Raw genomic sequence first — 50,660 nt, 5'->3', positions numbered from 1 at the left:
CCTTCGCCACGGATGTTCCTCCCGATCTCTACGCATTTCACTGCTACACCGGGAATTCCACTACCCTCTACCGCACTCTAGCCTGCCAGTATCCAATGCAATTCCCAGGTTGAGCCCAGGGCTTTCACATCAGACTTAACAAACCACCTACGCACGCTTTACGCCCAGTAATTCCGAGTAACGCTTGCACCCTTCGTATTACCGCGGCTGCTGGCACGAAGTTAGCCGGTGCTTATTCTTTGGGTACCGTCAGAACAATCGGGTATTAACCGACTGCTTTTCTTTCCCAACAAAAGGGCTTTACAACCCGAAGGCCTTCTTCACCCACGCGGCATGGCTGGATCAGGCTTGCGCCCATTGTCCAATATTCCCCACTGCTGCCTCCCGTAGGAGTCTGGACCGTGTCTCAGTTCCAGTGTGGCTGATCATCCTCTCAGACCAGCTACGGATCGTCGCCTTGGTGGGCCTTTACCCCGCCAACTAGCTAATCCGACATCGGCTCATCTATCTGCGCGAAGCCCGAAGGTCCTCCGCTTTCACCCGTAGGTCGTATGCGGTATTAGCGTAAGTTTCCCTACGTTATCCCCCACAAATAGGCAGATTCCGATGTATTCCTCACCCGTCCGCCACTCGCCACCCAAGGAGCAAGCTCCTCTGTGCTGCCGTTCGACTTGCATGTGTTAGGCCTGCCGCCAGCGTTCACTCTGAGCCAGGATCAAACTCTTCACTTAAATGTTTCGACATCACCGAAGTGACATCTAATGCTTCGAGTGCAGATGTCTTTTCCAGAACTCGAACTACTCACCAGCATTTGCATGCTTTTGAATCTTTCTTGCTCTTTCTAGAACGTCTGCTAATGGACTCACGCCACCAGCCAGACGTCCGCATAAGTATCCTGCGCACACTGTCAAAGATCTGCGGAAGCGGCCTCAGCGCCTGCTTCCCACTGCTTCGTTGTTTCCTCCGAAGCGAGCCGCCCATGATAGCGCGGTTTTGGCTTTCGTCAACACCTCGGTGAGGGTTGGTTTCCGCCGACTTCTCCGTCCGGCCCGAAGGCGTTTCGTTGAAGCGAGCCGCACATATTACCGCGACTTTCGAGTCTGTCAACACCGCGTGAAGCCGCGTTTTCGTCCTCTTTCCCGCCTGGCTCGCCGCCCCGAAGAGCAGCCCGTCAAGCGGGGGGCGAATTATGCATAGATGAAATCGGTTTGGGAACCCTTCGTACAAGATTTTTTTCTTGACGCTTGCACAGCGCTTGCCGAAGGTGGATGCAGTCCATCCAGCCGGTGCTTCCATGCGCGCTCTCCGTCTTCTTCTGCTCTCTCTGCTTGCCTCCTGTCTGCTGCCTGCCTGTGCGAGTGGTGGTGATTGGGTGGAGCTTGCGGGCAACCGCTACACCGTCGAGATCGCTGCGACGGATGAGGCCCGCGCACGCGGCCTGATGTTCCGCGACACGCTCGAAGAGGGCCACGGCATGCTCTTCATTCATGACAGTGAGGCGCCGCAGGCCTACTGGATGAAGAACACGCGGATCGCGCTCGACATCCTCTACTTCGACGATGCACGCAGGCTGGTGTCGCAGCAGCGCGACGTGCCGCCGTGTTCTGCCGGCAATCGCTGCCCGCCTTATCCGAGCACAGGCCCTGCGCGCTATGTGCTGGAGCTCAATGCAGGTGAAGCGAAGCGCATCGGCCTGAAGGACGGCGAGACGCTGACGCTGTCGCCTTCGATTCCGGCACCCTGAGCCTGCGTCACCGGTACACCGATCGCCATGCAGGCTTCCATGCCATGAGTGATGCAGTGCAACTGCCCGAGTGGGCATCGTTGTCGGGCACCGCGGATGCAGCGATGCCGCTGTTCGCGTGCGCGCTGTTGATCGCACGCGACGAGTACCCCGCGCTCGACGTTGCGCATTGCGATGCGGTGCTGGCGTCGCATGCCCGGCATCTGCGGATCGAAGTCGACACGATCGGGCAGATGCCGCTGAAGATGCAGGCAATCAACCGGCATCTGTTCGAAGAGATCGGCTATGCCGGCAACCACGACACCTATTACGACCCGCGCAACAGCTATCTCAATGCGGTGATCGAACGCCGGCTCGGCAATCCGATCATGCTGGCTGTGGTGCAGATGGAGGTCGCGCGCCGGCTCGGCGTGGCGCTGGACGGCATTTCCTTCCCCGGCCACTTCCTAGTCCGGCTGCCGGTCGGTGACGGCATGCTGGTGATGGATCCGTTCAACGGCGGTCGGCCGCTGGATATCGAAGAACTGCGTTCACGCGCCGCGCCGCACGTCGACGGCGGTCCGCCGGACGACGACACGCTGGCCCGGCTGCTGCGCCCGGCCACACCACGGATGATGCTGATGCGGATGCTGCGCAACCTGCACGGCACCTACGCCGAGGTGGAAGACTGGGTGCGCGCCGTGCGTTGCGCCGATCGGTTGCTGTCGCTGGCGCCCGACGCACCCGATGCCCTGCGCGACCGCGGTCTGGGCTATCTGGCCCTGGGCCATGTCACGGGTGCACGCGAGGATCTGGGGCATTACGTGGTCCGCTACCCGGACGCCGCCGATGTGGATGCGGTGCGCGAGCAGCTGGTCCACATCGGACGCGCGCGCGATCGCGCGCACTAGGCGATGTCATCGGCCCCCGCGCATGCGGCTGGCCCGATGACGCGCCCTGAGGTTCAGCTCAGAGCGTCATCATCTCGAAGTCGTCCTTGGTGACGCCGCAGTCGGGACAGGTCCAGGTATCGGGCACATCCTCCCAGCGCGTGCCCGGGGCGATGCCCTCGTCCGGAATGCCGACGGCTTCGTCGTAGATGAAACCGCAGACCACGCACATCCATGTCTGGTAGGCGCCCTGCGTCGTCGGATCGTTCATCGGATAATGACCACATGCGGCATTGGAAACGGAGCCGCATTGTCCCATCGCGCTCCCCCCACCGGAACCCACGTCGATGAACGCCTCCCCGTCCGCGCCACGCGGCCTGTATCTGCTCACGCCCGATGAGCCCGAGACCGCCCATCTGCTGGCCCAGGTCGCGGCGGTGCTGCCGCACGCCACGTGGCTGCAGTACCGGAACAAGCGCGCCGATGCCGCGTTGCGCCGGGCGCAGGTGCAGGCCCTGCTGCCGCTGTGCCGCGCGACCGGTGTGCCGTTGATCGTCAATGACGACTGGCGGCTCGCTGCGGATCTCGGCGCGGACGGCGCGCACCTGGGTGAGGACGACGGCGCGCTGATCGATGCACGCGCAGCGCTGGGTGCCGACGCGATCCTCGGCGCCTCCTGCTACGACGACATCACCTTGGCGCAGCGCGCGGTCGAGGCCGGCGCCAGCTACGTCGCCTTCGGCGCGTTTTTCCCGTCACCGACCAAGCCCGACGCCCGCGTCGCGCGCAAATCCCTGCTGCGCGATGCGGAGGTGCTCGGCGTGCCGCGGGTGGCGATCGGCGGCATCACGCCGGAGAATGCGCGCCAGCTTGCAGCCGCCGGCGCCGATCTCGTCGCTGTCATCAGCGGCGTCTTCGCCGCTCGCCATCCGGCCGCCGCCGCGCACGCCTACCGCGCCGCATTCGGCCTTTGAACCTTTTTCTTTCTGGAGTCTCCATGGATACGTCCCGCTCGCATGCCCTGTTCGAACGCGCCCGCACCCTGCTTCCGGGCGGCGTCAATTCGCCGGTACGCGCGTTCAAGTCGGTCGGCGGCGAACCCTTCTTCGTGCAGCGCGCGGACGGTCCCTATCTGTTCGACGTCGACGGCAACCGCTACATCGATTACGTGGGCTCGTGGGGGCCGATGATCGTCGGCCACAACCACGCGAGCGTGCGCCAGGCGGTCAAGCGCGCGATCGGTGGCGGCCTGTCGTTCGGCGCGCCGACCGAAGCGGAGATCACGATGGCCGAGCGCTTGACCGCGCTGGTGCCATCGATGGAAATGGTGCGCATGGTGAACTCCGGCACCGAGGCCACGCTGTCGGCGATCCGCCTCGCGCGTGGCGCGACGGACCGCACCTGCATCGTCAAGTTCGAGGGCTGCTACCACGGCCACGGCGACTCGTTCCTGGTCAAGGCCGGCAGCGGCGCGCTCACCCTTGGTGTGCCGACCTCGCCGGGCGTGCCCAAAGCGCTGGCCGATCTGACGCTGACCCTGCCCTACAACGATTTCGACGCGGCGACTGCGCTGTTCGATGAAGTCGGCGCGGACATCGCTGGTCTGATCATCGAACCCGTGGTCGGCAACGCCAACTGCCTGCCGCCGCGTGAAGGCTATCTGCAGCATCTGCGCGAGTTGTGCACGCAGCACGGCGCGCTGCTGATCTTCGACGAGGTGATGACCGGCTTCCGCGTCGCACTCGGCGGCGCGCAGGCGCGTTACGGCGTGACGCCGGATCTCAGCACCTTCGGCAAGATCATCGGCGGCGGTATGCCGGTCGGTGCTTATGGCGGATGCCGCGAACTGATGGAGCAGATCGCGCCGGCCGGGCCGATCTACCAGGCCGGTACGTTAAGCGGCAATCCGGTCGCGATGGCCGCTGGCCTGGCGATGCTGGATCTGGTGTCGGCGCCCGGCTTCCACGATGCGCTCGAAGCCAGTTCGAATCTGCTGTGCGACGGTCTTGAAGCCGCGGCGCGCGATGCGGGTGTGCCCTTCACCACCACGCGCGTCGGCGGCATGTTCGGCCTGTTCTTCACCGATGCGGCCTGCGTCGATACCTACGCACAGGCCATTGCCTGCGATACCGCCGCGTTCAACCGCTTCTTCCACGCGATGCTCGAACGTGGCGTGTTCCTCGCGCCGTCGGCGTTCGAAGCCGGCTTCATGTCGTCGGCGCACGATGCCGCGGTGATCGAGGCGACCATCGCTGCCGCACGCGAGGCGTTCGCCGAACTCGCCGCATGACCCCACCGCCGCTGCGGCTGGTGCTGTTCGACTTCGATGGCGTGCTGGCGCGCTATTCGCACGCCGCGCGCCTCGCGCATCTGGCCCGCGTCGCTGGCTGCACGCCGGCGCGCTTATCGGAGGTGGTGTTCAACTCGGGACTGGAGCGCGCCTACGACAGCGGCGTGCTCGATACGGCGTCTTATCTGCAGCAGCTGGGCGCAGGTCTTGGTTGCACCATCGATGCGGACATCTGGATCGCATCGCGATGCGCGGGCACACAGGCGGATCCGCTCGCACTGGAACTCGTCGCTTCGGTCGCAACCAGGGTGCAGGTCGGCATGCTGACCAACAACGGCGCGCTGATGCTGGATGCGATTCCCCGCATCGTCGCGCCGCTGTTCCCGATGCTCGAAGGCCGCGTGCTGTGCAGCGGCGTCCTAGGCGTGCGCAAACCGGACCGCGCGATCTTCGACCACGCGCTTGCGCAGTTCGACGTGCGCGCGCAGGAGACGCTGTTCGTCGACGACCTGTTCGTCAACGTGCAGGGCGCACGCGCGGCGGGACTGCACGCCGACACGGTGGTCGACGCGCGGTCGATGCGGACGGTGTTGCGGCGTTACGGCGTGCTGCCCACAGGTCTCGGCGCCGCGGTTTGAAATCTGCTTGATCCCGCAGCGGGATGCTGTCTCCGGTCATCCCAATCCGGAGTTCCCATGCGACATCCTTTCGTGTCCTGTGTACTGGTCGCCACGCTGTGCCTCACGCCCGCGCTGTCCAGGGCCGCCGACACCGTCCTGATCGTGCTCAGCGGCGAAGGCCGCGATGCTGGCAAGACCCGTCCCGGCTACGAGTTCGACGAACTGTCCCAGGCCTGGCTGATCTTCAAGGCCAATGGCCTCGCGGTCGAGGTCGCCAGTCCGCAGGGCGGCGCGGTGGAAGCGGATGCCTACAACGCGGAGGAGCCCTTCAATACAGCGCTGCTGGCAGATACAAATGCGATGCGCCAACTGGCCGATACCCGCCGCACCGACGCGCTGGACGCGGGCGACTACGCCGCGGTCTATGTTGTCGGCGGGAAAGGCGCAATGTTCGATCTGCCGCGCGACACCGCCCTGCAACAGCTGATCGCCAATGCCTGGGACAACGGCGCGGTGATCGCCGCGGTCTGCCACGGGCCGGCAGCGCTGGTCGACGTGCGTCTGACCGATGGCGCGCCGTTGCTCGCCGGGCGTCGCATGACCGGCTTCAGCAACGAAGAGGAAGCCGTCTTCGGCAAGAAGTGGGCCGCTGAATTCCCGTGGCAGCTCGAAGATGCGGCGCGGGCGCGTGGTGCGCTCTGGGACGAAGCGCCGCTGATGATGCCGAAGCTCGTCGTCGACGGACGCCTGATCACCGGCCAGAACCCTTACTCGACCACCGCCGTGGCGGAGGCGATTGTGCGCGGTCTGGGACGCACACCGGTGGCCCGCACGCCCTGGCGCGACGAGGCGAGCATGACACTGGTGGAACAGCTACGCGCTGGCGATGTGGCCGGCGCGCGTGCGGCGCTGGCGGCATCGCCCGCGCGCTATCACCCGGAACTGATCGGCATCCTCGGCTACTACCAGGCCCAGGTTGCCGGCGACGATGCAGTGGCGCTGCGCCCCGCGCTCCAGACAATGCAGTTGGCGCTGCCGCACATGGACGAAGCCCGGCTCACGCTGGCCGCCGCCGATGCGCACCTGCGTCTGGGCGAGCGCGCGGAAGCGCGGCGCCTGGTACTCCAGGTACTGGAAGCGGCTCCGGGAATGGAACAGGCTGAGGCACTCCTGCAACGCATCGACGGCTGACGATGGACACGCCCGCCCCACGCATTCTGGTGATCGAGGACAACCCGGTGCTGCGCGCCAATCTCGACGCGATGTTCGTCGAACACGGCATCCACGCTGACTTCGCCGCTGACGGTCTCAGCGGGCTGCAGGCCGCCCTGTCGGAGCCGCCCGATGTGCTGGTGCTGGATCTGGGCCTGCCGGGACTGGACGGCCTGCGTGTGTGCGAACGCCTACGCGCGCAGGCGGATCGCCATGTGCCGGTATTGATGCTGACCGCCCGCGACGCGCTGGACGACAAGCTGCTCGGCTTCCGCAGCGGCGCCGACGACTATCTGGTCAAACCGTTCGCGGCGGCCGAACTGCTGGCGCGGTGTTTGGCACTGTCGCAGCGGCACCGTGCCGGCACGACGCACGTGCTGCGCATCGGCAGTCTCAGCATCGACCGCCGCAGTGGCCTGGCCCAGCGCGCGGGCCGCCCGCTGGATCTGCAGCAGACCGCGCAGCGCCTGCTGCTTGCACTGGCGGAGGCGTGGCCGCGCACCTTGACCCGCAGCGAACTGATCGAGCGCGTCTGGGGCGCGTCACCGCCGGAATCCGGCCCGCTGCGCACGCATCTCTACCTGTTGCGACGTGCGCTGGACGGGCCGGCCGACACGCCGATGCTCAAGACCGTGCACGGCGTCGGCTTCCGACTCGAGGCTGACACATGAGCGCGGCGTCCCGGCGCCATCGTCTGCGCGACCGGTTGATGCTGGCCTTCTCGGGCTTCGCCCTGCTGGTCGCCCTGCTCTACGGGTTCTATGTGGTGCTGTTCGTCTATCTGGTGGAGGACGCGGTCTTTCAGGGCCTGCTCGAAGACGAGGCTGCGGCGCAGCTGGCACACCATGCCGAGACTGGCGCCTGGACGGCGCCGGCGCTGCGGTTTGTGGCCTTGCATGTCGATCCCGCCACATTCCCAGATGCGCTCGGCGCGCGCCTGGCCGAGTCGCCGTGGCGTCGCGAGTTCCCCGGCGAGGCCGGTCGCCACTACCACCTGCAACCGCTGGAGCCGGCGGGCGCCGCAGCGCCGGCGTGGTTGCTGGCGGAAGTCAGCCAGCAACTCGTGGTGCGGCCGATGCGCGGCGGCATCGCGCAGTGGCTGGGCTGGTCGGGACTGGCGGTGACGCTGCTGGCCCTGCTGCTCGGCGCGTGGCTGGCGCGGCGCATGACCGCGCCGCTGTCACGCCTCGCAGCCCTGGTCGACGATGCGACACCCACGCAGCTGCCGGCCGGATTCGCGGATGGGTTTCCGGACAACGAAGTGGGCACGCTCGCGCGCGGACTCGAACGCCTGATCGGGCGCGTCGATGCATTTGTGGTGCGCGAACGCGAGTTCACCCGCGATGCCAGCCACGAACTGCGCACACCGCTGGCGGTGATCCTTAGCGCCTGCGAACGGCTCGGCGCCCGGACCGATCTGGGCCTCGACGCCCAGCGGCAGCTCGAACACGTCCGCCAGTCGGCGCAGCAACTCGAACGCACGGTTGCGGCATTGCTGGCCCTGGCGCGCGAGGACGGCACAGAGACCGCGACCGACATCGCGTTGCTGCCGGTGCTGGAACGCGTGATCGTCGATCAGGCGCCGTTGCTGGACGGGCGCGATGTGTCGATCCGTGTCGACGTGCCGGACGCGACACAGGCCCGGTTGCCGGCGACAGTGCTGCACATCGTGCTCTCGAATCTCGTCGGCAACGCCTTCATCCATGGCGGCGCCGGCGAGGTCGTCATCGATATCGATGCGGGCTGTCTGCGCATCGCCAATGTGGGCGCGTGGCCGGGCGACGCGGCGTTCCAGCCGTTCGTCAAAGGCGAAGCCAGCGCAGGTGTCGGACTGGGCCTCGCGATCGTCCGCCGCCTGTGCGCGCGGCACCGGATCGCGCTGCGTTTCGAGAGCGACGGCATCGCGACCGTGGTCCACCTCGCACTCTCGCCGCCCGACGACGCGGCGCGCTGAGACGGATCAGGTCGACTGCGCGATCAATCGCCGGAACTGCCTCCGGCCCGGGACGCCTGCAATGCATCGCGCAAGCGTCCGGCCCAGGCATCGAGCGTCTCCCGTCCGGTCGGCGCAGGCGGTTGCGGTCCCGGATAGATCCGCAGCGAGCCGTCGCCTGAGATCCGCGGTTGAACGTGCAGATGCACGTGCGGTACTTCCTGCCCGCCGGCCTCGCGGTTCGACTGCCACAGGTTGAGACCGTCGGGTGCAAAGACCGCGTCGGCCGCGCGTGCGATGCGGACCGCGATGCGCATCAGCTGCGCGGCGGTGTCTTCATCCAGGTCGAACAGCGTTTCGACGTGCCGGCGCGGCACCACGAGCACGTGCCCGGGCACCGCCTGGCGCAGGTCCATGAAGGCGATCACCTGATCGTCTTCGTGGACGAGACTCGCGGGCAGTTTGCCCGCGAGGATCGCGCAGAACGCGCAGCTGTCAGCGGTGGTCTCAGCCGGCGTCGACGGCATCGACGATCGCCGCACGCAACCGCGTCAGGCCGTCGGCGATGTCGGCATCGGTGATGTTCAACGCCGGTACGAACCGCAGCACGTCGGGACCGGCCTGCAGCATCAGCAGGCCGTGGCGCGCGGCGTGGTCGAGGATCGTCGCAACCTTGCCGGCATGCTCGGGACGCAGCACGGCGCCGAGCATCAGGCCGCGGCCGCGGACTTCGGAGAACAGGCCGAACTCGGCATCGAGCGCGGCGAGGCCGTCACGCAGCGCGCGTGACTGGCGCATCACGTTGGCAGCGATTTCCGGCGATGCCAGCTTGCGCAGCGCGACGCGCGCGACCGCGGCGGCGAGCGGGTTGCCGCCGAAGGTGGTGCCGTGATCGCCGAACTGCATCGCCTCGGCGACCTTCGGGCCGGCCAGCAACGCACCGATCGGGAAGCCGCCGCCGAGCGCCTTGGCCAGCGTGACGATGTCGGGGACGACGCCGTCCTGGGGATGCGCGAACAGTGTGCCGGTGCGGCCCATGCCGCACTGGATTTCGTCGAGCACCAGCAGCGCATCAAAGCGATCGCACAGCGCGCGCACTGCCGCGAGGTATCCGTCGGCGGCGGGCATGACGCCGCCTTCGCCCTGCACGGGTTCGAGCATCACCGCGGCGACGTCGCCATCGACCATCGCGGCTTCGAGCTGGGCGATGTCGTTGAAATCGACATAGCGAAAGCCACCCGGCAGCGGCTCGTAGCCGGCCTGGTACTTGGGCTGCGCGGTCGCGGTGACCGCGGCCACCGTGCGGCCGTGGAAGCTGCCGCGTGCGGTCACGATGACGCGGCGGTCCGGGCTGCGGCCCTGCGCGGTGGCCCACTTGCGCACGAGCTTGATCGCAGCCTCGTTCGCTTCAGCGCCCGAATTGCACAGGAAGGTGCGCGTGGCGAAGCCGCTGGCGTCGACCAGCTCGGCCGCCAGCCGCAGCGGCGGTTCGCTGTAGAACACGTTGCTGGTGTGCCACAGCTTGCCGGCCTGTTCGACCAGTGCGGCAACGAGATCAGGATCGTTGTGGCCGAGGCCGCAGACGGCGATGCCGGCCGACAGGTCGACGTACTCGCGGCCCTCGCTGTCCCAGACGCGCGCGCCATCGCCGCGCTCGAGCACGAGCTCGCGTGGCCGGTAAACGGGCAGCACGTGGCGCTGGGCGAGGGCGATGAGATCGGCGGCGGAGGACATGGTCGGCGGCTTCGATGGGACGTGGGGCGCCGATTGTAGCGGGGTGGTCTCGTGCGACGCCGAACGATCCGCGGACGACGGCAGAAGATGCCAGGCGGAACAGATGCTGTTCTCTAGACGCTATGTGATGGATCCCCAGCCCTCACCCGACGCGCTTCACGCGTCGACCTCTCCCGAAGGGAGAGGTGCAGCGTTGCTTCTCCGAAAACACCCCGAGCGGCTCAACCGCGCGGTAGCAGGCGTAAGAAAGCAGCGCCACGCTCAGTCGAGAAACAGATCCGGCAACAGCGGCTGCGCGGGATCGATGGCGTAGGCGTCGAGGTCGGTGATGCCGGCTTCGGCGAGGACTTCGTCGTCGATCAGGAAGCGGCCGTGGAAACCGGCGGCGTCGCGGACGAGGACCGCGTGCGCAGCGTCGCCCATGATCGTCGGGTTGCGGCCGTTGCCGCGTTCGACGCCGGGAATCATTTTCAACGCATCGGTGCCGATCAACGTGCGTGGCCACAGTGCATTGACCGCGACGCCCTGCGGCCCGAATTCGGCCGCGAGCCCCAGCGTGACGAAGCTCATGCCCATCTTCGCCAGCGTGTAACCGGTGTGCGGCGCCCACCATTTGGGGTCGAGCGAGGGCGGCGGGCACAGGGTCAGGATGTGCGGGTTCGGCGCCTTCAATAGATGCGGCAGGCAGGCCTGCGCGCACAGGAAACTGCCGCGCGCGTTGACCTCCTGCATCAGGTCGAACCGCTTCATCGGCGTGTCCAGCGTGCCGCGCAACCAGATCGCACTGGCGTTGTTGACGAGGATATCGATGCCGCCGAAGGCGTCGACAGTCGCCGCGACCGCGGCGCGCACCTGGTCTTCTTCGCGAATGTCGCATCGGAGAGCCAGCGCGCGTCCACCGGCGGCCTCGACGCTGCGCGCGGCGCTGTGGATGGTGCCGGGCAGCTTGGGATTGGCGACCTCGGACTTCGCGGCAATCGCGACGTTCGCGCCATCGCGCGCAGCGCGCTCTGCGATCGCCAGGCCGATGCCGCGCGAGGCGCCGGTGATGAAAAGGGTCTTGCCGGCGAGGGTCGACATGCGGCGGGCCTGTCCTGCGATGGAGTCGTCGCCATTATGCGCGCGGGGTCTCCGACACGTTCAGCAAGCGGCGCGATACTGACGCCTTTCCCGCCGCAGGATCCGCCGATGCGCCATGTTGCCGCCCTCGCGTTGTTCGCCCTGACCCTGACCGCGTGCGATGCCGCGCCGCCGGCCACTGCGCCCGCAGCGTTGGCCCCTGCAGCGGAGACGCAGACGCCGGCGCCGACCGAAGCGCCGCCGCAGGCCGCGGCGGCCGACGACCTCGCCGCTGCAGCCGACGGCGATCTCGTCGTCAGCGCGAAATCGGTCTGGCAAGGCGATCTCGCGACCTGTCGCACGGGCACCGCGGCGGTCGATGCGTGCCTGCTGTCGACGATGCGCACCGCAGGCGCGTCTCCTGAAGCACTCGCAGCCAGCACGCGGCTGATCGCACTCGACAATCCGGGCCATGTCAGTGCCTGGCGCGAGGTCGAAGGCGTGGGGCACGCCGAGATCACCTATCCGTTCCGCGCGAACACCAACCTGGGTCTGTGGCTGGTCGATGCGGACGGGCGTTCGGTGGATGTCGACGAGAACGTGCTGCCTGCGGGCGCGGTGCGTCTGCGCGGCGAACTCAAGCCGTTTCTCGATGCGCATCCCGATGCGATGCCGTTCGCGCCGGCGCAGGCAGTCGGCAGCGAAACGCTGCCCGACGGCGGCGTGCGCCTGCGCTTCGATGTGCCGATGCGCACCTGCCACGCCTGCGAAGACGTCGGCACGCTCGAACTGGGCTACGACTTCGACGCCGATCGCCGCTACGAGGGCCGCAGCGTCATCGCCCTGCGCGAGGCCGACTGAGGCGTAGAACCTGTTCAAGGTCCGTCGCGAGCGCCGCCAGATGGCGCGTGGTGGAGCGCAGGAAGCGCAGCGTACGTGTGGTACGTGAGCATTCCGAGCACCGCACGCGCGCCAGCTGACAAGCGCAGCAGGACATTGAACAGGTTCTCAGGGCTTCGGCCCCTGCCCTTCATTGTCTTCCCACTTGAGGATCTTCCGCGTCACCACGCGGTAGACCGGCTTGCCGGTGCGGAACCAGACATCGCGCAGCCATGAGGTGCGCTTGAGCACGCGCTTCTCGACCGGCGTCAGCGACGCGCGGCAATACATGCGCTTGTGCTTGAGCAGATGGCGCAGGTCCTCACGTGCCAGCAGACGCATCCAGCGCGAGCGCGGATCGCCGCGCACCGCCAGCTGGAAATCGATGATCGCCGGGCGTCCGTCGTCGAGCACCAGCCAATTGGCCTCTTTCGCGAGATCGTTGTGGGCGAGGCCGCGGCGATGCAGGCCCTGCAGCAGGCGACGCGCGCGGCGGAAATAGATCAGATCGCCATGCGGCGGGCGCTGGTACATCGCATCGCCCGACATGTAACTGCGATCGAGCTGTCGCCCGGTCCAGGCGAGCAGCTGCGGCACGTCCTGCATGCCGGCCACCGCCGCCAGCCCGCGCGCTTCGCGACGGGCCAGCCACCACGCCGGCAGGCGCAGCCACAGCGGCACGTGGCGCAGGTCGCGGCGCACGAACAGGCCGCCGTCGGCGCCGCGCATCAAGGAGATGCGGCCGAAGCTGTCGGACTTCAGCGCTTTCGCTTCGGTGGCCTTGGCGGCCCTGGCATCGTGTGCGGACATCGCGCCATTGTACGGAGCGCCGCCGGGCGCGGGTTCCGGCCGGTCGCTTCGGCGCGGGTGCGCAGCGCAATCCATTTAGCGATCCGCATGCGCGTGCGGTTTCGCGATCCGGCGCTGCATATCGATGCAATGCGGTTCCCGCACAAGGGCCACGGTCCGATCGTGGTCCGGGGACGGTCATCCACCGCTGTCATAATGGCCGGATGCTCACTGACTTCTTCAACAGCCTGGTGACGTGGGTGGGCAACCACCCGGTCGCGGCCGGCTTCGTGATCTTCCTCATCGCGTTCTGCGATTCGGTGATCATCCTCGGCGCGATCGTCCCGGCCCTGCCGATCCTGTTCGCGATCGGCGTGCTGATCGGTCTGGGCGAAATCTCCGGCCCCTACGCGGTGGCCTGCGCCGCGCTCGGCGCGATGGCCGGCGACGGCTTGAGTTACTGGATCGGCCGCCGCTGGGGCCATGGCCTGCGCACCGTGTGGCCCTTCAGCAAGTATCCGCAGCTGCTCGACCGCAGCGAACTCGTGTTCCGGCGCAATGCGATCAAGAGCATCCTGGTCGCGCGCTACGTCGGGCCGATCCGCCCGTTCGTGCCGGCCATCGCCGGCATCGCGCACATGCCGATGCGCCAGTACCTGCCGATCAGCTTCGCGGCCTGTCTGTCGTGGGGTGCGCTGTTCCTCGCGCCGGGCTGGCTGTTCGGTGCGTCCTACGACGCGGTGGCCGCGGTCGCCGACCGTCTGGCGCTGGTCCTCGGTGCGCTGCTGGTGGTACTGGCGCTGGCCTGGGCGATCGTCATCTACAGCTACCGCTGGTTCGATGCGCACGCCAATTCGCTGCTGGCGCGTCTGCTGGCGTGGTCGCGCGCGCATCCCCGGCTCGGTCGTTACGCGATCGCGCTGGTCGATCCCAAGCGTCCCGAATCGGCATCGCTGGCGATTCTCGCGGTCTGCCTGCTGGCGATCGGCTGGGCCTGCTTCGCCCTGCTGGCGACGGTGATCATGCGCGGCGAGCCGTTGCTGATCGACCAGACCGTGTTCCAGTTCATGTACGAACTGCGCAATCCGCTGGCCGACCGCCTGATGGCGGGACTCGCGTCGATCGGCGATGTGCACGTGCTCGGCCCCGCGGTCGCGTTGACGCTCGCGTGGCTGATCTGGCGCCGCCGCTGGCTGGGCGCCGCGCACTGGCTGGCCGCACTGGCATTCGGCATGGCGCTGACCGCGTTGCTGGGCGCGGTGATCGACATGCCCAAGCCGCCTACCGTGCACGGCGGCTTCGGTTTTCCCGCGGTCGAGATCACGATGTGCACGATCGTGTTCGGCTTCTTCGCCGTGCTGATCGCACGCGAATTGCCCGGGCGCACGCGCGTGTGGCCGTATCTGGTGTCGGGCGTGGTCGTGGCGGTGCTCGGCTTCGCGCGTCTGTATCTCGGCGCGCACTGGCTCAGCGACATCGTCGGCGGCATGCTGCTGGGCATCGTCTGGCTGCTGGTGCTGGGCATCGCCTACCGGCGCCACGTCGAGCGCTCGTTCTGGATGCGTCCGGTCGCGCTGATCTTCTACATCACCTTCGCCGTGGCCGCGCTGTGGCATGCGCCGCGCGCGGTGGATCCGCTGCTCGCGAAGTTCGCGCCCAAGCCCTCGACGGTCACGCTGTCGGCGCGGGACTGGTGGGCGTCGGAGTGGGCGCGGTTGCCGGGTCAGCTGCGCGAGCGCGATCCCGCGCATCGCTGGCCGCTGGATCTGCAGATCGCCGGCCCGCTGGCGCCGCTGCAGACGCAGCTCGAAGCCAAGGGCTGGCGTGTGCAGCCGCAGGCCGACTGGATGCGGGTGATCAATCTGCTCGACGACAGCGTGCCGCAGGCCGAGCAGCCTGTGCTGCCGGCGACGCTGGACACGCTCGCGGAAACGCTGCTGATGCGCCGCGACAGCGACGCGGACCGGGTCGAAGTGCTGCGTCTGTGGCGCGCGCCGGCGGTGCTCGACGACGGCACCGAGCTGTGGATCGGCACCAGCCAGTCGATGCTCTACACGCGGCCGTTCAGTGCCTTCGGCCTGTGGCAGCCGCAGCCCGATGCTCATGGCGTGCACCGCGGCCTGCGGGACGTGCTCGAAGCCTTCGCGTCGCGCGAGGACGTGCACCCGCAGTCCGGCGTGCCGACGCTGCGCGTACGCACCACTAATGGATCACTCGTCGTCGACGACGTCGACCAGCCGTAACAGGGTTTCCAGCCGCTCGTCCGGATCGTCCAGCTGCAGCAGCTGCTGGCGATGCGGCTGCTCGAGCGGCAGCAGTTCCGCGAGTCGCCAGCCGACCCAGGCCGCATCGTCGAAATGCGGTTCCGGGAATGCCTGGTCGGCGCCGTCGATGTGTTCGAGGATCTTGCGCAGCACCACGCCGAGCAGCGCATGTTCGGGCTGCAGATCGATCGAAGGATCGGCGGCGCACCAGTCGACATCGGCGATGATCAGGCCGCTGTCGCGCACCCGCGTGCGGCGCACGTGGAATCGGCGCGCGCCGCGCACGCGCAGCGTCAGCAGGCCATCAGGCCCGGTGTCGAAATCCTCGATGCGCGCCTCGGTGCCGACCCCGGCCGGCGTCGCCGGCGCGCCGGCTTCGTCGCCGTCGAGGATCAGGCAGATGCCGAATCCACTGCCGCGGCGTCCGCATTCGCGGACGAGATCGAGATAGCGCGGCTCGAACACGCGCAGGCCCAGCGCGGCGCCGGGCACCAGCACGGTGCGTAGCGGGAACAGCGGCAGTGAGGTGTCGTCTTGCATGCGCCCAGTGTACGCAGGCCGATGCGAAACCTCAGTCGCGCAGACGCTGTGCGAAGCGGCGCGGCGCGCCGTCGAAGCCGCCGTTGGACATGAAGACCACATGGTCGCCAGGCCGCACGCGCGTGGCGAGATCGGCCAGCAGCGCATCGACATCGGCCACGGCGCGCGCGTCGCCGCGCACGGCGGACACGACCGCGCCGGCATCCCAAGCCAGTTCCGGGCGATGCAGGAACACGACCACATCGGCGAGATCGAGTGACGGCGCCAGCGCATCGGCGTGTGCGCCCAGACGCATCGAATTGCTGCGCGGCTCCATCGCCACGAGGATGCGCGCATCACCGACTCTCGCCCGCAGTCCGGCGAGCGTGGTCGCGATGGCGGTCGGGTGATGGGCGAAGTCGTCGTAGACGGTGATGTCGCCCGCGGTGCCCAGCACTTCCATCCGCCGCTTGACGCTGCGGAACGCCGCGAGCGCCGGCAACAGTGCCGCGATGTCGACGCCGACCGCCGCGCAGGCCGCGAGCGCGGCGAGTGCGTTGAGCACGTTGTGGTCGCCGAGCAGCGGCCACTCGACCGTGCCGACCGACACGCCACCGCGCAGGACTTCGAACACGCTGCCGTCGTCGCTGCGCTTCACCGCGCACCATTCGAACGCAGCATCGAAACCGAAGCGCTCGACCGGCGTCCAGCAGCCCATCGCCAGCACTTCGGTCAGACGCGCGTCGTGGCCATTGACGATCAAACGTCCGCGCGCCGGTACAGTGCGCACCAGATGGTGGAACTGGCGCTGGATCGCGGCGACATCGGGAAAGATGTCGGCGTGGTCGAACTCGAGGTTGTTGAGGATCGCCACCGTCGGCCGGTAGTGGACGAACTTGCTGCGCTTGTCGAAGAAGGCGGTGTCGTACTCGTCTGCCTCCACAACGAACTCGCGTCCGCTGCCGATGCGTGCCGACACGCCGAAGTCCTCGGCCACGCCACCAATCAGGAAACCCGGCGCGCGGCCGGCGGCTTCGAGCAGATACGACAGGATCGTCGTCGTCGTGGTCTTGCCGTGGGTGCCGGCAACGGCGAGCACTTCGCGGCCGGGCAGCACGTTGTCGCGCAGCCACTCGGCGCCGGAGGTGTACGCACGTCCGGCATCAAGCACCGCTTCCACCGCGGGATTGCCGCGCGAGAGCGCGTTGCCGACCACGATCTGATCGACGTCGGCGCCGATGTGCGCCGGGTCGTAGCCCTGGTGCAGGGTGATGCCCAGCGTCTCGAGCTGGGTCGACATCGGCGGATACACCGCCTGGTCGCTGCCTTCGACCGTGTGGCCCAGTTCGCGCGCGAGCGCGGCGACACCGCCCATGAAGGTGCCGGCGATGCCCAAGATATGAAGTTTCACGAAGCCGGGTCCTGGACGATCAGAAGACGTGCGACGAAGTCATGTATGCCTAACATCTTTACCCCTCTCCCTCGGGGAGAGGGGATGGGGTGAGGGACGCGATCGGCACGCTCGCAGGACACGCCTGGGCCATGCCGCCGCTGCGCGACGATCAGGCCGCCGCCTGCTCCCGACCGATCGCCTTGACGATGCGGTCGAACACCTCGTCGAGCGAGCCCACGCCGTCGACGACGGTCAGCTGGTCGTGCTCGCGATAGAACGCGATCACCGGCGCGGTCTGCTGGTCGTAGACGTTGAGGCGGTGACGCACGGATTCGGGGCTGTCGTCGGCGCGGCCCTCGGCCTGCGCGCGGCCGGCGAGGCGCGCGATGATCTGCTCGTTGTCCACTTCCAGCTGCACGGCGGCATCGAACGGCGTGCCCAGCTTCACCAGCAGCGCATCGAGTGCGGCCGCCTGGGCGAGGTTGCGAGGATAGCCGTCGAGGATGAAACCGGCTTGCGTGTCTTCGCGGGAGAACCGGTCTTCCAGCATGCCGAGCAGGATTTCGTCGGAGACCAGATCGCCACGCGCCATGATCGCCTTGGCTTCGAGGCCGAGCGGCGTGCCGGCGGCCACTTCGGCGCGCAGCAGATCACCGGTGGAGATGTGCGGCACCTGCAGATGGTCCTTCAACCGCGCCGCCTGCGTGCCCTTGCCCGAACCGGGCGCACCGAGAAGAACCAAACGCATCGAACGCTCCTGCAACTGTGGGGGACCGCGCCACCGCTCCGACGTACACTCGAACGACACGGCGGCGGACGGCCGCGCCAGCTTACCGTATCCCGCCACGGCCCATCGAAAGGACACGTGCAATGACGTCCGGAACCCTGCTCTACGCCCAGTCCGGCGGTGTCACCGCCGTCATCAACGCGACCGCCTCGGCAGTGCTGCAGGAAGCGCGCAGCCGGCGGGTCAAGGTGCTCGCGGCGCGTAACGGCATCCTCGGCGCGCTGCGCGAGGATCTGGTCGATGCATCGAAGATTCCGCTGGCCACGGTCCGCGCGCTCGCGCACACGCCGGGCGGCGCATTCGGCTCGTGCCGCTACAAGCTCAAGTCGATCGAGGCCGACCGCGCGAAGTACGAACGCCTGATCGAGGTGCTGCGCGCGCACGACGTGCGCTGGTTCCTCTACAACGGCGGCAACGATTCGGCCGACACCGCGCTCAAGGTCTCGCAGCTCGCCGCGCAGTTCGACTACCCGCTGATCTGCATCGGCGTGCCGAAGACGATCGACAACGATCTCGCCGTCACCGACTGCTGCCCGGGCTTCGGTTCCGCGGCGAAATACACCGCGGTGTCGGTACGCGAAGCCGCGCTCGACGTCGCCGCGATGGCCGATACCTCGACCAAGGTGTTCGTCTACGAGGCCATGGGCCGGCACGCCGGCTGGCTGGCCGCGGCCGCGGGCTTGGCCGGGCAGCGTCCCGACGACGCACCGCAAATCATCCTGTTCCCGGAACGCGACTACGACGAGGCCGCCTTCCTCGCCCAGGTGCAACGGCTCGTCGAACGCGTGGGCTGGTGCGTCGTCGTCGCCAGCGAAGGCATCCGCGACAAGGACGGTCGATTCGTCGCCGATGCCGGCGGCGGCCAGGACGCGTTCGGCCACACCCAGCTCGGCGGCGTGGCCTCGCATCTCGCCGGTCGAGTCAAGGACACGCTGGGCTACAAGGTGCACTGGACGCTGCCCGATTACCTGCAGCGCTCGGCGCGGCACGTCGCGTCGAAGACCGATGTCGACCAGGCGATGGCGGTCGGGCGTGCGGCGGTGCAGTTCGCGCTCGCCGGCCGTAACGCGACGATGCCGTCGATCAAGCGCACGTCCGATGCGCCCTACCGCTGGACGATCGAGGCCGCGCCTCTCGAGAAGGTGGCCAACCACGAGAAGATCATGCCGCCCGGTTTCATCCGCCGCGACGGCTTCGGCATCACCGCGGCCGCACGACGCTATCTCGAGCCGCTGATCCGGGGCGAAGCGCCGCCGCCGTATGGCCGCGACGGGCTGCCGAAGTACGTGACGATCGATGCGCCTGCGGTTGCGAAGCGCCTGCCCGGCTGGACGGGCTGATCGGTCCGTCTCGCGTTCAGCCGCGTGGATTGAATCCGCGCGGCCACGCCCGATCTAGAACGTATGCCCGAACTGCCCGAAGTCGAAACCACCCGCGCCGGCCTGGCGCCGCACGTGCTCGGCCGCACCATCCGCAGCGTCGTGCTGCGCCGGCCGGACCTGCGCTGGCCGATCGCCGGCGAGGTCTCGACGGTGCTGCCCGGCCAGCGCGTCGAGGCGATCCGCCGGCGCGCGAAATATCTGCTGCTTGATACCGATGCCGGCAGCGCACTGCTGCATCTGGGCATGTCGGGCAGTCTGCGCGTGCTGGATCCGGACGTCCCGGTGCGCACGCACGACCACGTCGACATGACGCTCGATTCCGGACAGGTGTTGCGCTTCAACGATCCGCGCCGGTTCGGCTGCCTGTTGTGGCAGGCGCCCGGCGAAACGCACGATCTTCTGCGCGATCTCGGGCCGGAACCGCTCGACGACGTGTTCGACGGCGACCATCTGTTCTTCGCCAGCCGCGGCCGCCGCGCGCCGGTGAAAACCTTCCTGATGGACCAGCGCATCGTCGTCGGCGTCGGCAACATCTACGCGGCCGAGGCTCTGTTCGCCGCCGGCATCTCGCCGCTGCGCGATGCGGGGCGCATCTCGCGCGAACGCTATGCGCGGCTGGCCGCGGAAGTGAAGCGGATCCTGGCGTACGCGATCAACCGCGGCGGCACCACGCTGCGCGACTTCATCAGCCCCGACGGCGCACCCGGCTACTTCGAACAGGAACTCTCCGCCTACGGGCGCGGCGGCCTGCCCTGCCCGGCCTGCGGCACCCCGCTCCGGCAGGCGCTGGTGGGCCAGCGCGCGACCGTCTGGTGCCCGCGCTGCCAGCGCTGAAAGCCCGCCGCGCCGCGGCTGGATAAGCGCTATAGTCGCGGCGCGGAACGAGGGCTGGGCATGAGCGAAGGTCAGGTTGCCGAGATCACCCAGTGGCTGGATGCCGCGCGCGGCGGAGATCGCGACGCGCTCGATCGCGTGCTCGCCACGCTCTACCAGGAACTGCACCAGATGGCCCGGCGCCAGCTCGCCGGCCAGCACGGGCACACGCTCGATGCGACCGCCCTGGTGCACGAGGCCTACCTCAAACTGATCGGCCGCCACGAAGCGCGTTTCGACGACCGTGCGCATTTCTTCGCCTACGCCGCGTCGGCGATGCGCAGTGTCGTCGTCGACTACGCGCGGCAGCGGCTGGCACAGAAGCGCGGCGGCGATCTGCATCGCGTCACCGAGCTGCCGGAGAACATCGAAAGCGGCCTGCGCCTCGACGAGGACACACTGGCGCTGGACATCGCACTGACCCGTCTGGCTGCGGTCGACAAGCGTCTCGCCCAGGTGGTGGAGCTGCGGTATTTCGCCGGGCTGTCGGAGCTGGAAATCGCCGCGCTGCTGGAACGGTCCGAACGCAGCATCCGCCGCGACTGGCAGAAGGCGCGGATGTACCTGCTGGCGTCGTTGCGGGAAGACTGAGCGCCGCGCATGGACAGCGCGCGCTGGCAGCGGCTGTCCCCGGCCCTCGATGCGTTGCTTGAACTCGATGACGACGCGCGCGCGTCTGCGCTGGCAACATTACGCCTGGACGATCCCGACTTCGCCGCCGAACTTGAAGCCCTGCTCACGCTGGACGCCGAACGCGAGGATTTCCTTGCCGAACCGATCGTCGCCGCGCTATCGGGCATGCTGCCCGGCCGACACATCGGCCCCTACGAACTCGAACGTCTGCTCGGCGAAGGCGGGATGGGTCAGGTGTGGCTCGCGCGGCGTGCCGACGGCCTGTACGAACGTCGCGTCGCGCTGAAACTGCTGCGACCGGGACTGGCCGATCCCGACCTGCGCCTGCGCTTCACCCGCGAGCGGCAGATCCTCGCGCGGCTGGAACATCCGCACATCGCGCGCCTGCTCGATGCCGGCATCAGCACCGACCAGCAACCGTATCTCGCGCTGGACTACATCGATGGCGAGCCGGTCACCGATTGGTGCAAGCGACACCAGCCGAGTGTCGCGGACCGCATCCGTCTGTTCCTGCAGGTCTGCGATGCAGTCAGCCACGCGCACACGAACCTGATCGTGCACCGCGACCTCAAACCTTCGAACATTCTCGTCACTGCGCTCGACGATGTGCGGCTGCTGGATTTCGGCATCGCCAAACTGCTCGACACGTCCGGTCAGGCGCCGGAACACACGCGCACCGGCATGCGCGCTTTCACGCTGCACTACGCCGCGCCCGAACAGATCCGTGGCGAGCCGGTGACGACGATGACCGATGTGTATTCGCTGGGCGTCGTGCTCTACGAACTGCTGTCGGGGCGCAAACCCTATCAACCCGTGCGCACCAGCGATGCGCAGTGGGAACAGGCGATTCTCGATGCCGATCCGCCCCGACCATCGCAGACGCTGCTGCGCGGCATCGACGATGGCGTGGAGCCGACGCAGCGCAAGCGCATGGCCCGCACGATCGCTGGCGACCTCGACACCATCGTGCTGCGCGCGCTCGAGAAAGAACCTGCCGATCGTTACGCGTCGGTCGAGGCCTTCGCGCTCGACCTGCGGCGCTGGAGCGACGGCAAGCCGATCCTCGCGCGCCCGCAACGGCTGTCGTATCGCGTGGGCAAGTATCTGCGCCGGCATCGCTGGGCAGTGTCGAGTGCGGCGCTGGTGGCGCTCTCGCTCGTCGCTTCGATGGTGGCGGTGACGTGGCAGGCCAACCAGGCGATCGAGGAATCGGCGCGCGCGCAGGCGATGCAGGATTTCGTCGTCGGCCTGTTCGAACAGGCGGGCGCCGCGGCCGGCGGCGCGCCACTCGACATCCGCCAGCTGCTCGAAGCGGGCGTACAACGCGGCGATGCGGAACTCGCGCACCAGCCGGTTGCGCGCGCCGAACTCTATGGCGTCATCGCACGGTTGCGGCTCGGGCTCGGCGATTACGATCAGGCGTTGGCACTGCTGGAACGCCAGTCGGCCGTGGTCGGCGGCATGGACGATGCGCCGCCGAGTCTGCGCCTGCAATCGGCCAGCGACCATGGCCGCACGCTACGGCTGCTCGGTCGGCCGCGCGACGCGATCGCATCGATGCAGCCGCTGCAGGCGCTGGCCCTGCAGCGCGAACAGCTGCTGCCGCGGCAGGCCGCCGAGCTGTACACGCAGCTGGGGCGCGGCCGGCGCGACATCGGCGAGCCCGACAGCGCGCGTCTGCTGTTCCGACGCGCGCTGGCACTGCGTCGCGACAGCGCGGTGCCGGATGAAGCCGGCACGATCGAAAGCCTCGCCGATCTCGCTTCGCTGCACAGCGCCGCCGGCGAGATCACCGAGGCGCTGGCCGGCACCGATGCGGCCCTCGCACGCCTGCGCCAACGTCTCGATCCGCGACACCCGCTCGCGGTCGAGCTGCTGCGCACGCGCTGTGCATTGCTGCGCGCGGATGGCCGTACGCGGCCGGCCGAAGAGAGCTGCCGCGAGGCGCTGTCGCTCGCGCTCGATCTGCACGGCGCGCGCCATCCGTCCACGCTCGATGCGCGTCGCCAGCTGGCGGCCCTGCACGTCGATCAGGGCCGCTTCGCCGAAGCCGAAGCGGAATTCCGCGATGCACTGGTCTGGACCGTCGCGCGGCTCGGCGCGCGCCATGCCGATGTCGCCCGCATCCACAACAGCCTCGGCATCGTGGCCTGGGAGCGCGGCGACGACGACGCGGCGCTGGCGTCGCTGGCGCGCACGGTCGACATCTGGCGCCAGACCAGCCCCAACGCGATGCTCGCCGACGGCCTGTTCAACCATGCGATGGTGCTGCACGCCGTCGGCCGGGATGCCGATGCGCAACCGCTGCTGCTTGAATCCCTCGCGCTGCGCCAGGCGCGTTTCGGCGCGCGGCACGGGCTGGTCGGCGACACGCTGCGGATGCTCGGGGAAGTGGAAGCGGCACTCGAACCGGGCGCCGGTACCCGTCATCTCGAAGACGCGGCCACGATCACCGCCGAAGCCTACGGCGCGCAGCATCCCAACGCATTGCGCGCGGCGCTGTCGCGCGATCGCGTCGCCGCGGACGCCGGCAATGTCGAGGCACTGGCCGGACTGGACCGCCTCGCACGCACGCCGCCCGATGACAGCGAACTGCGCAAGATCGCCTGGATCGCGCGTGCCCATGCCGCAGCCCTGCGCTGCGCTGCGCCGGGCGCCACGAGTGCCCGCAACGACCTCGCGGTGCTCGCCACCCAGGTCCGCGCCGCGCAGCCGGAAGGCGGCGCGATCAGTCGCGACATCGAGGCCGCCCGTAAACGCTGCGGCGCGTTGCTCGCGCGTCGCTGACGCGCGCCCGGATCAGACCAGCGGCAGCGGTGGCTGCACCGGCTCGATCCGCCCCTCGCCACGCACGATGCGCTTGAACTCCGCCCGGCTCACCGACACGTAGCGCTCGTTGCCGCCGATCTCGACCTGCGGGCCGTCCTGCACGGCATACCCCTGCTCGTCGACGCGCACGGTCATCGTCGCCTTCTTGCCGGTGTGGCAGATCGTCTTGATCTCGGTCAGCTCGTCGGCCCAGGCCAGCAGATGCTGGCTACCCTCGAACAGTTCGCCGCGGAAGTCGGTGCGCAGGCCGTAGCACAGCACCGGAATCCGCAGCGCGTCGACGACTTCCGACAGCTGCCAGACCTGCGCCTGCGACAGGAACTGGGCCTCGTCGATCAGCACGCAATGCAGGCTGCCATCGCCATCGACCAGCGCGCGGATGCGCTCGAGCAGATCATCGTTGCGATCGAAGGCAATCGCATCGGCCGACAGCCCGATCCGCGACGCCACCCGCCCTACGCCGGCGCGGTGGTCGAGCCGCGGCGTCAACAACGCGACCCGCATGCCGCGCTCGCGATAGTTGTGCGCGCTCTGCAGCAGCGTGGTGGTCTTTCCGGCGTTCATCGCCGAGTAGTAGAAGTACAGCTTGGCCATGGGCGGATTCTACGGCGGACGCACTTTGCGATCAGCCCCGCTGCGCAGGCAGCGTGCGCCGATCGTTGCTGGATCAACGTTCCTTGTCGTCGTTCCGGTCAGTCGGTGCGCGCACCGGCTCTACATCGCCCACGTCTACACGGCCTACCAGAGGCTTCTTCCAGACCGCGTCGTGCCAGGCCTGATAGGCCTCCGGCTCCCAGAATTTCTCCGCGTAATACTTGCTGCCATCGATGCTCTGCGAAATGCCGCCAGGTCCCGCAATCTCGATCCGCAGATTTCCGCTCATACCGACACGGCTGCCGGTCATCTGTCTGCGCGCGCGGCGGAGCACTGCAGCAATTCTCGGTTGTGCGACGGCGTCGCCGAATTCGGCATAGACCGCCTGCCCTTTCTCGATCGCCTCTTCGCGCTGGGCGGCGTCGAGCGCCTGCCAATAGCGTTCCCGGAGGATGGTGAATCCCTCGTAGCCCCGCTCCGCCGCGAGATCCATCCACGCGTAAGCGAGCGCGGGATCGCGAGGTGCACCTTCGCCCTTCCAGATCATCTCGGCCACCATGCCCTGGGACGGCTTGTCGGCGTAACGGGCGCCCCGGCGGAAATACGTCATCGCCTCCGCATGCTCGCCGCGGTTGTAGGCGGCCCAGCCGCGACCGCGATTTTCGAGGTCGGGATGCGCGGCGAGAAATCCTGCTGAATCCAGGATCTGTTGCTCGGCGGCATCCGGCACTTCCTGCGCCGAGGCACTGCCGGGCAGCGCCGCAACCGCGAGCGCAAGCGCCGTTAAAGCCGTAGTCGTCGTTTTGCGGATCCATCGCATGGTGTTGCTCCGTAAAGAGTGCATTTCTGCCACAGCCTACGTGCCGCGCGCCGCGCGGTCTCCCCAACCGATGGCACGGGCCGGCGTGGCGACGGGCGTACAGGGCGGCCCGCTACAATGCGCATCGCTGAATCCAGTGGTCCCGATGCACGGTCTCAACCCCCAACAAGCTGCGGCCCTCGGGCACATCGAAGGTCCGCTGCTGGTGCTCGCCGGTGCGGGCAGCGGCAAGACGCGCGTGATCGTCGAGAAGATCGCGCATCTGATCCAGTCGGGCCGTTACCCGGCGAAGCGGATCGCGGCGATCACGTTCACCAACAAGTCGGCCAAGGAGATGCGCGAGCGCATCGCCAAGCGGATACGCGGCGATGCGGCGGACGGGCTGACGATCTGCACCTTCCATGCGCTCGGCCTGAAGATGCTGCAGTTCGACCACGCGAAGCTCGGGCTGCGGCGCGGGTTCTCGATCTTCGACGCCGACGACAGCGCCTCGCAGATCAAGGATCTGCTGCCGGGCGTCAAGCCGGACATGATCCAGTTGCTGCAGGGCCTGGTGTCGAAAGCGAAGAATGCCGGCCTGTCGCCGGAGCAGGCGCACAACGTCGCGATCAGCGCGCGCGAGTTCGAGGCGGCCGCGCTGTATGCGCGCTACCAGGAGCGGTTGACCGCCTTCAACGCGGTCGACTTCGACGATCTGATCCGTCTGCCGGTGCAGTTGCTCGAATCCGACGATGACGCGCGCGACGCGTGGCGCGAGCGGATCGGCTATCTGCTCGTCGACGAGTGCCAGGACACCAACGACGCGCAGTACCGCCTGCTCAAGGCGATTGCCGGCCCGAAGGGCAACTTCACCTGCGTGGGTGACGACGACCAGAGCATTTACGCCTGGCGCGGTGCGAATCCGGAGAACCTGACGGCGCTGGGCGAGGACTATCCGGACTTGCGCATCGTCAAGCTCGAACAGAACTACCGCTGCAGCAATCGCGTGTTGCGCGCAGCGAACGCGCTCATCGCCAACAATCCGCACGAGCATCCCAAGACGCTGTGGAGCGCGCAGGCCGATGGCGAGCGCATCCGCATCTGGGAGTGCCGCGACAGCGCGCACGAGGCCGAGAAGGTGGCCGGCGAGATCCAGTTCCTGCAGTCCTCGCGCCAGGTGGAGTGGAGCGAGTTCTGCATCCTGTTCCGCAGCAACCATCTCTCGCGCCCGCTGGAAAAAGCGCTGCAGCTGCTGCGCGTGCCGTATCACCTCAGCGGCGGCACGGCGTTCCTCGATCGCGGCGAGGTCAAGGACGCGATGTCGTGGCTGCGCATGCTGGCCAATCCCGACGACGATTCGGCCTTCCTGCGCGCGGTGCAGTCACCGGCGCGCGGCGTCGGCCAGGCATCGCTGGCGCGGCTGTCGGAACTGGCGCGCGCGGCCGACATGCCGATGTCGCGGGCGATCGAATCGATGGGCCTACTCAAGCAGCTGCCGCCGCGCGCGGCCAACGCACTCAGTGAGTTCGGCGACATCCTGCGCGGGCTGCGCGAGGATGCGCGGCGCTTGCCGGCGGGCGAACTGGTGCGCGAACTCAACGAGCGCTCCGGGCTGATCGCGATGCTCAAGGCCCAGTGCAAGACCGACGACCTGTTCCGGATCCGCTCCGGCAACCTCAACGAACTGGCCGACTGGTTCGAAGGCGCGCGCGGCGCCGGCCCCGGCGAACTGGCGTCGCAACTCGCGCTGCTGAGCCACGCCGACAAGGGCGATCCGGGCAACCAGGTGCGGTTGATGAGCATGCACGCGGCCAAGGGACTGGAGTTCCGCTACGTCTTCATCATCGGCATGGACGACAACACGCTGCCGCACGAATCGAGCATCGACGAGGGTCGCATCGACGAAGAGCGGCGCCTGCTCTACGTGGGCATCACCCGCGCCAAGGAGCAGTTGTGGCTGAGCCATCCGCGCGAGACCCAGCGCTGGGGCCAGAAGCTGCGGCTCACGCCGAGCCGGTTCTTCGAAGAACTGCCCGCCGCTGAAGTGCAGCGCGACGGCGCCGATCCGGTGGCCGACGCCGCCCGCAAGCGCGAACGCGCCGACCACGGCTTCGCCGCGATCCGGGCGCTGCTCGACAGCTGAGCCCGCTCAGCCGGGCAGACGCGCCGTCAGCGCCTCGAGCGTGTCCCGCAGCGCAGCGACCTCGGCTTCAAGGGCTTCGACGCGGGCCGCCAGACCCGCATCGCCTGTCGCGTCGCGCGCGGGACCGGCTGCGGCGATGGCGGCCACGTCGACCGGGCCGCACAGCAGATGCGTGTAGCGGTCTTCGCGGCGGCCGGCCGACGGCGCAATGCGTACCGCCAGACCCTTGCCGGCCAAGCGCTCGAGATGGTGGCGCGCGTCGTCGGCATCGGCGAAGGGATGCATGCGCTCGCTGCGCGTCACCAGCTCGGCGAGAGTCTGGGCGCCGCGCAGCCTCAGCAGCGCGAGCAGCACGACCTGCGGCTGCGGGACATCCAGCGCCGTGCCCAGCACGTGCTCGTGCCGCTCGGCGCGCGAGGAGAACGACTGCCGCGCGAACCGGTGGCCTTCCAGTTGTCGCAGCGCGTGCTGCACGTCGCCGAACGAGGCCGACATCACCGGCTCGCGCGCGGTCTTCTGGTTGGCCGCCGACTGCGCGGCGTTGACGGTCAGCGGATAGACGTCCGGCGTGGTCGCCTGCTTCTCCACCAGACAGCCGAGCACGCGCGCCTCGATCGGGGTGAGTCGGGGCCAGCGATCCTGGTCCTGCGCCTGCTCGTCCATGGGAATTCCAGCCTCGAAGGGGGCGACAGGATGCGCCCCGCGTGCCGGCCTGTCATGTTCGCGATGATCGCGGCCGTTAAACTCGTGTGTTCACACGATGACGACGGACCCGCCCATGCGCCTGACCGCACCCGCCCTCACCCTGCTCGCCAGCGCGCTGCTGCTGGCCGCCTGCAAGCCGACGACGCCTGCGGCCGCACCTGCCGACGACGCTGCAGAAGCGGCGCCGACCACCTCGACCACCCAGGCGCCGGCCGCCACCGATCCCAGTGACAACCTCAATGCGGTGCTGTGGATCCAGCGCTCGGAGGAGTACCGCGCCAACAGCCTGTCGATCTTCCGCGCCGCCGCCGATCACCTCGACGACGCGCTGGCCGAAAAGAACTGGGATGCGCTGGTGCCCGAAGAACGCGAGCTGATCGGCGACGCGACCGCGCTGCCGCCGGCGGTGATCATGGACATCGACGAGACCGTGCTCGACAACTCGCCCTACCAGGCGCGCCTGATCCAGAACGGTCTGGAGTACGACGAAGTCACCTGGGCGCAGTGGGTCGCCGAGAAGAAGGCCAAGCCGGTCCCGGGCGTGCTCGAGTTCGCCAAGGCGGCCGAGGCCAAGGGCGTGACCATCCTGTATCTCTCCAACCGCGCCCAGCATCTGCAGGAGGCGACGCTTGCGAACCTGCGCGCCGAAGGGCTGCCGGTGAAGGACGAGAGCGTGTTCCTCGGGCTGGGCACGTTCGTCGAGAACTGCGAGCAGAACGGCACCGAGAAGACCTGCCGCCGCCGCCTGGCCGGTCGCGACTACCGTGTACTGATGCAGTTCGGCGACCAGCTGGGCGACTTCGTCGACATCCTCGCCAACACGTCCGAGGCCCGCGGCGAGCTGCTCGACACCTACGGCGACTGGTTCGGCGAGCGCTGGTGGATGCTGGCCAATCCGAGCTACGGCGGCTGGGAGCCGGCCCAGTTCAACAACGCCTGGGACCAGCCTGCGGGCGTCCGTCGCGAGTCGAAGCGCAACGCGTTGGAACTTTCGAACTAATCGAATCAATTACTTGCAATACACTATTTCAAGTGTTGCATCAGGTATCCGGACGCGGTAGCCTGCGTCCGCCACACCATAGTCCTCCGGCTCTGCCGGCTTGAAGGGAGACGAAAGTCTCCCTTTTTTTATGCTGCGACCGCCGTCCCAGAACGGCGCAATCTAGGGTCGACCCCAGGGTGTGGCGGCGCCTCGCGACGCCTACCCTCGGGCAAGCCGTCATCGAAGCGGACGCCTGCCCACTTTTTTCCGACTGCCATCCAGCCCCCGGAGGCAACGGTGTCATTCCTTCCCGATCCGCTCGGATTGTTCTCGTCTTCGTCCTCACGCGGACCCGGTCTGGTGCCCGGTTTGTTCCAGGCGCTTCGGTCGAACTTCGGCCAGCAGATGCAGACCATGCCGCAGCAGCAGGCGCAGAGCATGTTTCCCGGCGCCAACCTCGGCGCAGGTCAGCCGGCGGCCGGCAACGCCGCAGCAGGACAGACGCCTCCGGGGCTGCCCACACTCAATCTGCCGGGCGGTCTGTCGATCGCGCCCCCGCCTTTGCCGTTCTCCGGCAATGCGGGCAACGCGGGCAGCACCGCGCCCGCACCGCAGGCGAATGGTGGCGGACTGATCGGCACCGCCGGCAACGTCCTCAACAGCGTCACGACCTCGCTTCGCAACATCCTGAGTCCGCCAGGCCCCACGCCGGGCACCTTGCCACCCGCGTCGTCATCACCGGGCGCTGCGCCGGGCACCGCACCGGGCCTGGGCAATGCATCTGGCCTCGCGCAGGGCCTCGGCAACCTGCCGGGCAATGTCGCCAACACCGCCGCGAACGTGGTGCGCACGGTCGCCAGCGCGCTGCCTGGCGCACCGACCGCGGTACCCCAGGCGGCGAACCCGGTTGCGACCCAGGCCTTGTCCACCCAGCAACCCACGGGCCCGATGCAGCCCGCTCCTGCACAGACGCTGGTGCAATCGCAGGCCGTGCCCGCGCAGCAGCCCGCGACCTCGGCGCAGGCCATGACACAGGCACCGCAGTCACAGGCCGCCCAGACCCAACCGCAGAGCGCGAGCACGCTGTCGCAACAGACTTCGTCAGTGCCGGTTCCCCAGCAGGCACAGCCTGCACGGACGGACGCAGCGTTCGCGCCAGCCGGTAACCCGGCCGCGGATCGTGCGGGGGTTCCGCAACAGGCACAGCCGCCCGTGCAGCCCAACGTGCCCAGCGCACCGCAAGGCGCCGCCCTGCTCGCAGCTGTACCGTTGGCCACGACCGTGGCGCAGGCGCCGGTCGCACAACAGCTCGCCGGCAATCCGCAGGCGCAGGTGTCCGGCAGTCCCATTGCCGGCACAGCCTCGCTCGATGCCGGTGGCCCGGTCCGCGCCGAGTTGACCGGCGCCGGCACCTACACGCTGGATGGACCCGGCCTGCGTCGACGCGGACGTATGAAGGTGGGCGCACAGGAACTGGGCCAGTGGATGCTCGCGGCCGCGCAGGGCCGCCTGCACCTCATGCGTCCGTATGACGACGACACGCCGCGACAGGTCGCCAAGGTCTTCCAGCAGATGTTCTGGGTGCTGGCGATCGTGGCCTACGGATGCCTGGGGCTCGTCCTCGTCAGCTTCCTGTTGAGCCTCGGCGAACTCCCCGCCGCGCCTACGCTGCGTCGCTGGACGGGCGAGTTCGCATGGGCGGGCCTGTTGGCCGCCATCGGCGCATGGTGGCTCGGGCGCCAGCTCATGCGCGCGCAACGGCCGCCGCCTGATCCGATCCGTCGTTAGCGCATGCCTCAAAGAAAAAGGGCGCCGCATGCGGCGCCCTTTTTCTGTCTCGACCGGTCGATCTTCAGCGTGTGACCAGACCGCCATCACCGAGCGCAACACGCTGCAGATCCACACCGTTGCCCTGCAGGCTCTGGCGCACGCTCGCGGACAGTGCGGTCAATGCCTGCCGATTGCCTTGCTGCTTCATCGACTGATAGGTCAATGCGGACACCATCGTCAGATAGGCGGTCCGCTCGGCCTGCGCCTGTTTCGCCGCATCCGACATTTCCGCGATCTCCGGCACAGCCGCGAGCGGTCCGATCAACTGCCGTCGCACTGCCCGCTGACCGTCCGGCGACTGGCGCGAATCGCGGTCGTTGACCACCTCCCACGAGATCAACAAGTGCGCCGCCAGCACATCGCCGAGATTGGTCGGGTCATAGCCGTACCGGCGCAGGATCTTGTCGAACTCGCGCAGCATCTCGCCCGAGCCGATGACCTTTTCCAGATCCGCCACCTGTTGCGGATTGCGGCCGAAGGCGCGGATCGTTTCCTGCTGCACGCGCGCGCTGACTGCAGCGTCGCGGCGGAACGACAGCGTCTCCACAGCCTGCGCATCGACCTGCGCGGGTGCGGGTCGGGAAATGGCCTGCTGCAACGCGCGCTGCACGGCTGCGTCGCCGTCGGCTGCGTGAACCGATGTCGCCATTGCGCACGCGCACAGAAGCGCCGACGCCCAGACGATCCAACGGGAACGGGCGGTCGCACGATGCATCTCGGTCATGGCGGAACTCCTGTGATCTGAAATCTGCATGCGGGATTTCGCCCCCCGCATATCGAGTGGAACCTGTTGCGACGACCGCTCAACGTTCGACGAATCCGTCGCCGGTCAGGGTGTAGCGCGCGAGATCGTTGTTGGACTGGCGCAGGAAATCCTCGCGCACTGTTTCCCGGAACGCAGCGATGCCGCCTGCGTCGCCGGATTGCCTGACACGCGTGTTCTCGCGCATCAGAACCGCTGCCAACAACTCGTAGAGCCGGCGCTGTCGCTGACCTTCGGGGGAACGTTCGAAATCCGCGCCCTTGGTCCACAGCGACTGCATCTGCTGCTGCAACCCGCGCACCTGCTCGGGCGATGCGCGTGATCCGTCGTAGGCCTCCCAGGATGCGACGAACAACAACACGTTGGCCGGGATCAACTCGCCCCGGGTCAGCCCGCTCACCTGGTAGCGCGCCTGCAGCAACGCGTCCGCATCGCCCGATCCGACGAACGTCGCAACATCCTGCACGGGCAAGCTGGTCAGCTGTGAGTAACCGGCCACGAAGTCACTATCGATTCCCGAAACACCCGTTTCGCGCGTGCTGGAAACCTCGCGACGCGCCGCGGGCGCCGACTCTCCTCCGGAGAACCCATCGCGATAGGCCTTCATGAAATCCGCGTCGAGTCGCTCAGGATCAGCATCGGCGGTTTCGACCTCGGCGCCCGTCGCTGCGGACTCCGCGGAACTACCGGAACAGCCCGTCGTGAATCCGAATCCCAGCAGGAACAGCGCGAGGCCGCTGAAACGCATCGACCACCGCATTTAATCGCGCTCGGCGCGCGCATCGCGTCGCCCCATCTCGGAGGCCCACGCATTCGCGCTGGCGGCGCCATCGGCTGCAACGCGCCGCGCATACTCGCCGCGCAGTTCCGCCAGGTGTGCGTCACGCGACTTGCCGCTGCCGGCGTAATCGTCGTCTTTACGGCGTTCGGAATCGCGCAGATTCTCGGAGGTATTGCGCATCGCGGATTGCGACAGGGCGTTCTGCCCGTATCCCATGCCCAGATCGAGCGTGGCGCCCGGATCGTACTGGGCCATCGCCAATGACAGAGGCGCCGAGGCGCACAGCAACACCATTGCCAGACGGCCTGTCCGCCGCGGACCTAATGCCCGCTGCTGTGCAGGTACTCCGGATCTTGAACGTGTCATGGCGTTTCTCCTGGATGGACACCGGCCGGATGCTCGCGCGACATATGTCAGCACGATGTCGTGACACACACCGCCACACCGGAAACGAAGAAGGGCAGGTGCCAAGCACCTGCCCTCCGGTATCGCAACCGCCCGATTACTGCTTGCGGGCGTTCGCTGCCAGACCTTCACCGATCGACTTGATCGCGGTGGAGATGGTGTTCGACAGCATGTTGAACATCTGCGATTCGGCCTGGAACTCGGTCTGCGTGGCGCTGAATTCCTGCGCGTCATCCTTGCCGGTCAGGCCGTTCAGCTTCTCGCTGAGATCGTTGAGCTTCTGGGCCTTCTCGCCGAGGATGCTGCCCATCGCCTTGGCGATGGCCACCAGCCAGCTTTCACCCTTACCACCCTTGCCCTCGCCGCTGATGCTGTCGAGGCCGGCCTGGGCGATCTGCAGATTCACTTCGAAGTTGACGCTCATTGGACTATCTCCTGGGTTTCAAAGTTTTGGAAAACACATGAATCCGTTCGATGGGCCGATTCCGTTGCGCATTGCGTCTGCTGCAATCAGGACATTCGAGCCACATACCGCTGATGGATCAATCCTGCTCGTCGCGCTGGAGACCAGCAACTAGGGCGTACCCTAGAAACGCGCCGGTTCCTCTATTCAGTTCATGCCGCAGTGCGTTCGTTGCCGCCGTCCTGCGCGGCCAGCCACGCACGCGCCGCCTCTTCACCCTGTTCGCGGGAAATGCGCGCGAATTCCAGTGCCCGCTTGACGCCGGGATTGTCGAACACGCGATAGCTTTCGGCGAAAGCCAGCTCGACTTCCTCGCTGCCTGCCTGGTCCACCAGACCACTTGCATGCAGCACACCCAGCGTCTGCGCCAGACTCGCGCGAATCTGCGACGCATCGGTGGGGTCCTGCAACGACGACATGTTGTCGAGCGACTGTTCCATCTGGGCCAGCATGCTTTCGCGGCTTGCGGCATCGATATCGCGCTGCTCGCGCAGTTCCGTTTCGAAACGCTCGAGCAGCGACGCGCGCAGTGCCTTGAAATCGGTGGACGGATTGGATGCGGATGACGACATGCGCTCGAACTCCCTTCTTGAGTGCAATCCGACCGGGCATCGTCTGCTTCGGGTCGTATCGCGGATACGGTCGCGTCAGGCTGCAGCCTGGATGATGAAGCCTTCGTGGACGGCGCCCGCGGGCGACCCCCTTCGCTGATGATGCGGTCCCATCGCGTTCGCCGCATCTAGGTCAGGCCCTAGGGCCGCGCCTCGGCACAGGAACAATGAAAGAAGCCTGCAGGTTTGGCCTGCAGGCTTCTTCGATACCGCACCACGATGAAGTGGCGTTCGAGCGATGCTCAGGTGGCGGGGGCCTGGACCGAAGTCAGCGAATCCACCATCCGCCTTGCATCCGCACCCTCACGCTCGCCCATCTCGCGGGAGCGTTCGCCCAGCCAGGCATCCGCGGCGTCCCTGCCATCGCGTTCGCTGCGCTCTTCGTACTCGGGCACGAGTGCCTTGAGTTCGAGTTGCACCGCTTCCAGACGTTCGTCCATATGCCGGATGAGGGTGTTCTCGTCATCCGCATCGATCGCGCCCTGCTGCCGGAGCTGGGCAAGACCGTCGATCCACGCCTGTCGCTGGGCCTGCTGGTCGTGCATGGATTACTTGCCGCCGAAGTTGATGTTGAAGCCACCCTTGAAGCCTTCGGTGACGGCATCCTGTGCCGACTGCGGCAGGCCAAGACCGTCGAACAGGCCGCTGAGGGCCGAATCGAACAGCTGACCGACGAGGTCGCCGAGGAGGTTGCCGATGATGCTGCCGAGGGGGCCGCCGAAGGCGGTGCCGATCAGAGAGCCGATGCCGGAGAAGACGTCGCTGGACATGGTGAAACTCCTTTGAATTGAAAAGAAAACAACACTTGGATCTGTGCGCGCTGCCGTTACTGGATGAATGACTTGCGCGACTGCAGCCGCAGTGTCTTCCCAACGCATCGCCACGACAGCTAGGTCGTACCCCATCTAGGGTCCGCCCTAGCTCACGCTTTCTCCACGCGATCGCGGTCGAGCGCGCTATAACAGCGCCATGCCGACGACGCCGACCGCATCCGTTGATGCAGCAGATCCCACGCCGCCTGCGTTCTCCCGCGACGATCTGCCCGCGGAGGGGCGCGACTATCCGACCGAAGAACAGCTGCACTCGCGACGTCTACGGCTGCACGGATTCGCGTTCCGCCACGTGATCGATCTCATGCAGCTTGGCCGCGAAGAGCGCGTCACCCGGATGCTGCTCGACGATCCGATCGCCACGCTCGACGATGCGATGGGCCTGGTCGTCTGGGCCAACAAGCTCTATCGCGAGCGGCCGGGACTCGGCTTGTGGCACACGCGTGATCGTGCCGGTCGCTTCATCGGACTGTTCTCGTTGACGCCCAGTGGCGATGCCGGCGACATCGCGATCGGTGTGCGGCTGCTGCCGTCGGCCTGGGGCCGCGGCTATGCGATCGAAGGTGGCGCGGCCTTGTGCGCGCACGCGTTCGCGACGCTGCAACTGCCCGCGCTGATCGCGCAGTGCGCGCCGGAGAACCGATCGGTGCCGCCGTTGTTGCTGCGCCTGGGATTCGACGAGATCGCATCGGGCGAACAGTTCGGTAATCCGGCGCGCCGGTTCCGCCTGGCACGCGAAGACTGGCACGGGCTGCGGCCGCGCCGCGCCGGCTCGCGCGATGCGGGCACTGCGCCCGACTGAGACTTCGGCCCACCGCGGATCCGCCTCGATTGGAGGCGGCGCAGAGGTCGATGCGTCAGCCGTGGTAGTGCGGATCGATCGTCAGCGTGCCGAGATTCTGCTCGGCGAAACGCTTGGCCAGCTGCGGGCCGGCCTCGCGGATCGCATCGAAGCTCTCGCGCGAGCGACTGTCTGCGCGCAGCACCCAGCCATCGGCGCTCTTGCTCAGCAACAGATCGGTGCCGGGCAACGTGGCGTCGGACATCCGCAACAGCACCTGTCCATCGCCGCCCGGATCGCGGGCATCGTGCACCGCCATCTGTCGCACGTGCTTTTCCATCATGTCGAACAGCTGGCCGGCGTTGGAGGCCGCAGCGGCCGGTGCAGCCGCAGGCGCGCCATCGCGCAACGCCATCTGCGCCTGCAGAATCGCTGCTGATTCCATGCCTGGGGTATGCAGGCTGCCGAAGCCGTTGTCGTGCTGCTGGCGGAACGTGCGCGCATCGACAACGTCCGTCAGCGACTGACGTGATTTGGTGGCTTCCTGCTGGCTGGCCAGCTCCGCCATCTCGCCTTCCTGCAATTCGCCCTCGCCCTGCAGCAGACCGCCGCTCGAGAGTTCGGATTCACCCTGCAGACCCTGCATGTCGCCGCGGGCCTGCTGCATCATCGAGCGGAACTGGTCGACACGCTCGCGCGGCGGCGTGTCCTTGGTGTCGGCCTTTGCTTCGCGGTCGACCTGCCGGTTACGCGCGGCCTGGTCCGGCGGTCTGGATGCGGAATCGTTGCGCTGCACGCTCATCGTCGTCTCCTCGTGTCCGTGCCTACTGCTGCCGCGCCGCCATGTAGCGCGCCTGCATCAAATCCTCGTTGGTCGCCTCTTCCTGCCGCTCGAACAGCCCGCGCTGTTCGCGTTTCCACAGATCGCGGCGCTTCTCCAGTGCGTCCTGACGGCCCTTGGTCCGGAAGAACGCATCGCGCGCCTCCTGCAATACGGTCTCGGCCTGTCGCACGGCCTCCTGTGCTTTCGACAAGCGCTGTTGCGCGCCGACGATCTGCTCGCCGAGCAGATCGATATGCGCCTCGCGCTGCGTCAGCGCGGCGGGCCAGGGCACGCCGGACGGCGGCGGATCGAGCAGACGCGCACGATGACCGCTGCGGTCGCGCTCAAGGCCGGTCAGTTCGCCCTGCACACGCGTGCAGGCTTCGATGCACTGCTGCAGCGCACGCTGCTTCTCCAGCACCACCAGACGCGCCGCTTCGGTGCGGTGTTCGCGCAGTTGCAACAGCGTCTGGAGCGGATAGCGTTTCATCCGAACAGCTTCCGCAGTGCGCCGGACGACGTGTCGAACGGCACGAGTTCATGTTCGGACTGCTGCAGCAGGTTGCGGATCGGCCCGATCTTCTCGATCGCGATGTCGGCCTCGGGATCGGTGCCGCGCTTGTACTCGCCGAGCTGCAGCAACAGCTCGATGTCCTGGTGCTTGGCCAGATACTTGCGCAGCTGGCCGGCCGCGCGCAGATGCGGCTTGTCGACCACGCGCGGCATCGTACGGCTGAGGCTGGTCAGCACGTCGATCGCCGGGTAGTGGTAGGCCGCGGCGAGCTTGCGCGACAGCACAATGTGGCCGTCGAGGATCGAGCGCACTTCTTCGACGATCGGATCGCCGCCGTCCTCGTCTTCGGCCAGCACGGTGTAGAACGCAGTGATCGAGCCCTTGTCGTTGTTGCCCGCGCGTTCGAACAGCTTCGGCATTTCGCTGAAGACCGACGGCGGAAAACCACGCCGCGCCGGCGGCTCGCCGATCGCCAGACCCACGTCGCGCAGCGCACGTGCGAAACGCGTGACCGAGTCGACCAGCAGCAGTACGCGCTTGCCCTGATCGCGAAAATGTTCGGCGATCGCGGTGCCCACCCACGCCGCGCGGCTGCGCTCGAGCGCGGGCCGATCGGAGGTGGCGACGACGACGACCGACTTCGCCAGCCCTTCGGCGCCGAGATTGTCGCTGATGAATTCGTTGACCTCGCGGCCACGCTCGCCGACCAGCACGATGACGTTGACGTCGGCATCGCCGCCGCGGGCCAACATGCCCAAGAGCGTGCTCTTGCCGCCGCCGGCGACGGCGAAGATGCCGATGCGCTGTCCCTCGCCCGCTGTCATCACCGCGTCGATCGCGCGCACGCCCGTCGAGAACGGACGGTCGATCAGCTTGCGCGACAACGGATTGGGCGACGCGGCATAGATCGGCGCGTCGACAGTTGCGCCCAGCGAACCCTTGCCGTCGATCGGCGCGCCGTGTGCATCGAGCACGCGGCCGAGCAGTCCTTCGCCAACCGGCACGGATGCCTGCTTGCCGGTTGCGTAGACCTCGGTCGTCGAGGCGATGCCGTCGAGCGGGCCGAGCGGCGTCAGCAGTGTGTGCTGCCGCGCAACACCGACCACTTCGGCCGCCAGTTCGAAATCGCTGTCGCCCGGATTGCGCAGATAGCAGAGTTCGCCGATCGCCGCGCGCAGCCCGGTCGCCTTGATTAGCGTGCCGTAGGCCTCACTGACGCGGCCTACGCGCTCGATCGCCTGCACCTGCCCGAGCGCATGTAGCAGCGGATCACTGGCAACCGCGCCGGCGCCCAGATCGTCGAGCAGGGACAGGGTGGGTCCGGGATTCATGTGCTCGCCACCGCGCTCGCCTGCGCCAGCGCCGTGCGGATCGCCTCGATCTGCTGGCTGACACCGGCGCGCACTTCACCGGCTTCCGAAACCACCACACAGCTCAGCGGATCCAGACTCTCGTCGTCGACCAGTTCGATCACGCCGACGCCCGGGTGCGCCTGGCGCACCGCGCCAAGCCCCTGCTCCACACCTTCGCGCGCATCGGGATGCACGCGGATCATCAGGAACTGTTCGGCCTGCGCGGATTCGACCGCGCGCATGACCAAGGCCGGCACGACCTTCGCCGCATCGAAATCCGGCGCGATACGGGCGACGATCGCGCAGGCGAGATCGCCGATACGGCCGACCGCGTCACCCAGCACGCGCGCGCGGCGCTCGTTGAGTGAAGCGAGTTGTTCGGTCATTTGTTGCTTCACGCGTTCCAGGCCTTCCGCGAATCCTTCCGCATAGCCCTGTTCGCGCGCCTTCTGCACCTCGGCCTGTGCGTCGTCGTAGAGCGCATTGACCCGTGCGAGCAGCGTGTCGAGTTCAGCCAGTGACTGCCATTCCGCAGCGCGCACGATTGGCGCCGACACGCCGCGACGGAATTCGCGGCGTTCGAACACCACGGCGGCGGTGGGCGCGCGTCGGGTGGGCGTAGCGGATGCGGCGTCTGGGGTCGGCATGCGGGCTCCGGAACAGGGAATGGATCAGGCGGCGACGGCGCGGTTCTGATGATGCGTGTGGACGACGAGCAGCGGCTTCTCCGGCAGATGCGCCGACGGAAGATCGACCGGCGGATAGACCAGCTGCGCCCAGTCGGCGAGCGCCGGTTCTCGTTGGCGCGCCCAGACCTGCAACTCCGCACGGCCCTGCAGTTCGAGCGCCTCGAACAGACGCGGACCGAAGGCATCACCGGCCGCGAGTGCCTCAGCGAGCGTCGATGCGAGCCGACCCTGCAACGGTGCATCGACCTTCGCGTCCCAGACGCTGCGGTCGAGTGCCAACAGATAACTGCTGCCCAGGATCGTCTTGATGCGCTTGACCGCATCGCGTCCGACCTCGGCGCGGATCGCTGGCGCGTAGGCCAGCACGCCGAGATCGCGATGCAGGCCGCTCAGTCGCGCACGATTCCAGCGCGCCACCAGAACGGAAAACCCTTCCGGCGACGGCGCCAGCAGATGTGCAGCCGGCCCGTCGGACAGCGCACTGGCAAGCAGCCGACGCCCGAGACGGCTGGACCGGGCGCGCTGCAACAACGCGTCATCCAGAGCGTCCTCGCCGGCGCCGTGCCAACGAGGATCGACCTCGGCGAGCAGCGCATCCAGCGACATGGATCAGCCCTGCCAACGTGCCGGCGGGGCCTTCTCCGCAGCCACAGGCTTGCGCGCCTTCAGTCGTCCGGCGAATGCGAACGCAACAGCCAGCAACGCGACCACCAGCGCAGCGATGACGATTGCCATCGGACTCACGGCCGACAACGCCATCGCGGTACCGGTCGACGACGTGGCCTCCGGCGGCGCCGGCATCGAGACGAACTTCACCGAGACCTGGTTGATGTCGGTCAGGCCTTCGACGCCATCCTTGACCACGATCTTGATGTCGGCCTCGCGGTCGCGGACGTTCGCGCCGGGCTGCTCGAAAATCCACACCGCGGCCGAGGTCTTGCCGTTCGAGCCGCCGAGCGGATCACGCTCGGGCAAAGCCAGATGCACGCGCGCCTGCGCGACACCCGGCAGCATCGTCAGCGTCTGGGTGATCTCCTGCTGCAACGCGTGCAGATAACGGCCGCGCTCGTCAGTGGCCGACGAGGCGAAGCCCTCCTTCTTGAAAATGTCGCCGAGGTTCTGATAGTTCTGCCGCGGCAGACCGCGCGAGCCGAGCACGGCCATCGCCTGCGGAATGTCCCCCTCGGAGACGAACACGTCCCAGCCCACCTTGGTGGCGGACGGCTTCTTCTGCGCCTGGATGCCCGAGCCGATGAGCGCGCCCATCATCTCGTTGGCCTGACGCTCGTCGACTGCACTGTAGAGCGCGGTACCGCCGCAACCGGCAAGCAGCAGGCAGGCGAGCAGCATGCCCATCCACGCGGACCATCGTTTGGATACGCAGAGTTGTGAAACGCGCATGCCGGTCACCTCTCGATCAGGACTGCTGGCGGAACAGCTGCTGGATGCCGTCGGACGTCCGGTTCGCAACGTTCGAAGTCATTTCGCACTGGAACAGGAAGTGGTGCGATTTCATCGTCATCTCGATGACCTGACCCGGCGTGAGCTCGCCGGAGTTCTGGGTCATCGTTTTGGCGAGGTCCTGGATGCTCGATGCACCGCCGTTGAGGTTGTCCATCGCCGACATCACCATGCGCATGCCTTCGGAAGGCTCCGATGCACCGGTGCTGGCGACGCCCTGCGGCGCGTTGGCCGCAGCGGCGGAACTCGTGCCTGCGCGATCCATCGCCTGTGAGAACTGTCCGACCTCGTACGCGGCGGCGACAGGCGAGTTTGCGCCGGCACCCGATGCCCCCTGTGCCGCGGCTTCGAGCCCAACGGCCTGGATCGCGTCGACCATGATCTTCTCCTTGCTGCTGTTGTCTGCGGGAGTCGCTTACTGCTTACGGCCCAGCGTCTCGAGTGCCTGGCCGACGCTGTTCTGCGAGGTCGAGGCGTTATTGGACAGGAACTGCATGCGCAGGCTCTCGGCTGTCAGCTGGACCACGTTCGACGGCTGGTCGCCGCCCTGGCCGATGACATCTGAGAGATTGGTGATCTTGGTCGCCTGCTGGTCGAGGGTCTGGCCCCACGCGCGGGACATGGCTTCGTACCAGCTCGACGAGCTCGCACTGCCGCCGCCCTTGCGAACGCCGTTGTCACCCTGCATCGAAGCGCGGCCGATGAAGCTGCCGATCTGGTCATTGGAAATCGTGGTCATGGAAGTACTCCTTGAGACGGTCTGAAAGTGGATACAGCGTTGGATTCGATTCGAACTGCGTACGACTTCAGTGATTCGCCGATGCGGGCGCACGTCCCGGATCGACCACCGGCACCTGTGCGATCCGGTTGCCGTTGTTGACGTTGGCGACCACCGAGGCGAAACGGGGATCGCTGCTTTCCGCACCCTCGGTGCCTGCATTCGCGGTCGCCGTTTCAGCGGCTTCTTCAGGCGTCGGCGCGGGACCCGGAATGACCTTGGTCAGCTCGCCATCCGCGCCGAGCACGTGGGCGAATTCGCCGATCGAGATCAGCTTGCCCTTGCCGGGAATCATCTCGCCGGTGACGAAGCGCTGGCCGTCGGACGACAGCAGATGCGGATTCTCACCGCGCACGATCTGCACGATGTGCGCTTCCGGCGGCGCCTGCGGCTGTTCGGTCTCGCCCTGCGACAGCAGACCGGTCGGCGTGCGCGGCAGGATGCGCTGTACGCCCGGGATGTCGGCGATCGCACGCGACTGCGCAAGACGTTCGATCTCCGCGCCGTCCTTGAAGTCGCCGACCACCTCGACATCGCCGTTGCCGACATACCGCGCCTGCACCGGAATCGACTGGCCGCGGAACATCTCGGCGACATCGCCGGCGATGTGTTCGCCGGTGCGAATCTGCAAGGTCGCGTCGATGTTCTCGGCGCGCACCTGGTTGCGCAGACGCTCCAGCGTGGCGCTGTCGTCGACGGCGCCGGTCACCGTCGCGCCACCCTTGGCGCCATCGGTAATCTGCACATTGGCGACGCGATGCTCCTGCAGCAGCGTCGTCAGCCGCTCGCGCTGGTCAGGCCCTTGATCCGGTGCCGGCAATACGGCGGCGAAGATCGCCAGCGACGCGAGCGACAGCGCAGCAATACCGCCGATCCACGGCAGCTTGCGCACGAATCCACTACGCGGCGCCTGCTCTTCATCGTTCGGCGCGAACACGGTGACGAATTCGTCCCATGCCGGATCGTTCTCGCGGCCGAATGCGATCACGGCGTCGCCGATGCGCACCTGCTGCACCGCAGACAGTTCGACCGGATCGCCGGGATGGATATCCTGCGCGCCGACCTTCACCGGCGCATCGAGCGCACGGACGAGGAAGCGGCCGCCGACGAGACTGATCAGCGCGTGATGCGCGGCGACAGCGTCGTCGGCCAGCACGATGTCGCAGTCCTCGCCACTACCGACGAGGATCATCTCTTCGTCTGCGAGCACACGACTGGCGCCTGCATGCAGGCCATCGACGATGCGCAGCACGTTGTTCGACTGGTGTTCGGTATGTTCGGTCATGTCAGTCCTCTCATCGCCTGCACGGCATCTACCACCGGAACTCCGGCGAAGACGACGCGCACGCCCCGTAATGATGCGACTTGGTCATGCATTGATCTGGCCCGCCTGCACGATGCGCAGGTCCGGTGCGAGTTCCTGGTACGACAGCACAGGCAGATCGAAGAAATCGACCTCCATGAGCTTGCGCAGATGCCGGCGCACATCCAATGAGCACAGCAGCACCGGCTTGACGCCTGTCGCCTGACGGCCCAGGTGCGCACGCACCTCGTTGCCGAGACGACCAGCCAGTTCCGGCGAGATCGCAAGCTGGCTGGCACCGCCCGCCACGCGGACCGATTGCCGCAACTTGTCCTCGAGTTCCGGATGGATCAACAGTACGTGCAGCGTACGCTCGTCGTCTGAATAGCGATCCGCGATCTCGCGCTTGAGCGCGACACGCACGTACTCGGTCAACAACACCACGTCTTTTTCGCGACCGCCGACATCGGTGATGGCTTCGAACGCATCGCGCAGGTTGCGCACCGGCACGCCTTCCTCCGACAGGCGACGCAGCACATCGGCCACGCGCTGCGGTGCAACGACGCGCAGCATTTCCTTGACCAGATCCGGATAGTCGCGCTGCATCTTCGCGAACAGGTTCGAGGTTTCCTGGATGCCGAGGAAGCCACCCATGCGCCGGCGGATCGCCGCGGTCATGTGCGCGCCCAGCACCTCGAGCGGCGGCTGCGTGCCTTCACCGCTCTGCACCCACTCGCCCGCGATCACGGCGGGATAGAAGCCCGGCAGCTTGGTCGCATTCGCCGCGGTGGCGGGCTGCGGCTGCAGCACTGCGTCACTACGCAGACGTCCCGTCGCAATGCGGGCACCGAACGCGGTCAGCCGGTATTCGTCTTCACCGAAGGTCGAGACGATGCGCAACGACGGCACCGGCACCGGCACGCCGTATTCCTCGCGCAGGCGCTGGGCGATATCGACCGCGCGCGCTTCGAGATTGTGCGCCCCCATCGACTGCGCCAGCAGCGGCGAGACCTGCAGCTGCAACGGTGCGGGCGGCGCCAGATCGTCGTGATCGACGGAGGCGTGCACGTCGGCCAGCACTTCCTCGTCGGTCACGCGGAACAGGCGACGCAGCAGTTCGAACTGATAGCGATAGTGATAGGCGCTGAAGGTCAGCAGGCCCACGCCGAGGAACAGGAACACCGCCCACGGAAAGCCCGGCACCAGGGTCATCAGCAGGGCGAGGATGCCGGTGATCAGCACCACGCGCGGCTGGTTCGACACCTGCCGGGTGATCGCATCACCCAGATGGCGGTCGTCGATCTCGCCGGTGGTGCGCGTGACCACGAGACCCGCGGCGATCGTCGCCAGGATGGCCGGGATCTGCGACACCAGGCCGTCGCCGATTGTCAGGATGCTGTAGACGTGCGTCGCTTCGGCCAGCGGCATGCCGCGCTGGAGCACGCCGATTGCCAGACCGCCGAGCAGGTTGATCAGGATGATGACGATGCCCGCGATGGCATCGCCCTTGACGAACTTCATTGCGCCGTCGAGCGAGCCGTGCAGTTGGCTTTCGGTTTCCAGCAGGCGGCGCTTGCGACGCGCTTCGTCCTTGTCGATCAGGCCGGCGCGCAGGTCCGAGTCGATCGACAGCTGCTTGCCGGGCATCGCATCCAGCGTGAAGCGGGCGGCAACTTCGGCCACGCGCTCGGCGCCCTTGGCGATGACGATGAACTGGACGACAGTGATGATCAGGAACACCACCATGCCGACGACCAGATTGCCGCCCGCGACCAGCGTGCCGAAGGTCTCGACGATGTGGCCGCCTTCGGCGTGCAGGAGAATCGAGCGGGTGATCGCGATCGAGATCGCCAGCCGGAACAGCGTGGTCAGCAGCAGCACGCTGGGGAAGCTGGAGAAGGCGACCGGCGTCGGGATATAGATGCCCAGCAGCAGTAGGCCGAAGCCGATCGAGATGTTCACCGCCACCAGGGTGTCGATGATCACCAGCGGCAGCGGCAGGATCATCACGCTGATGATTGTGACCGCGGCGACGGCCAGGATAATGTCGCTGTAGCCGAACTTGGCCCGCGGGGCGGCGCCTGCCGGCGCGCCGGTCAGCGTGGCGAAGAAGCCCTTCATGGGACCACCGCCATGGACACACGGAATGGACTCACGGCATCACCGGTACGCGTACGAACGCGCAAGCCGGAAACGGCGGTTCCACACACCCTGGTATCCATTCGCCGCATAAGCCCCTGCCCTCGTGCGTCACATTGTGCCCCTGTACGATAGCTGCTCTATGTTATGTACAGGTCAATTCGATGTTGCAAGGAGGTTCCAGTCAAAGTGTCGAATCGGTGTGAAAACGGTTCCGTTTTGGCTGTCGCGAGAGAAAAACCCAAGCGTCACAGGGACTTAACGATCCCCGTCGATATTGGACAGTGAATGCGAAGTGGCCAGGGAGGCCGCTGGCACCGGGGCTTCCAGATCTTCGGAATCAAGATCTGTAATGAACGTCACAGATTGCGCCCCCACGCCAATCGCGAAGACCCGGCCGGCGCGAGACTTGACCAGCACCACGCGCTCCCGGGGTCCCACAGGCAGGATCTGCAGGACAGTCAACGGGGCATCGCTGCCCGACAATCCGTACCGCCGTCGTACCAGCCGGAGCAGGAACAGCAGGCCCACGATGATCAGAACGAGTGGAATCACGATGGCGAGCAACTCCCCGACGAACGAGTCACTCGGCGTGCGGGCGGGCGTTGCGGCCGCGTGCGCGGACGTGGCCACAAGCATGACGGGGACGATGAGGGCGGAGCGGAATCGGGCGACGCGGATCATGGGTTCTCGCGGAAGGGACACCCTGCTGGTGCGCCGTCACGTTATCAGTCAAACGATGTCGCGCATCGCATGACGCCGCCGACCGGAACCCGGCGCGCGAGCAAGGCGCGCGCCGTCGACACGGGCGTCGACGATGGCGCGAACGCGCTGACCGAAGTCCTCGAAGCGGTGCCTTTCGCCTGCGCCGCGTTCGACCGCGGCACTGGTGTGCGAGTGGCTGCCAACTGCCGCTTCGAAGGCGATCTCGGCACCCTGCCCGGCCACGCCCAGCGCGACGCGTTGCTGGCGACGCTGTATGGCGAAGTCACCGGAGAGGCCCGCGGCGAAGAAGTCCGCGCGCCCGGCAGCGGGCGCTGGTATGCGCTGCACTGGCGCGATCTCGACTGCGGCGGACGCGCGCTTTCATTGCTGACCGCGGTCGACATCAGCGAACGCATCGAGACCCTGGATTCGCACAAGACACAGCAGGAAAAACTGCTGTTCACCTCGCGGATGATGTCGGTCGGCGAAATGGCCGCCACGCTCGCGCACGAGCTCAACCAGCCGCTCGCGGCGATCGTGAACTACCTCAACGGCAGCCTGCGCCTGGTCGACCAGGCCGGTGGGCCGGTGCAGGTCGAACGTGCCCTGCAGGCCGCGCGCACCCAGGCCGAACACGCCAGTGCGGTGATCGCGCGCGTGCGCGAGTTCGTCCGCGCCCGCGAGCCACGGCGCGACGCCCAGGACCTGCCGCTGATCGTCGACACGGTGCTCGAACTGCTGCGCCTGGAGGCCGAACGCCTGCAGCTGCGTGTCGAACTGGCGTTGGCGCCGCAACTGCCGCAGGTCTACGCCGACCGGGTGATGGTCGAGCAGGTGCTGCTCAATCTGGTCAAGAACGCGATCGAGGCGATGCGCGAGGTGCCTGCCGCGCAGCGCGGCCTGCGCATCGAGGCCCGGGTGAACCTGGACGGCGACGTCGAGGTGCGCGTCTGCGACCGCGGCCCCGGCCTGAGCCAGGCCGAGAGCGAACAGCTGTTCTCGCCGTTCTACACCACCAAGTCGGACGGACTGGGCATCGGCCTGGCGATCTGCCGTTCGATCATCGAATACCACGAAGGCCGGCTGTTCTTCGAGGCCAGGGATGGCGGCGGTAGCGTGTTCGGGTTCACGCTACCGACCCCGGACAGGAGGATCTGACGCGTGACCGGCATCTGTGTCTATCTCGTCGACGACAACGACGGCTTCCGCGATTCCACCGCCTGGCTGCTCGAGACTGCGGGGTTCGAGGTGCGCGCATTCGCATCCGGCGCGGCGTTCCTCACCGTGTTCGACAGCACGCGCCACGGCGACGGCGAGTGTCTGGTCTCCGACATTCGCATGCCCGAGATGAGCGGCCTGCAGCTGCAGGACGAACTGCTGCGCCGTGGCTCCACATTGCCGCTGGTGTTCGTGACTGCGCACGGCGACGTGCCGCTGGCGGTCGAGGCGATGCGCAAGGGCGCATCGAACTTCCTCGAGAAACCTTTCAGCGACGATGCCATCGTCGACTCGATCCGCAACGCGCTCAGCCGCGAACGCGCGCAGGCGGGCTCGCCGCAGGGCGCCGCGCTCGCGAAGCTGAGTCCGCGCGAGCGGCAGGTGCTGGATCTCGTCGTCGCCAGCAAACCGAACAAGATCATTGCCGACATCCTCGGCATCAGTATCAAAACCGTCGAACTGCATCGGGCCAACATGATGAGCAAACTCGGAGTGCGATCCCTCCCCGAACTGATGAAGGTGGCGCTGGGCCATGGCTGACGCGAACGCTGTTTCTCTTTCGCACGCGTCCTCGCACGCGCCGTTGCGAGAGCGCTTGCCGCGGCTCTCGCCGACGCAGGCCGATGTGCTGCGCGGTCTGCATGCACGTGCCCGGCAATGGACCACGCCGACCGGCATCCTGCGGCTGCGCAGCGGTCGATCGCCCGCGGTCGCGACCCTCGATGGCGGCGTGTTCGAACTCGACGCTGACGGCACCCGGCTCGCGCTGCAACTCGCGTCGTCGCCGCGCGTCGACGACGACGGCCTGCACTGGCAGGACCGGCGCGGCCGCGCGCGCGTGCTGGCCTGGAGCCTGATGCACGAGACGACGCTGGTGCAGATCAGCGAAGCGCTCGGCACCTCGCTGCTGCCCCTGCCCGATGCTCCGCTCGCCGCGCCTGCGAGCGACGCGATCTGGCTGGAGCTCGATTTCACGCCTGCCGATGGCGGCGCCACGGTCAGTGGCGCGCTGCGTGCACCTGCCGCATGGCTGCAGGCCCTGCTCGCACGCACGGATGCCGACCCGCGCCCGCCGATCGATCCGGGGCACTGGCGCCAGTTGCCGACGGTCGCGACGATCGCGATCCCGGCGCCGCCGCTCACACGCGCCGACGTGCAAAGCCTGCGGCCCGGTGACGTGATCGTCGTCGGACACGTCAAGATGCCGCCACTCCACGCCAATGCCGTCGGTCTGCGCTGGCCGGTCCGATCCGGACCGGATGGATGGCGCATCGACGGTCCGCCCACTCAACGCCCCCGCCACCAGGAGACGCCCCGCATGAGCGAGACCGACGCAGCCGAAACACCGCAGACCGAAGACACCCCCGCCGTCGAGGATCCGTCCGGCCGCCTGCCGGTCGAGGTCGAGTTCGAAGTGGGCAAGGTCGAACTGCGCCTGTCGGACATCGCCGGCCTGCAACCGGGCTACGTGTTCGCGCTGCCTGCGCACCTCGAAGGCGCCAACGTCACCATCCGCGCCAACGGCCGCGTCGCCGGACAGGGCGAACTGGTCGCGGTTGGCGATACGCTGGGCGTCCGCCTGCTGTCCTGGAGCTGATGCATGGATTTCAGCACGTTCTCGCCCGCCCTCGTCCTGGTGACGGTGGTCAGCCTTGCGCTGGCCCCGTTTGTGGCGGTCATGGTCACCTCGTTCACCAAGATCGTCGTGGTGCTGAGTCTGTTGCGCAACGCGCTCGGCCTGCAGCAGGTGCCGCCGAACGTGGTCATCAACGGCCTGGCGATCGTGCTGTCGATCTATGTGATGTATCCGGTGATCCTGGACGTCAACGAAGCGGTGCAGGCGCGCCTGGAAGGGCGTCCGCCACCGGCCTCGGTGATGCGCCAGATCGAAGCCCGCGCCGAGCAGCAGGCGATTCGCGAAGGGCGTCCGATCAACGTGCGTCCTGCGTCGACGCCGGCCCCCGCCGAAGCTGACGCGCCTGCGCCGACCAGCCCGGCTGCGGCCGACGCGCTCGCCGCGGAAGCGCAGGCGCAGGGCACGCCGGAAGGCGTCGATCCGATGTTCTCCACGGTGCGGGGCGGTTCGAGCAATGACCCGCGCGAAGAAGAAACCGCAGAGCAGCCGCGTGGCCTCGCCGAAGTGATCACCGGCGGCAGCACCGGCGCGGGCGGCGGCGCACCTGCCGCGGCAGGCGGCAGCTTCGACACCAACCGCATGCTGACGATGATCGATGCCGGCAAGGAACCGCTGCGCACGTTCCTGATCCAGCACTCCAGCGATTCCGAACGCGCGTTCTTCCTGCGCAGCGTGCAGCGCATGCTGCCCCCCGAGCGCCGCGGTGGCCTGACGCCCGACGACTTCATCGTCATCGTGCCGGCCTTCACCGTCAGCGAGCTTACCGCCGCGTTCCAGATCGGCTTCCTGATCTTCCTGCCGTTTTTGATCATCGATCTGGTGGTCGCCAACATCCTGCTCGCGCTCGGCATGATGATGCTGTCGCCGACGACGGTCTCGCTGCCGTTCAAGCTGCTGCTGTTCGTGCTGATCGACGGCTGGGCGAAGCTCGTGCACGGCCTCGTGCTCACCTATGGAGTGACCACATGAGTGACGTGCTGGAGTTCACCAAGGAAGCGCTGTGGCTGGTGCTGCTGCTGTCCGGCCCACCGGTCGCCGCGGCTGCGCTGATCGGCCTCGTCGTCGCGTTCCTGCAGGCGGCGACCCAGCTGCAGGAACAGACGTTTCCCTACGCGCTGAAATTCCTGGCCGTCGTGATCACCCTGTTCGTCACGGCCTCGCTGATGGGCGGCACGCTGTACGTGTTCGCCGACCGCATCTTCATCGATTTCCCCGGCCTCGTCCGACGCTGATGGACTTCGGCACGAACCCGATGCTGGCCCTTGCGCTGACGCTGCCGCGCATCGCCGGCGCCTTCATGATGCTGCCGCTGCTGACCACCGAAACGGTGCCGGCGATGGTGCGCAACAGCTTCATGGTGAGCCTGGCGATCGTCGCGATTCCGATCGCGCTCGCCGGCGCGCCGCTGATCGAAGCGGCCGGCACTTCGCACTGGTCATTGATCGTGCTCAAGGAAACCTTCATCGGCATCTCGATCGGGTTCTGCTACGGCATCGTCTTCTGGGCGATCAGTTCTGCCGGCGTGATCATCGACACCCAGGTCGGCATGTCGATGGCGCAGATCTTCGACCCGATCCAGGGCCACCAGACCTCGTTGCACGGCGAGTTCCTGTCGCAGTTCTCGACCTGGTTGTTCATGGCCAGCGGCGCGTTCCTCGTGTTCCTCGATCTGCTGATGACGAGTTACACGGTCTGGCCCGTGATGAGTTTCTTTCCCGATCTTCGAATGAGCGGGATGGCGTTGTTCGTCGGGCAATTCGGCTATCTGATGACCGCGATGCTGCTGATCGCCGCGCCCGCCATGGTGATCCTGCTCGTCATCGACCTGTCCTTCGGCCTGGTCAACCGCTACGCCCCGCAGCTCAACGTGTTCGCGCTGACGATGCCCATCAAGGCGTGGCTGGCGACGGCGATCATCCTGTTGATGATCGGGGTGTTCGTGGAAATCGTGATGACCCGCTTGGTCGACAACAGTGGGTTGATCGAGGCGCTCAAGCACGCGTTCAGTGCGACGTAGCGCTGCAGCGCTTCAGCGCGCTCCCGCATCGGGCGCCGGCTCCGACGTTTAGCTTTGGCCCTGGGCTTTGGCTCTGGGCTTTAGCTTCGCCTTGGCTTTGCTTCTGCTTCTGCTTCTGCTTCTGCTTCTGCTTCTGCTTCTGCTTTCAGCTTTTGACTTGAATCGAGCCGTAAAGCGAGCCGAGCACCGGAGGCTGGCGCGGCCGAAGAGCAGCCCGTGTCTGAGCGCAGCGAGTTTGGGCTGCGTGCCGCGTCAGGCGAGGAGCGGAGGGCACCGACGCGGCTTCATCGCGTCGGCTCGCGTCCGGCGAAGGGACCTTTTGGTTCCTTTTGGGTCCATCCAAAAGGGACTCGCACGCGTAGCGGGCGAAAGCCCTGCACTTGAGTGTGTCTTCGCTCGTCGCTTTGCGACGTTGATATTCGAAGCAAAGAATCAATCGCAGGAGCGAAGATCAAAAACAGGGCTTCCGCGCTGTCGCGCGGCTTACTTTTGTCTTGGCAAAAGTAAGCAAAACCGTCTTCGCCGGACG

Annotated in this window: 52 protein-coding genes, 1 rRNA gene and 1 pseudogene (1 of these 54 running past the window's edge); 24 read left to right on the top strand and 30 right to left on the bottom strand. The window is 67.3% G+C overall.

From position 1 onward, the window contains the following. Nucleotides 1–731, bottom strand: a 16S ribosomal RNA gene (locus tag LU699_RS10270); it reaches 814 nt to the left of the window's first position. Between the two features lie 563 nt (nucleotides 732–1,294). On the opposite strand from LU699_RS10270, the gene LU699_RS10265 reads away from it, so the two are divergent. Beyond that, complete coding sequence (locus LU699_RS10265; protein ID WP_232138385.1) at nucleotides 1,295–1,744, top strand: DUF192 domain-containing protein; 450 nt, start codon at nucleotides 1,295–1,297, stop codon at nucleotides 1,742–1,744. 44 nt (nucleotides 1,745–1,788) lie between these two features. Then, nucleotides 1,789–2,634 carry a SirB1 family protein gene (locus LU699_RS10260; RefSeq protein WP_232138319.1) on the top strand — a complete coding sequence of 282 codons (846 nt, stop codon included), beginning with the start codon at nucleotides 1,789–1,791 and terminating at the stop codon, nucleotides 2,632–2,634. 58 nt (nucleotides 2,635–2,692) lie between these two features. Here the strand turns inward: LU699_RS10260 and LU699_RS10255 are convergent. Next, nucleotides 2,693–2,907: pseudogene (locus tag LU699_RS10255) on the bottom strand (rubredoxin). Between the two features lie 53 nt (nucleotides 2,908–2,960). Here LU699_RS10255 and thiE point away from each other — a divergent pair. Genes thiE through LU699_RS10225 form a run of 6 tightly spaced genes read left to right on the top strand, consistent with a single transcriptional unit; the run spans nucleotide 2,961 to nucleotide 8,689 of the window. Next, nucleotides 2,961–3,587 carry a thiamine phosphate synthase gene (thiE, locus tag LU699_RS10250; protein ID WP_232138322.1) on the top strand — a complete coding sequence of 209 codons (627 nt, stop codon included), beginning with the start codon at nucleotides 2,961–2,963 and terminating at the stop codon, nucleotides 3,585–3,587. Nucleotides 3,588–3,610: 23 nt separating this feature from the next. Continuing rightward, entirely contained in the window at nucleotides 3,611–4,903 is a 1,293-nt protein-coding gene (gene hemL, locus LU699_RS10245) for a glutamate-1-semialdehyde 2,1-aminomutase (RefSeq protein ID WP_232138323.1), read from the top strand. Continuing rightward, nucleotides 4,900–5,541, top strand: a complete 642-nt coding sequence (locus LU699_RS10240; RefSeq protein ID WP_232138324.1) for an HAD family hydrolase — start codon at nucleotides 4,900–4,902, stop codon at nucleotides 5,539–5,541. Before hemL ends, LU699_RS10240 begins: the two co-directional genes overlap by 4 nt. Before the next feature lie 57 nt (nucleotides 5,542–5,598). Next, nucleotides 5,599–6,714 (top strand): DJ-1/PfpI family protein, encoded by a 1,116-nt coding sequence (locus LU699_RS10235; protein ID WP_232138325.1) that lies wholly within the window; start codon nucleotides 5,599–5,601, stop codon nucleotides 6,712–6,714. A 2-nt stretch (nucleotides 6,715–6,716) separates the two neighbouring features. Then, nucleotides 6,717–7,406 carry a response regulator transcription factor gene (locus LU699_RS10230; protein ID WP_232138326.1) on the top strand — a complete coding sequence of 230 codons (690 nt, stop codon included), beginning with the start codon at nucleotides 6,717–6,719 and terminating at the stop codon, nucleotides 7,404–7,406. After that, complete coding sequence (locus LU699_RS10225; RefSeq protein ID WP_232138327.1) at nucleotides 7,403–8,689, top strand: sensor histidine kinase; 1,287 nt, start codon at nucleotides 7,403–7,405, stop codon at nucleotides 8,687–8,689. Before LU699_RS10230 ends, LU699_RS10225 begins: the two co-directional genes overlap by 4 nt. A gap of 23 nt (nucleotides 8,690–8,712) precedes the next feature. On the opposite strand, the gene LU699_RS10220 is transcribed toward LU699_RS10225, so the two are convergent. From LU699_RS10220 to LU699_RS10210, 3 genes are all read right to left on the bottom strand, one after another. Further along, on the bottom strand, nucleotides 8,713–9,195 hold the full coding sequence (locus LU699_RS10220) for an HIT family protein (RefSeq protein WP_232138328.1): 483 nt from the start codon (nucleotides 9,193–9,195) through the stop codon (nucleotides 8,713–8,715). Next, nucleotides 9,176–10,402 (bottom strand): acetylornithine transaminase, encoded by a 1,227-nt coding sequence (locus tag LU699_RS10215; RefSeq protein WP_232580152.1) that lies wholly within the window; start codon nucleotides 10,400–10,402, stop codon nucleotides 9,176–9,178. The genes LU699_RS10220 and LU699_RS10215 overlap by 20 nt, the downstream gene beginning before the upstream one ends. Nucleotides 10,403–10,663: 261 nt before the next feature. Further along, a complete protein-coding gene (locus LU699_RS10210) occupies nucleotides 10,664–11,482 on the bottom strand; it encodes an SDR family oxidoreductase (protein WP_232138332.1) in 819 nt (272 codons plus the stop codon). 108 nt (nucleotides 11,483–11,590) lie between these two features. Between LU699_RS10210 and LU699_RS10205 the strand changes: the two genes are divergently transcribed. Continuing rightward, nucleotides 11,591–12,322, top strand: a complete 732-nt coding sequence (locus tag LU699_RS10205) for a hypothetical protein (RefSeq protein WP_232138334.1) — start codon at nucleotides 11,591–11,593, stop codon at nucleotides 12,320–12,322. Between the two features lie 147 nt (nucleotides 12,323–12,469). Here LU699_RS10205 and LU699_RS10200 read toward each other — a convergent pair whose 3' ends face one another. After that, entirely contained in the window at nucleotides 12,470–13,150 is a 681-nt protein-coding gene (locus LU699_RS10200; RefSeq protein WP_232138336.1) for a protein kinase family protein, read from the bottom strand. A 203-nt stretch (nucleotides 13,151–13,353) separates the two neighbouring features. Here LU699_RS10200 and LU699_RS10195 point away from each other — a divergent pair, with 203 nt between their 5' ends. Beyond that, a complete protein-coding gene (locus LU699_RS10195; RefSeq protein WP_232138338.1) occupies nucleotides 13,354–15,372 on the top strand; it encodes a bifunctional DedA family/phosphatase PAP2 family protein in 2,019 nt (672 codons plus the stop codon). Here LU699_RS10195 and LU699_RS10190 read toward each other — a convergent pair. From LU699_RS10190 to LU699_RS10180, 3 genes are all read right to left on the bottom strand, one after another. After that, nucleotides 15,340–15,933: an LON peptidase substrate-binding domain-containing protein gene (locus LU699_RS10190; protein WP_232138339.1), complete on the bottom strand. Its 594-nt coding sequence runs from the start codon at nucleotides 15,931–15,933 to the stop codon at nucleotides 15,340–15,342. The two genes, LU699_RS10195 and LU699_RS10190, sit on opposite strands and share 33 nt — an antisense overlap. Nucleotides 15,934–15,964: 31 nt before the next feature. Next, a complete protein-coding gene (gene mpl, locus LU699_RS10185) occupies nucleotides 15,965–17,323 on the bottom strand; it encodes a UDP-N-acetylmuramate:L-alanyl-gamma-D-glutamyl-meso-diaminopimelate ligase (protein WP_269781263.1) in 1,359 nt (452 codons plus the stop codon). A 151-nt stretch (nucleotides 17,324–17,474) separates the two neighbouring features. Continuing rightward, a complete protein-coding gene (locus tag LU699_RS10180) occupies nucleotides 17,475–18,053 on the bottom strand; it encodes an adenylate kinase (RefSeq protein ID WP_232138340.1) in 579 nt (192 codons plus the stop codon). A 122-nt stretch (nucleotides 18,054–18,175) separates the two neighbouring features. On the opposite strand from LU699_RS10180, the gene LU699_RS10175 reads away from it, so the two are divergent. From LU699_RS10175 to LU699_RS10160, 4 genes are all read left to right on the top strand, one after another. Then, nucleotides 18,176–19,432 (top strand): 6-phosphofructokinase, encoded by a 1,257-nt coding sequence (locus LU699_RS10175; protein ID WP_232138341.1) that lies wholly within the window; start codon nucleotides 18,176–18,178, stop codon nucleotides 19,430–19,432. Between the two features lie 63 nt (nucleotides 19,433–19,495). Next, entirely contained in the window at nucleotides 19,496–20,308 is an 813-nt protein-coding gene (mutM, locus tag LU699_RS10170; protein ID WP_232138342.1) for a bifunctional DNA-formamidopyrimidine glycosylase/DNA-(apurinic or apyrimidinic site) lyase, read from the top strand. Nucleotides 20,309–20,368: 60 nt separating this feature from the next. Then, nucleotides 20,369–20,938, top strand: a complete 570-nt coding sequence (locus LU699_RS10165) for an ECF-type sigma factor (protein ID WP_232138343.1) — start codon at nucleotides 20,369–20,371, stop codon at nucleotides 20,936–20,938. Between the two features lie 9 nt (nucleotides 20,939–20,947). Next, nucleotides 20,948–23,767, top strand: a complete 2,820-nt coding sequence (locus LU699_RS10160) for a serine/threonine-protein kinase (RefSeq protein WP_232138344.1) — start codon at nucleotides 20,948–20,950, stop codon at nucleotides 23,765–23,767. A gap of 12 nt (nucleotides 23,768–23,779) precedes the next feature. On the opposite strand, the gene LU699_RS10155 is transcribed toward LU699_RS10160, so the two are convergent. Together LU699_RS10155 and LU699_RS10150 are read right to left on the bottom strand one after the other, a co-directional pair. Beyond that, nucleotides 23,780–24,403 carry a thymidine kinase gene (locus tag LU699_RS10155; RefSeq protein WP_232138345.1) on the bottom strand — a complete coding sequence of 208 codons (624 nt, stop codon included), beginning with the start codon at nucleotides 24,401–24,403 and terminating at the stop codon, nucleotides 23,780–23,782. Nucleotides 24,404–24,476: 73 nt separating this feature from the next. Continuing rightward, complete coding sequence (locus tag LU699_RS10150; RefSeq protein WP_232138347.1) at nucleotides 24,477–25,223, bottom strand: SEL1-like repeat protein; 747 nt, start codon at nucleotides 25,221–25,223, stop codon at nucleotides 24,477–24,479. A gap of 145 nt (nucleotides 25,224–25,368) precedes the next feature. Here LU699_RS10150 and LU699_RS10145 point away from each other — a divergent pair, with 145 nt between their 5' ends. Further along, the gene (locus tag LU699_RS10145) at nucleotides 25,369–27,345 is read left to right on the top strand and encodes a UvrD-helicase domain-containing protein (protein WP_232138348.1); all 1,977 of its coding nucleotides are present in this window, start codon (nucleotides 25,369–25,371) and stop codon (nucleotides 27,343–27,345) included. Between the two features lie 6 nt (nucleotides 27,346–27,351). Here LU699_RS10145 and LU699_RS10140 read toward each other — a convergent pair whose 3' ends face one another. Continuing rightward, nucleotides 27,352–28,008 (bottom strand): YceH family protein, encoded by a 657-nt coding sequence (locus tag LU699_RS10140; RefSeq protein WP_232138350.1) that lies wholly within the window; start codon nucleotides 28,006–28,008, stop codon nucleotides 27,352–27,354. Between the two features lie 115 nt (nucleotides 28,009–28,123). Here LU699_RS10140 and LU699_RS10135 point away from each other — a divergent pair, with 115 nt between their 5' ends. Together LU699_RS10135 and LU699_RS10130 are read left to right on the top strand one after the other, a co-directional pair. Then, nucleotides 28,124–29,050: a 5'-nucleotidase, lipoprotein e(P4) family gene (locus tag LU699_RS10135; RefSeq protein ID WP_232138352.1), complete on the top strand. Its 927-nt coding sequence runs from the start codon at nucleotides 28,124–28,126 to the stop codon at nucleotides 29,048–29,050. A gap of 279 nt (nucleotides 29,051–29,329) precedes the next feature. Further along, nucleotides 29,330–30,820: a hypothetical protein gene (locus LU699_RS10130; RefSeq protein WP_232580151.1), complete on the top strand. Its 1,491-nt coding sequence runs from the start codon at nucleotides 29,330–29,332 to the stop codon at nucleotides 30,818–30,820. Nucleotides 30,821–30,884: 64 nt separating this feature from the next. Here LU699_RS10130 and LU699_RS10125 read toward each other — a convergent pair whose 3' ends face one another. The 7 genes from LU699_RS10125 to LU699_RS10095 form a co-directional block, all read right to left on the bottom strand. Continuing rightward, nucleotides 30,885–31,586, bottom strand: a complete 702-nt coding sequence (locus LU699_RS10125; protein WP_232138356.1) for a DUF6683 family protein — start codon at nucleotides 31,584–31,586, stop codon at nucleotides 30,885–30,887. A 79-nt stretch (nucleotides 31,587–31,665) separates the two neighbouring features. Then, nucleotides 31,666–32,385 carry a hypothetical protein gene (locus LU699_RS10120; RefSeq protein ID WP_232138358.1) on the bottom strand — a complete coding sequence of 240 codons (720 nt, stop codon included), beginning with the start codon at nucleotides 32,383–32,385 and terminating at the stop codon, nucleotides 31,666–31,668. Beyond that, a complete protein-coding gene (locus LU699_RS10115) occupies nucleotides 32,386–32,772 on the bottom strand; it encodes a hypothetical protein (RefSeq protein WP_232138360.1) in 387 nt (128 codons plus the stop codon). A 136-nt stretch (nucleotides 32,773–32,908) separates the two neighbouring features. Continuing rightward, nucleotides 32,909–33,235 carry a hypothetical protein gene (locus tag LU699_RS10110; protein ID WP_133394710.1) on the bottom strand — a complete coding sequence of 109 codons (327 nt, stop codon included), beginning with the start codon at nucleotides 33,233–33,235 and terminating at the stop codon, nucleotides 32,909–32,911. Nucleotides 33,236–33,426: 191 nt separating this feature from the next. Then, nucleotides 33,427–33,846: a hypothetical protein gene (locus tag LU699_RS10105; protein WP_232138361.1), complete on the bottom strand. Its 420-nt coding sequence runs from the start codon at nucleotides 33,844–33,846 to the stop codon at nucleotides 33,427–33,429. 281 nt (nucleotides 33,847–34,127) lie between these two features. After that, entirely contained in the window at nucleotides 34,128–34,430 is a 303-nt protein-coding gene (locus LU699_RS10100) for a hypothetical protein (RefSeq protein WP_232138362.1), read from the bottom strand. A gap of 3 nt (nucleotides 34,431–34,433) precedes the next feature. After that, on the bottom strand, nucleotides 34,434–34,655 hold the full coding sequence (locus tag LU699_RS10095; protein WP_232138363.1) for a hypothetical protein: 222 nt from the start codon (nucleotides 34,653–34,655) through the stop codon (nucleotides 34,434–34,436). A 199-nt stretch (nucleotides 34,656–34,854) separates the two neighbouring features. Here LU699_RS10095 and LU699_RS10090 point away from each other — a divergent pair, with 199 nt between their 5' ends. After that, nucleotides 34,855–35,517, top strand: coding sequence for a GNAT family N-acetyltransferase (locus LU699_RS10090; RefSeq protein WP_232138364.1), 663 nt, complete (start codon nucleotides 34,855–34,857; stop codon nucleotides 35,515–35,517). Between the two features lie 55 nt (nucleotides 35,518–35,572). On the opposite strand, the gene LU699_RS10085 is transcribed toward LU699_RS10090, so the two are convergent. From LU699_RS10085 to LU699_RS10035, 11 genes are all read right to left on the bottom strand, one after another. After that, nucleotides 35,573–36,298 (bottom strand): hypothetical protein, encoded by a 726-nt coding sequence (locus LU699_RS10085; RefSeq protein WP_232138365.1) that lies wholly within the window; start codon nucleotides 36,296–36,298, stop codon nucleotides 35,573–35,575. 22 nt (nucleotides 36,299–36,320) lie between these two features. Beyond that, nucleotides 36,321–36,809 (bottom strand): hypothetical protein, encoded by a 489-nt coding sequence (locus tag LU699_RS10080; RefSeq protein WP_232580150.1) that lies wholly within the window; start codon nucleotides 36,807–36,809, stop codon nucleotides 36,321–36,323. Continuing rightward, on the bottom strand, nucleotides 36,806–38,164 hold the full coding sequence (locus LU699_RS10075) for a FliI/YscN family ATPase (protein WP_232138367.1): 1,359 nt from the start codon (nucleotides 38,162–38,164) through the stop codon (nucleotides 36,806–36,808). Before LU699_RS10075 ends, LU699_RS10080 begins: the two co-directional genes overlap by 4 nt. Beyond that, nucleotides 38,161–38,832 (bottom strand): FliH/SctL family protein, encoded by a 672-nt coding sequence (locus LU699_RS10070; protein WP_232138368.1) that lies wholly within the window; start codon nucleotides 38,830–38,832, stop codon nucleotides 38,161–38,163. The genes LU699_RS10075 and LU699_RS10070 overlap by 4 nt, the downstream gene beginning before the upstream one ends. A 24-nt stretch (nucleotides 38,833–38,856) precedes the next feature. Then, nucleotides 38,857–39,480 (bottom strand): hypothetical protein, encoded by a 624-nt coding sequence (locus tag LU699_RS10065; RefSeq protein WP_232138370.1) that lies wholly within the window; start codon nucleotides 39,478–39,480, stop codon nucleotides 38,857–38,859. 3 nt (nucleotides 39,481–39,483) lie between these two features. Continuing rightward, nucleotides 39,484–40,275, bottom strand: coding sequence for a hypothetical protein (locus tag LU699_RS10060; RefSeq protein WP_232138372.1), 792 nt, complete (start codon nucleotides 40,273–40,275; stop codon nucleotides 39,484–39,486). Between the two features lie 16 nt (nucleotides 40,276–40,291). Then, nucleotides 40,292–40,714, bottom strand: a complete 423-nt coding sequence (locus LU699_RS10055; RefSeq protein ID WP_232138374.1) for a hypothetical protein — start codon at nucleotides 40,712–40,714, stop codon at nucleotides 40,292–40,294. Between the two features lie 36 nt (nucleotides 40,715–40,750). After that, nucleotides 40,751–41,074 carry a hypothetical protein gene (locus tag LU699_RS10050; RefSeq protein WP_232138375.1) on the bottom strand — a complete coding sequence of 108 codons (324 nt, stop codon included), beginning with the start codon at nucleotides 41,072–41,074 and terminating at the stop codon, nucleotides 40,751–40,753. Between the two features lie 67 nt (nucleotides 41,075–41,141). Next, nucleotides 41,142–42,398 carry an FHA domain-containing protein gene (locus tag LU699_RS10045; protein ID WP_232138376.1) on the bottom strand — a complete coding sequence of 419 codons (1,257 nt, stop codon included), beginning with the start codon at nucleotides 42,396–42,398 and terminating at the stop codon, nucleotides 41,142–41,144. Nucleotides 42,399–42,482: 84 nt separating this feature from the next. Beyond that, nucleotides 42,483–44,537 carry a type III secretion system export apparatus subunit SctV gene (sctV, locus tag LU699_RS10040; protein WP_232138377.1) on the bottom strand — a complete coding sequence of 685 codons (2,055 nt, stop codon included), beginning with the start codon at nucleotides 44,535–44,537 and terminating at the stop codon, nucleotides 42,483–42,485. 276 nt (nucleotides 44,538–44,813) lie between these two features. Beyond that, nucleotides 44,814–45,239 carry a flagellar biosynthetic protein FliO gene (locus LU699_RS10035; RefSeq protein WP_232138378.1) on the bottom strand — a complete coding sequence of 142 codons (426 nt, stop codon included), beginning with the start codon at nucleotides 45,237–45,239 and terminating at the stop codon, nucleotides 44,814–44,816. 69 nt (nucleotides 45,240–45,308) lie between these two features. Here LU699_RS10035 and LU699_RS10030 point away from each other — a divergent pair, with 69 nt between their 5' ends. The 6 genes from LU699_RS10030 to sctT are packed head-to-tail and all read left to right on the top strand — an operon-like array spanning nucleotide 45,309 to nucleotide 50,131. Beyond that, complete coding sequence (locus LU699_RS10030; protein WP_232138379.1) at nucleotides 45,309–46,418, top strand: sensor histidine kinase; 1,110 nt, start codon at nucleotides 45,309–45,311, stop codon at nucleotides 46,416–46,418. Between the two features lie 3 nt (nucleotides 46,419–46,421). Beyond that, nucleotides 46,422–47,018, top strand: a complete 597-nt coding sequence (locus LU699_RS10025) for a response regulator transcription factor (RefSeq protein ID WP_232138380.1) — start codon at nucleotides 46,422–46,424, stop codon at nucleotides 47,016–47,018. Continuing rightward, nucleotides 47,011–48,075 (top strand): type III secretion system cytoplasmic ring protein SctQ, encoded by a 1,065-nt coding sequence (gene sctQ / locus LU699_RS10020; protein ID WP_232138381.1) that lies wholly within the window; start codon nucleotides 47,011–47,013, stop codon nucleotides 48,073–48,075. Before LU699_RS10025 ends, sctQ begins: the two co-directional genes overlap by 8 nt. 3 nt (nucleotides 48,076–48,078) lie before the next feature. Beyond that, nucleotides 48,079–49,083 carry an EscR/YscR/HrcR family type III secretion system export apparatus protein gene (locus LU699_RS18330; RefSeq protein ID WP_269781262.1) on the top strand — a complete coding sequence of 335 codons (1,005 nt, stop codon included), beginning with the start codon at nucleotides 48,079–48,081 and terminating at the stop codon, nucleotides 49,081–49,083. Next, nucleotides 49,080–49,346, top strand: coding sequence for a type III secretion system export apparatus subunit SctS (sctS, locus tag LU699_RS10005; RefSeq protein ID WP_232117257.1), 267 nt, complete (start codon nucleotides 49,080–49,082; stop codon nucleotides 49,344–49,346). Before LU699_RS18330 ends, sctS begins: the two co-directional genes overlap by 4 nt. Then, entirely contained in the window at nucleotides 49,346–50,131 is a 786-nt protein-coding gene (sctT, locus tag LU699_RS10000; RefSeq protein ID WP_232138383.1) for a type III secretion system export apparatus subunit SctT, read from the top strand. The genes sctS and sctT overlap by 1 nt, the downstream gene beginning before the upstream one ends. The last annotated feature ends 529 nt before the right edge of the window (nucleotides 50,132–50,660 follow it).

It is taken from the genome of Luteimonas fraxinea, from assembly GCF_021233355.1.
Classification (GTDB): Bacteria; Pseudomonadota; Gammaproteobacteria; order Xanthomonadales; family Xanthomonadaceae; genus Luteimonas; species Luteimonas fraxinea.
Note: the sequence above shows the minus strand (reverse complement) of the source record. Positions and strands in the feature narration are given on the sequence as shown.

What these genes read in the sequence shown, in the direction of transcription:
- LU699_RS10075 (WP_232138367.1), bottom strand. Translation starts at nt 38,164, where the DNA reads ATGAATCCCGGACCCACCCTGTCCCTGCTCGACGATCTGGGCGCCGGC.
- LU699_RS10085 (WP_232138365.1), bottom strand. Translation starts at nt 36,298, where the DNA reads ATGAGCGTGCAGCGCAACGATTCCGCATCCAGACCGCCGGACCAGGCC.
- LU699_RS10140 (WP_232138350.1), bottom strand. Translation starts at nt 28,008, where the DNA reads ATGGACGAGCAGGCGCAGGACCAGGATCGCTGGCCCCGACTCACCCCG.
- LU699_RS10180 (WP_232138340.1), bottom strand. Translation starts at nt 18,053, where the DNA reads ATGCGTTTGGTTCTTCTCGGTGCGCCCGGTTCGGGCAAGGGCACGCAG.
- sctS (WP_232117257.1), top strand. Translation starts at nt 49,080, where the DNA reads ATGAGTGACGTGCTGGAGTTCACCAAGGAAGCGCTGTGGCTGGTGCTG.
- LU699_RS10070 (WP_232138368.1), bottom strand. Translation starts at nt 38,832, where the DNA reads ATGCCGACCCCAGACGCCGCATCCGCTACGCCCACCCGACGCGCGCCC.
- LU699_RS10215 (WP_232580152.1), bottom strand. Translation starts at nt 10,402, where the DNA reads ATGTCCTCCGCCGCCGATCTCATCGCCCTCGCCCAGCGCCACGTGCTG.
- LU699_RS10045 (WP_232138376.1), bottom strand. Translation starts at nt 42,398, where the DNA reads ATGACCGAACATACCGAACACCAGTCGAACAACGTGCTGCGCATCGTC.
- LU699_RS10065 (WP_232138370.1), bottom strand. Translation starts at nt 39,480, where the DNA reads ATGTCGCTGGATGCGCTGCTCGCCGAGGTCGATCCTCGTTGGCACGGC.
- LU699_RS10090 (WP_232138364.1), top strand. Translation starts at nt 34,855, where the DNA reads ATGCCGACGACGCCGACCGCATCCGTTGATGCAGCAGATCCCACGCCG.
- LU699_RS10145 (WP_232138348.1), top strand. Translation starts at nt 25,369, where the DNA reads ATGCACGGTCTCAACCCCCAACAAGCTGCGGCCCTCGGGCACATCGAA.
- LU699_RS10240 (WP_232138324.1), top strand. Translation starts at nt 4,900, where the DNA reads ATGACCCCACCGCCGCTGCGGCTGGTGCTGTTCGACTTCGATGGCGTG.
- LU699_RS10200 (WP_232138336.1), bottom strand. Translation starts at nt 13,150, where the DNA reads ATGTCCGCACACGATGCCAGGGCCGCCAAGGCCACCGAAGCGAAAGCG.
- LU699_RS10265 (WP_232138385.1), top strand. Translation starts at nt 1,295, where the DNA reads ATGCGCGCTCTCCGTCTTCTTCTGCTCTCTCTGCTTGCCTCCTGTCTG.
- LU699_RS10230 (WP_232138326.1), top strand. Translation starts at nt 6,717, where the DNA reads ATGGACACGCCCGCCCCACGCATTCTGGTGATCGAGGACAACCCGGTG.
- LU699_RS10100 (WP_232138362.1), bottom strand. Translation starts at nt 34,430, where the DNA reads ATGCACGACCAGCAGGCCCAGCGACAGGCGTGGATCGACGGTCTTGCC.
- sctV (WP_232138377.1), bottom strand. Translation starts at nt 44,537, where the DNA reads ATGAAGGGCTTCTTCGCCACGCTGACCGGCGCGCCGGCAGGCGCCGCC.
- LU699_RS10190 (WP_232138339.1), bottom strand. Translation starts at nt 15,933, where the DNA reads ATGCAAGACGACACCTCACTGCCGCTGTTCCCGCTACGCACCGTGCTG.
- LU699_RS10110 (WP_133394710.1), bottom strand. Translation starts at nt 33,235, where the DNA reads ATGAGCGTCAACTTCGAAGTGAATCTGCAGATCGCCCAGGCCGGCCTC.
- mutM (WP_232138342.1), top strand. Translation starts at nt 19,496, where the DNA reads ATGCCCGAACTGCCCGAAGTCGAAACCACCCGCGCCGGCCTGGCGCCG.
- LU699_RS10235 (WP_232138325.1), top strand. Translation starts at nt 5,599, where the DNA reads ATGCGACATCCTTTCGTGTCCTGTGTACTGGTCGCCACGCTGTGCCTC.
- LU699_RS10105 (WP_232138361.1), bottom strand. Translation starts at nt 33,846, where the DNA reads ATGTCGTCATCCGCATCCAATCCGTCCACCGATTTCAAGGCACTGCGC.
- LU699_RS10225 (WP_232138327.1), top strand. Translation starts at nt 7,403, where the DNA reads ATGAGCGCGGCGTCCCGGCGCCATCGTCTGCGCGACCGGTTGATGCTG.
- LU699_RS10030 (WP_232138379.1), top strand. Translation starts at nt 45,309, where the DNA reads ATGACGCCGCCGACCGGAACCCGGCGCGCGAGCAAGGCGCGCGCCGTC.
- LU699_RS10115 (WP_232138360.1), bottom strand. Translation starts at nt 32,772, where the DNA reads ATGACACGTTCAAGATCCGGAGTACCTGCACAGCAGCGGGCATTAGGT.
- LU699_RS10210 (WP_232138332.1), bottom strand. Translation starts at nt 11,482, where the DNA reads ATGTCGACCCTCGCCGGCAAGACCCTTTTCATCACCGGCGCCTCGCGC.
- LU699_RS10055 (WP_232138374.1), bottom strand. Translation starts at nt 40,714, where the DNA reads ATGGTCGACGCGATCCAGGCCGTTGGGCTCGAAGCCGCGGCACAGGGG.
- sctT (WP_232138383.1), top strand. Translation starts at nt 49,346, where the DNA reads ATGGACTTCGGCACGAACCCGATGCTGGCCCTTGCGCTGACGCTGCCG.
- LU699_RS10095 (WP_232138363.1), bottom strand. Translation starts at nt 34,655, where the DNA reads ATGTCCAGCGACGTCTTCTCCGGCATCGGCTCTCTGATCGGCACCGCC.
- LU699_RS10050 (WP_232138375.1), bottom strand. Translation starts at nt 41,074, where the DNA reads ATGACCACGATTTCCAATGACCAGATCGGCAGCTTCATCGGCCGCGCT.
- LU699_RS10175 (WP_232138341.1), top strand. Translation starts at nt 18,176, where the DNA reads ATGACGTCCGGAACCCTGCTCTACGCCCAGTCCGGCGGTGTCACCGCC.
- LU699_RS10160 (WP_232138344.1), top strand. Translation starts at nt 20,948, where the DNA reads ATGGACAGCGCGCGCTGGCAGCGGCTGTCCCCGGCCCTCGATGCGTTG.
- LU699_RS18330 (WP_269781262.1), top strand. Translation starts at nt 48,079, where the DNA reads ATGGATTTCAGCACGTTCTCGCCCGCCCTCGTCCTGGTGACGGTGGTC.
- LU699_RS10155 (WP_232138345.1), bottom strand. Translation starts at nt 24,403, where the DNA reads ATGGCCAAGCTGTACTTCTACTACTCGGCGATGAACGCCGGAAAGACC.
- LU699_RS10135 (WP_232138352.1), top strand. Translation starts at nt 28,124, where the DNA reads ATGCGCCTGACCGCACCCGCCCTCACCCTGCTCGCCAGCGCGCTGCTG.
- LU699_RS10125 (WP_232138356.1), bottom strand. Translation starts at nt 31,586, where the DNA reads ATGACCGAGATGCATCGTGCGACCGCCCGTTCCCGTTGGATCGTCTGG.
- LU699_RS10120 (WP_232138358.1), bottom strand. Translation starts at nt 32,385, where the DNA reads ATGCGGTGGTCGATGCGTTTCAGCGGCCTCGCGCTGTTCCTGCTGGGA.
- sctQ (WP_232138381.1), top strand. Translation starts at nt 47,011, where the DNA reads ATGGCTGACGCGAACGCTGTTTCTCTTTCGCACGCGTCCTCGCACGCG.
- hemL (WP_232138323.1), top strand. Translation starts at nt 3,611, where the DNA reads ATGGATACGTCCCGCTCGCATGCCCTGTTCGAACGCGCCCGCACCCTG.
- LU699_RS10060 (WP_232138372.1), bottom strand. Translation starts at nt 40,275, where the DNA reads ATGCGCGTTTCACAACTCTGCGTATCCAAACGATGGTCCGCGTGGATG.
- LU699_RS10080 (WP_232580150.1), bottom strand. Translation starts at nt 36,809, where the DNA reads ATGAAACGCTATCCGCTCCAGACGCTGTTGCAACTGCGCGAACACCGC.
- LU699_RS10220 (WP_232138328.1), bottom strand. Translation starts at nt 9,195, where the DNA reads ATGCCGTCGACGCCGGCTGAGACCACCGCTGACAGCTGCGCGTTCTGC.
- LU699_RS10195 (WP_232138338.1), top strand. Translation starts at nt 13,354, where the DNA reads ATGCTCACTGACTTCTTCAACAGCCTGGTGACGTGGGTGGGCAACCAC.
- LU699_RS10150 (WP_232138347.1), bottom strand. Translation starts at nt 25,223, where the DNA reads ATGCGATGGATCCGCAAAACGACGACTACGGCTTTAACGGCGCTTGCG.
- LU699_RS10165 (WP_232138343.1), top strand. Translation starts at nt 20,369, where the DNA reads ATGAGCGAAGGTCAGGTTGCCGAGATCACCCAGTGGCTGGATGCCGCG.
- thiE (WP_232138322.1), top strand. Translation starts at nt 2,961, where the DNA reads ATGAACGCCTCCCCGTCCGCGCCACGCGGCCTGTATCTGCTCACGCCC.
- LU699_RS10035 (WP_232138378.1), bottom strand. Translation starts at nt 45,239, where the DNA reads ATGATCCGCGTCGCCCGATTCCGCTCCGCCCTCATCGTCCCCGTCATG.
- LU699_RS10205 (WP_232138334.1), top strand. Translation starts at nt 11,591, where the DNA reads ATGCGCCATGTTGCCGCCCTCGCGTTGTTCGCCCTGACCCTGACCGCG.
- LU699_RS10260 (WP_232138319.1), top strand. Translation starts at nt 1,789, where the DNA reads ATGAGTGATGCAGTGCAACTGCCCGAGTGGGCATCGTTGTCGGGCACC.